Annotated in this window: 55 protein-coding genes (1 of these 55 only partly in view); 37 read left to right on the top strand and 18 right to left on the bottom strand. The window is 67.7% G+C overall.

All coding sequences use genetic code 11. The features are described 5' to 3' along the window. The 5 genes in view from RS85_RS03560 to RS85_RS03540 are tightly spaced (at most 17 nt apart) and all read left to right on the top strand, a layout consistent with a single transcriptional unit that may run on beyond the window. Positions 1–1,147 carry the 3' portion of an ABC transporter substrate-binding protein gene (locus RS85_RS03560; RefSeq protein WP_046012053.1) on the top strand. It extends 128 nt beyond the left edge of the window, so only the last 1,147 of its 1,275 coding nucleotides appear in the window; its start codon lies off the left edge, out of view; it ends in the stop codon at positions 1,145–1,147. Between the two features lie 17 nt (positions 1,148–1,164). After that, entirely contained in the window at positions 1,165–2,070 is a 906-nt protein-coding gene (locus RS85_RS03555; RefSeq protein ID WP_046012052.1) for a carbohydrate ABC transporter permease, read from the top strand. Further along, complete coding sequence (locus tag RS85_RS03550; protein WP_046012051.1) at positions 2,067–2,894, top strand: carbohydrate ABC transporter permease; 828 nt, start codon at positions 2,067–2,069, stop codon at positions 2,892–2,894. Before RS85_RS03555 ends, RS85_RS03550 begins: the two co-directional genes overlap by 4 nt. 6 nt (positions 2,895–2,900) lie before the next feature. Continuing rightward, positions 2,901–4,094: an acyl-CoA dehydrogenase family protein gene (locus RS85_RS03545; protein WP_046012050.1), complete on the top strand. Its 1,194-nt coding sequence runs from the start codon at positions 2,901–2,903 to the stop codon at positions 4,092–4,094. Further along, positions 4,091–5,458, top strand: coding sequence for an NtaA/DmoA family FMN-dependent monooxygenase (locus RS85_RS03540; RefSeq protein WP_235282320.1), 1,368 nt, complete (start codon positions 4,091–4,093; stop codon positions 5,456–5,458). Before RS85_RS03545 ends, RS85_RS03540 begins: the two co-directional genes overlap by 4 nt. 14 nt (positions 5,459–5,472) lie before the next feature. Here RS85_RS03540 and RS85_RS03535 read toward each other — a convergent pair whose 3' ends face one another. Further along, positions 5,473–6,276 (bottom strand): MerR family transcriptional regulator, encoded by an 804-nt coding sequence (locus RS85_RS03535; protein WP_046012049.1) that lies wholly within the window; start codon positions 6,274–6,276, stop codon positions 5,473–5,475. Positions 6,277–6,364: 88 nt separating this feature from the next. On the opposite strand from RS85_RS03535, the gene RS85_RS03530 reads away from it, so the two are divergent. Together RS85_RS03530 and RS85_RS03525 are read left to right on the top strand one after the other, a co-directional pair. Next, on the top strand, positions 6,365–7,114 hold the full coding sequence (locus RS85_RS03530) for a phosphotransferase (RefSeq protein ID WP_046012048.1): 750 nt from the start codon (positions 6,365–6,367) through the stop codon (positions 7,112–7,114). Between the two features lie 112 nt (positions 7,115–7,226). Next, positions 7,227–8,543 carry an HNH endonuclease signature motif containing protein gene (locus tag RS85_RS03525; RefSeq protein ID WP_046012047.1) on the top strand — a complete coding sequence of 439 codons (1,317 nt, stop codon included), beginning with the start codon at positions 7,227–7,229 and terminating at the stop codon, positions 8,541–8,543. A 31-nt stretch (positions 8,544–8,574) separates the two neighbouring features. Here RS85_RS03525 and RS85_RS03520 read toward each other — a convergent pair whose 3' ends face one another. Beyond that, entirely contained in the window at positions 8,575–9,210 is a 636-nt protein-coding gene (locus RS85_RS03520) for a hypothetical protein (RefSeq protein ID WP_152642322.1), read from the bottom strand. A 199-nt stretch (positions 9,211–9,409) separates the two neighbouring features. On the opposite strand from RS85_RS03520, the gene dnaK reads away from it, so the two are divergent. Genes dnaK through RS85_RS03495 form a run of 5 tightly spaced genes read left to right on the top strand, consistent with a single transcriptional unit; the run spans position 9,410 to position 14,094 of the window. Then, a complete protein-coding gene (gene dnaK / locus RS85_RS03515) occupies positions 9,410–11,275 on the top strand; it encodes a molecular chaperone DnaK (RefSeq protein WP_046012045.1) in 1,866 nt (621 codons plus the stop codon). A gap of 2 nt (positions 11,276–11,277) precedes the next feature. Beyond that, positions 11,278–11,919 (top strand): nucleotide exchange factor GrpE, encoded by a 642-nt coding sequence (gene grpE, locus RS85_RS03510; RefSeq protein WP_046012044.1) that lies wholly within the window; start codon positions 11,278–11,280, stop codon positions 11,917–11,919. Between the two features lie 7 nt (positions 11,920–11,926). Then, complete coding sequence (locus RS85_RS03505; RefSeq protein WP_046012043.1) at positions 11,927–12,913, top strand: DnaJ C-terminal domain-containing protein; 987 nt, start codon at positions 11,927–11,929, stop codon at positions 12,911–12,913. A gap of 45 nt (positions 12,914–12,958) precedes the next feature. Further along, positions 12,959–13,387 (top strand): heat shock protein transcriptional repressor HspR, encoded by a 429-nt coding sequence (locus tag RS85_RS03500; protein WP_046012042.1) that lies wholly within the window; start codon positions 12,959–12,961, stop codon positions 13,385–13,387. A 47-nt stretch (positions 13,388–13,434) separates the two neighbouring features. Then, the gene (locus tag RS85_RS03495) at positions 13,435–14,094 is read left to right on the top strand and encodes a GntR family transcriptional regulator (RefSeq protein WP_046012041.1); all 660 of its coding nucleotides are present in this window, start codon (positions 13,435–13,437) and stop codon (positions 14,092–14,094) included. A gap of 4 nt (positions 14,095–14,098) precedes the next feature. On the opposite strand, the gene RS85_RS03490 is transcribed toward RS85_RS03495, so the two are convergent. Genes RS85_RS03490 through RS85_RS03470 form a run of 5 tightly spaced genes read right to left on the bottom strand, consistent with a single transcriptional unit; the run spans position 14,099 to position 19,286 of the window. Further along, entirely contained in the window at positions 14,099–15,391 is a 1,293-nt protein-coding gene (locus RS85_RS03490; RefSeq protein ID WP_046012040.1) for a cytochrome P450, read from the bottom strand. Between the two features lie 45 nt (positions 15,392–15,436). Then, positions 15,437–15,862: an ATP-binding protein gene (locus tag RS85_RS03485; RefSeq protein WP_046012039.1), complete on the bottom strand. Its 426-nt coding sequence runs from the start codon at positions 15,860–15,862 to the stop codon at positions 15,437–15,439. Next, positions 15,852–16,184: an STAS domain-containing protein gene (locus RS85_RS03480; protein ID WP_046012038.1), complete on the bottom strand. Its 333-nt coding sequence runs from the start codon at positions 16,182–16,184 to the stop codon at positions 15,852–15,854. Before RS85_RS03480 ends, RS85_RS03485 begins: the two co-directional genes overlap by 11 nt. Then, positions 16,168–18,129 carry a glycosyltransferase gene (locus RS85_RS03475; protein WP_046012037.1) on the bottom strand — a complete coding sequence of 654 codons (1,962 nt, stop codon included), beginning with the start codon at positions 18,127–18,129 and terminating at the stop codon, positions 16,168–16,170. Before RS85_RS03475 ends, RS85_RS03480 begins: the two co-directional genes overlap by 17 nt. Beyond that, a complete protein-coding gene (locus RS85_RS03470) occupies positions 18,126–19,286 on the bottom strand; it encodes a PP2C family protein-serine/threonine phosphatase (protein WP_046012036.1) in 1,161 nt (386 codons plus the stop codon). The genes RS85_RS03475 and RS85_RS03470 overlap by 4 nt, the downstream gene beginning before the upstream one ends. A gap of 147 nt (positions 19,287–19,433) precedes the next feature. Between RS85_RS03470 and RS85_RS03465 the strand changes: the two genes are divergently transcribed. The 17 genes from RS85_RS03465 (at position 19,434) to RS85_RS03385 (ending at position 35,905) form a co-directional block, all read left to right on the top strand. Next, the gene (locus tag RS85_RS03465) at positions 19,434–20,423 is read left to right on the top strand and encodes a tripartite tricarboxylate transporter substrate binding protein (RefSeq protein ID WP_046012035.1); all 990 of its coding nucleotides are present in this window, start codon (positions 19,434–19,436) and stop codon (positions 20,421–20,423) included. A 96-nt stretch (positions 20,424–20,519) separates the two neighbouring features. Further along, on the top strand, positions 20,520–21,047 hold the full coding sequence (locus RS85_RS03460) for a tripartite tricarboxylate transporter TctB family protein (RefSeq protein WP_046012034.1): 528 nt from the start codon (positions 20,520–20,522) through the stop codon (positions 21,045–21,047). Beyond that, complete coding sequence (locus RS85_RS03455; RefSeq protein WP_046012033.1) at positions 21,044–22,675, top strand: tripartite tricarboxylate transporter permease; 1,632 nt, start codon at positions 21,044–21,046, stop codon at positions 22,673–22,675. Before RS85_RS03460 ends, RS85_RS03455 begins: the two co-directional genes overlap by 4 nt. Beyond that, positions 22,672–23,541 (top strand): dihydrodipicolinate synthase family protein, encoded by an 870-nt coding sequence (locus RS85_RS03450; protein ID WP_046012032.1) that lies wholly within the window; start codon positions 22,672–22,674, stop codon positions 23,539–23,541. Before RS85_RS03455 ends, RS85_RS03450 begins: the two co-directional genes overlap by 4 nt. A gap of 138 nt (positions 23,542–23,679) precedes the next feature. Then, positions 23,680–24,393 carry a FadR/GntR family transcriptional regulator gene (locus RS85_RS03445; protein WP_046012031.1) on the top strand — a complete coding sequence of 238 codons (714 nt, stop codon included), beginning with the start codon at positions 23,680–23,682 and terminating at the stop codon, positions 24,391–24,393. Positions 24,394–24,490: 97 nt separating this feature from the next. After that, positions 24,491–25,744 carry an ABC transporter substrate-binding protein gene (locus RS85_RS03440; RefSeq protein WP_046012030.1) on the top strand — a complete coding sequence of 418 codons (1,254 nt, stop codon included), beginning with the start codon at positions 24,491–24,493 and terminating at the stop codon, positions 25,742–25,744. Between the two features lie 7 nt (positions 25,745–25,751). Continuing rightward, a complete protein-coding gene (locus tag RS85_RS03435) occupies positions 25,752–26,705 on the top strand; it encodes a carbohydrate ABC transporter permease (RefSeq protein ID WP_052703353.1) in 954 nt (317 codons plus the stop codon). After that, the gene (locus RS85_RS03430; protein WP_052703351.1) at positions 26,702–27,559 is read left to right on the top strand and encodes a carbohydrate ABC transporter permease; all 858 of its coding nucleotides are present in this window, start codon (positions 26,702–26,704) and stop codon (positions 27,557–27,559) included. The genes RS85_RS03435 and RS85_RS03430 overlap by 4 nt, the downstream gene beginning before the upstream one ends. Before the next feature lie 42 nt (positions 27,560–27,601). Further along, complete coding sequence (locus RS85_RS03425; RefSeq protein WP_046012029.1) at positions 27,602–28,687, top strand: mandelate racemase/muconate lactonizing enzyme family protein; 1,086 nt, start codon at positions 27,602–27,604, stop codon at positions 28,685–28,687. Between the two features lie 17 nt (positions 28,688–28,704). Beyond that, complete coding sequence (locus RS85_RS03420; protein WP_046012028.1) at positions 28,705–29,532, top strand: SDR family oxidoreductase; 828 nt, start codon at positions 28,705–28,707, stop codon at positions 29,530–29,532. Next, a complete protein-coding gene (locus RS85_RS03415; RefSeq protein WP_046012099.1) occupies positions 29,526–30,437 on the top strand; it encodes a dihydrodipicolinate synthase family protein in 912 nt (303 codons plus the stop codon). The genes RS85_RS03420 and RS85_RS03415 overlap by 7 nt, the downstream gene beginning before the upstream one ends. A gap of 69 nt (positions 30,438–30,506) precedes the next feature. Further along, a complete protein-coding gene (locus tag RS85_RS03410) occupies positions 30,507–30,938 on the top strand; it encodes a hypothetical protein (protein WP_046012027.1) in 432 nt (143 codons plus the stop codon). 38 nt (positions 30,939–30,976) lie between these two features. Then, complete coding sequence (locus RS85_RS03405; RefSeq protein ID WP_046012026.1) at positions 30,977–31,753, top strand: TetR/AcrR family transcriptional regulator; 777 nt, start codon at positions 30,977–30,979, stop codon at positions 31,751–31,753. Positions 31,754–31,863: 110 nt separating this feature from the next. After that, positions 31,864–32,772: a carbohydrate ABC transporter permease gene (locus tag RS85_RS03400; protein ID WP_046012098.1), complete on the top strand. Its 909-nt coding sequence runs from the start codon at positions 31,864–31,866 to the stop codon at positions 32,770–32,772. Beyond that, positions 32,772–33,725, top strand: coding sequence for a carbohydrate ABC transporter permease (locus RS85_RS03395; protein ID WP_046012025.1), 954 nt, complete (start codon positions 32,772–32,774; stop codon positions 33,723–33,725). Before RS85_RS03400 ends, RS85_RS03395 begins: the two co-directional genes overlap by 1 nt. A gap of 64 nt (positions 33,726–33,789) precedes the next feature. Next, complete coding sequence (locus tag RS85_RS03390) at positions 33,790–35,232, top strand: ABC transporter substrate-binding protein (protein ID WP_235282319.1); 1,443 nt, start codon at positions 33,790–33,792, stop codon at positions 35,230–35,232. 31 nt (positions 35,233–35,263) lie between these two features. Continuing rightward, positions 35,264–35,905 (top strand): hypothetical protein, encoded by a 642-nt coding sequence (locus RS85_RS03385; protein WP_152642321.1) that lies wholly within the window; start codon positions 35,264–35,266, stop codon positions 35,903–35,905. Between the two features lie 25 nt (positions 35,906–35,930). Here RS85_RS03385 and RS85_RS03380 read toward each other — a convergent pair whose 3' ends face one another. The 4 genes from RS85_RS03380 to RS85_RS03365 are packed head-to-tail and all read right to left on the bottom strand — an operon-like array spanning position 35,931 to position 38,733. After that, the gene (locus RS85_RS03380) at positions 35,931–36,992 is read right to left on the bottom strand and encodes a YihY/virulence factor BrkB family protein (protein WP_046012024.1); all 1,062 of its coding nucleotides are present in this window, start codon (positions 36,990–36,992) and stop codon (positions 35,931–35,933) included. A gap of 55 nt (positions 36,993–37,047) precedes the next feature. Continuing rightward, a complete protein-coding gene (locus tag RS85_RS03375; protein ID WP_046012023.1) occupies positions 37,048–37,611 on the bottom strand; it encodes a DUF3618 domain-containing protein in 564 nt (187 codons plus the stop codon). Continuing rightward, entirely contained in the window at positions 37,608–38,021 is a 414-nt protein-coding gene (locus RS85_RS03370; RefSeq protein WP_046012022.1) for a phage holin family protein, read from the bottom strand. Before RS85_RS03370 ends, RS85_RS03375 begins: the two co-directional genes overlap by 4 nt. Then, positions 37,999–38,733, bottom strand: a complete 735-nt coding sequence (locus RS85_RS03365; RefSeq protein ID WP_046012021.1) for a hypothetical protein — start codon at positions 38,731–38,733, stop codon at positions 37,999–38,001. The genes RS85_RS03370 and RS85_RS03365 overlap by 23 nt, the downstream gene beginning before the upstream one ends. 248 nt (positions 38,734–38,981) lie before the next feature. On the opposite strand from RS85_RS03365, the gene RS85_RS03360 reads away from it, so the two are divergent. From RS85_RS03360 to RS85_RS03350, 3 genes are all read left to right on the top strand, one after another. After that, positions 38,982–40,061 carry an SDR family oxidoreductase gene (locus tag RS85_RS03360; RefSeq protein WP_046012020.1) on the top strand — a complete coding sequence of 360 codons (1,080 nt, stop codon included), beginning with the start codon at positions 38,982–38,984 and terminating at the stop codon, positions 40,059–40,061. A 121-nt stretch (positions 40,062–40,182) separates the two neighbouring features. Beyond that, entirely contained in the window at positions 40,183–41,331 is a 1,149-nt protein-coding gene (locus RS85_RS03355; RefSeq protein ID WP_046012019.1) for a zinc-dependent alcohol dehydrogenase, read from the top strand. Between the two features lie 2 nt (positions 41,332–41,333). After that, positions 41,334–41,909, top strand: a complete 576-nt coding sequence (locus tag RS85_RS03350; protein WP_046012018.1) for a hypothetical protein — start codon at positions 41,334–41,336, stop codon at positions 41,907–41,909. 10 nt (positions 41,910–41,919) lie between these two features. Here the strand turns inward: RS85_RS03350 and RS85_RS03345 are convergent, their stop codons facing one another. Further along, positions 41,920–42,762, bottom strand: a complete 843-nt coding sequence (locus tag RS85_RS03345; RefSeq protein ID WP_046012017.1) for a PhzF family phenazine biosynthesis protein — start codon at positions 42,760–42,762, stop codon at positions 41,920–41,922. 126 nt (positions 42,763–42,888) lie between these two features. Here RS85_RS03345 and RS85_RS03340 point away from each other — a divergent pair, with 126 nt between their 5' ends. Then, a complete protein-coding gene (locus tag RS85_RS03340) occupies positions 42,889–43,329 on the top strand; it encodes a DoxX family protein (protein WP_046012016.1) in 441 nt (146 codons plus the stop codon). A gap of 60 nt (positions 43,330–43,389) precedes the next feature. Beyond that, positions 43,390–44,373 carry a LacI family DNA-binding transcriptional regulator gene (locus RS85_RS03335; protein ID WP_046012015.1) on the top strand — a complete coding sequence of 328 codons (984 nt, stop codon included), beginning with the start codon at positions 43,390–43,392 and terminating at the stop codon, positions 44,371–44,373. Between the two features lie 8 nt (positions 44,374–44,381). On the opposite strand, the gene RS85_RS03330 is transcribed toward RS85_RS03335, so the two are convergent. Beyond that, positions 44,382–44,627, bottom strand: a complete 246-nt coding sequence (locus RS85_RS03330; RefSeq protein WP_046012014.1) for a hypothetical protein — start codon at positions 44,625–44,627, stop codon at positions 44,382–44,384. Positions 44,628–44,789: 162 nt separating this feature from the next. On the opposite strand from RS85_RS03330, the gene RS85_RS03325 reads away from it, so the two are divergent. After that, positions 44,790–46,424 (top strand): fucose isomerase, encoded by a 1,635-nt coding sequence (locus RS85_RS03325; RefSeq protein WP_046012096.1) that lies wholly within the window; start codon positions 44,790–44,792, stop codon positions 46,422–46,424. A gap of 171 nt (positions 46,425–46,595) precedes the next feature. Beyond that, positions 46,596–47,531: an endo-beta-N-acetylglucosaminidase H gene (locus tag RS85_RS03320; RefSeq protein ID WP_052703341.1), complete on the top strand. Its 936-nt coding sequence runs from the start codon at positions 46,596–46,598 to the stop codon at positions 47,529–47,531. Here RS85_RS03320 and RS85_RS03315 read toward each other — a convergent pair whose 3' ends face one another. From RS85_RS03315 to RS85_RS03300, 4 genes are read right to left on the bottom strand one after another with little or no spacing between them, the layout of a single operon-like run. Further along, positions 47,532–50,753: a GH92 family glycosyl hydrolase gene (locus tag RS85_RS03315; protein WP_046012013.1), complete on the bottom strand. Its 3,222-nt coding sequence runs from the start codon at positions 50,751–50,753 to the stop codon at positions 47,532–47,534. Then, positions 50,750–51,694, bottom strand: a complete 945-nt coding sequence (locus tag RS85_RS03310) for a carbohydrate ABC transporter permease (protein ID WP_046012012.1) — start codon at positions 51,692–51,694, stop codon at positions 50,750–50,752. The genes RS85_RS03315 and RS85_RS03310 overlap by 4 nt, the downstream gene beginning before the upstream one ends. Then, positions 51,691–52,578, bottom strand: coding sequence for a carbohydrate ABC transporter permease (locus RS85_RS03305; protein ID WP_046012094.1), 888 nt, complete (start codon positions 52,576–52,578; stop codon positions 51,691–51,693). Before RS85_RS03305 ends, RS85_RS03310 begins: the two co-directional genes overlap by 4 nt. Before the next feature lie 41 nt (positions 52,579–52,619). Continuing rightward, on the bottom strand, positions 52,620–53,924 hold the full coding sequence (locus RS85_RS03300) for an ABC transporter substrate-binding protein (RefSeq protein WP_046012011.1): 1,305 nt from the start codon (positions 53,922–53,924) through the stop codon (positions 52,620–52,622). A gap of 217 nt (positions 53,925–54,141) precedes the next feature. On the opposite strand from RS85_RS03300, the gene RS85_RS03295 reads away from it, so the two are divergent. Further along, on the top strand, positions 54,142–55,449 hold the full coding sequence (locus RS85_RS03295) for a glycoside hydrolase 5 family protein (protein ID WP_046012010.1): 1,308 nt from the start codon (positions 54,142–54,144) through the stop codon (positions 55,447–55,449). A 167-nt stretch (positions 55,450–55,616) separates the two neighbouring features. On the opposite strand, the gene RS85_RS03290 is transcribed toward RS85_RS03295, so the two are convergent. Beyond that, positions 55,617–56,132, bottom strand: coding sequence for an RNA polymerase sigma factor (locus tag RS85_RS03290; protein ID WP_046012009.1), 516 nt, complete (start codon positions 56,130–56,132; stop codon positions 55,617–55,619). Positions 56,133–56,466 lie beyond the last annotated feature (334 nt).

Here is a 56,466-nt window from a genome sequence, read left to right as displayed (position 1 = left end):
GACCTTCTGGAGCTACTACCAGGGCACTCAGGCCGACTGGCTCGCAGCGCAGGTCGAGGAATTCGAGAAGAACAACCCGGACGTCACGGTCGACATCGTCGAGACCGTCGGCGATCAGCAGGACCAGAAGCTCCTCGCATCGGTCGCGACGGGCGACACCCCCGACCTGTTCATCAACAACATCGTCGTCGACTACCCGACGCTCGTGGCCGGAGGCGTGACGGCCGATCTCACGGAGTACTGGAACGACTTCGCCGACAAGGATCAGTTCTCGGCGTCGGCCACCTGGACCACCGATGACAAGGTGTACAACCTGCTGCCGTTCACGAACCTGATCGGGCTGTACTACAACCAGGACATCCTGTCGGAGGTGGGCATCGACGCCCCGCCGACCACGCTCGACGAGCTGCAGACGGCCCTCGAGGCGGTCAAGGCGCACGGCACCTACCAAGGCATCGCCCTCTCGGGTGCGCCGACGGTCGAGGGCGCATGGCTGTTCGCCCCGCAGCTGCTGGGCCTCGGCATCGACTACTGCAGCTTCGAAGGCCCAGAGGTGGATGCCGCGTTCGACCGCGCCGAGACGTGGGCGAAAGACGGCTACACGCCGCAGGCCACCGCCACCTGGGACCAGAACGACTCCTGGCAGCAGTTCGCCACCGGCGAGTACGCCTTCGGGATCAACGGCAACTGGCAGCTCGGCAACGCCGCGGAGGCGGAGTTCGAGTGGGGCACGACGCAGTACCCGGCCCCGGGCGGCGGCGAGAGCGTGGTCTACCCCGGTGGCGAGGGCTTCGGCATCGGCGCGACCTCAGACAAGAAGGACCTCGCCTGGAAGTTCATCGAAGAGGCCGTGCTGACCGCGGATGCCGGTGAATCGATCTTCACCATCGCCGGATCCATCCCGGTGCGCGCCGACGTCGCCGAGCTCCCCGCCATCAAGGAGAACGCGCAGGTGCAGCCTTTCGTCGCCGCAGCGCAGACCTCGGGGTCGTGGCCGAAGAACGAGAACACCGCCAACATCCAGAAGGCGCTCGGTGAGGCCGTCTCGAGTGTGATCTCCGGGCAGACGGCGGCGGCGGATGCCAGTGCTGCGGCGATAGCCGACATCAAGGCAGCGATCGAGGACGGCGGCGGCGGCTGCTCGTGAGCTCGACCGTCGGAGCTATGAAAGCGGGGCGCCCGACCGGGCGTCCCGCCTTCGCGCGTGCCGTCGCCCGCACTCCGATCTGGTTCCTGGTACCCGCGATCGGACTGCTCGCGGGCTTCGCGGTCTACCCGCTGATCGTGCTGGTGCGGATGTCCCTCAGCGACGTCGGACCGAGCAACATCGTCGGCGAGTGGTCGTTCATCGGCTTCGACAACTTCGTCGAGGTGCTCGCCGACGACGAGATCTGGCTCGCGCTGGCGCGCACGATCGGTGTGGCGGCGGTGCTGCTCGCCTCCAACTTCATCTTCGGGTTCGTCGGGGCGTCGATCCTCTCGATCGGCGGTCGCGTCACAGAGACCGTCCTCGCGGTCATGGTGTTCGTCTGGGCGCTGCCGCCGATCGTCTCGGGCAGCGCCTTCACATTCCTCCTCGACGACACGGGCCCGATCAACAGCGCGTTGGATGCCGTCGGCATCCCTCCCGTGGCCTGGCTCAGCTCGCCCGATCTCGCGCTGTGGTCGGTCACCGGCATCATCGCGTGGGCGGCTCTGCCGTTCTCGGTGCTCGTGATCCGCGGGGCTCTGCTCGCCGTGCCGCACGATCTCCTCGAGGCGGCCGCCCTGGACGGTGCCGGGTACTGGCGCACACAGCTGCGGATCGTCCTGCCGCAGCTGCGCCCGACCCTCGGCATCCTCGCGATCCTCACGGTGCTCTACGCGTTCAAGAGCTTCGACTTCTTCTACGTCACGACCCAGGGCGGTCCGGGGACCACGACGAACACGCTGCCGGTGCTGGCCTACAACACGGCGTTCTCCGGTTTCGAGATGAGCACCGGCGCCACCATCGCGTTGGTGTCGATGCTCGCCGTCGCGATCTTCGCGGTGCCGTACATCCGCGCCGTCCGCAGGGAGGAGCAGCCGTGATCAGCCGTCCTCTCCGCACGACCTTCCGTGTACTCGCCGTCGTGCTCGGCCTTGTGTACGTGCTGCCACTGCTGTGGATCGTGCTGACCTCCTTCAAGACGAAGCAGCAGGTGCTGACCGACCCGAACGGTGTCGTCTTCACGCCGACCCTCGACACGTACGCCGACGTCATCGGCGACGGAGTCGGCGCGATCCTGACCTCGGTGCAGATAGCGGTGGCGGTCACTGCAGTCACCCTGCTCATCGCGGTCCCGGCGGCCGCAGCGCTCGCCCGCCGCGTCTCGGTCGGCTGGAACCGGGTGATCACGGTGTTCCTCGCGGCTCTGCTCGTCCTGCAGATGGTGCCGCAGCCGATGACGGTGATCCCGCTGTACAGCGTGCTCGCCTCATGGAAGCTGCTCGGAAGTCTCGGCGGTCTGATCGTCGCCGACATCGCCCTGCTTCTCCCGTTCGCGATCATGCTGCTGCGGCCCTTCGCGCTCGCCATCCCGACTGCGCTCTACGAGGCGGCGGAACTCGACGGCGCGGGGCGCTGGCGCACCTTCCGCTCGGTCACCGTGCCCCTGCTCGTCAACGGCATCCTGACCGTAGTTTGCATCGTCTTCATCTCTGCGTGGGGCGAGTTCGTCTACGCGATCAACTTCCTGCCGCAGGGCGTCGTGCTGCCCGTCAGCGGTCTGTTGGCGCAGCAGAACTCGACGTACTCCGCGGAGTGGAACAGCCTGATGGCGCTGGCCGTGATCACCTCGCTTCCGCTCCTCCTGCTCTTCGTCGTCTCGCAGCGACGTCTGATCGCCGGGCTGTCGCTCGGCGCCGTGAAATGAGAGAACATGCCTGACCTGTCCCCGGAACTCCTTCGACGTCTGCGCGACGGTGCGGCAGAACGCGACCGCGACCGGCAGCTGCCGCGCGCCGAGGTGCGCGAGCTGCTGGATGCCGGGTTCGGCAGTGCGCGGGTTCCCGTCGAGCACGGCGGGGAGGGCGTGGATCTGGCCACTCTGTTCGCCCGGATCATCGATCTCGCCGCGGCGGATTCGAACGTGGCCCATGTCTTCCGTGGTCACCTCGCGGTGATCGAGATGCAGAACTTCGAACCGGATGCCGCGCGGCGCGAGGCCTGGTACGCGAGGGCGCTCGCGGGCGATCTCGTCGGCAACGCGCAGTCGGAGCAGACGGCGACCTCGGACCTCGCGACCACCCTGACGTCAGTGGACGGCGAGCTTCGACTGAACGGACGCAAGTACTACACGACCGGCAGCATCTACGCCGACTGGATCGACCTGTCCGCTCGCTACCGCGACGAGGACTACCAGGTGATCGTGTCGACACGCACGCCGGGCGTCGAGTCGATCGACGACTGGGCCGGGTTCGGCCAGCGCCTCACCGGCAGCGGCACGACCACCTTCACCGATGTCGTGGTCGACCCCGAGCTGGTGCGGCCCTACGCGCTCGACCTCGACGGGTTCCGGCATCCGTACCTCATGGGTTTCTTCCAGCTGGTGCTGCTCGCGGTCGTCGCCGGCGTCGGACGCGCGGCCGTCGACGACGCGGTCGCGTTCGTGCAGCCTCGGCGCCGCATCTTCGGCTACGGCGGAGAGGCGTTCCCGCGCGAGGATCCGCTCGTGCAGACGGTGGTCGGCACGCTGTCTTCGGCGGCGTTCGCCGCCCGGGCCACGGTCCTCGAGGCGGGACGGTCGCTGGATGCCGCGCTCGCGGGATACCGTGCCGGCGAGCCGGACGCCGACGCGTTCACGCAGGCGCAGTTCGACGTGTACCGTGCGCAGCAGACCGTCCTGCCGACGGTGATCGACGCGACGGCGGAGCTGTTCGAGGTCGGCGGCGCCTCGTCGGTCGACACCGGACGAGGGCTCGACCGGCACTGGCGCAACGCGCGAACCATCGCGACGCACAACCCGTCGGTGCAGCGGCGACGCGCGATCGGCGACTGGGAGCTGAACGCCGCGATACCGCTGTTCAACCAGCCGCAGGCCTCGATGTCGTCGACGAAGGAGTCCGCGAAGTGACCAAGCAGCTCATCGTCAACCTTTTCGAGATGGCGACCCCCGGCCACATCACGCACGGTCTGTGGCGCCAGCCCGACAACCAGCGCGAACGGTACGCCGACATCTCCTACTGGATCGAGCTCGCGCAGGTCGCCGAGGCCGCGGGCTTCGACGCGATCTTCCTCGCCGATGTGGTCGGAGCATACGACGTGTACGACGACAGCTTCGAGCCGGCGCTCGAGCGCGGCCTGCAGATCCCGAACATCGACCCGCTGCTGCTGGTCGCCGCGATGGCGGCCGTCACCGAGCACGTCGGCTTCGGCGTGACCTTCTCGACCACGTACGAGCCGCCCTTCGCGTTCGCCCGGCGGATGGCGACGCTCGACCACCTCACCCGCGGGCGCGTGGGCTGGAACATCGTCACTTCGTACCTGCCGAACGCCGCGCGCAACTTCGGCCTCGACGACCAGATCCCGCATGACACCCGCTACGAGATCGCGGCGGAGTACATCGACGTCCTCTACAAGCTGTGGGAAGGGTCGTGGGACGACGACGCGGTTCTCGCCGACAAGGAAGGCGGTGCGTACAGCCGAGTCGGCGCCGTGCGCCCGATCGATCATGTGGGCGAGCACTTCCGGGTGGCGGGCCCGCATCTGTCGGAGCCCTCGCTGCAGCGCGTGCCGCTGCTGTTCCAGGCATCCGCCTCGAAGGCAGGGATCGCGTTCGCGGCGAGGAACGCCGAGGTGCTGTTCACGGCGGACCGCCCGCCCGGGGCCCTCGAGCGCAACATCGCGGCGATCCGCGACGAGAGCGTGCGGCAGGGCCGCCGACCGGAGGACACGCGGTACGTCGTGATGGCCACGGTGATCGTCGCTCCGACCGAGGAGGAGGCGCGGGCGAAGCTCGAGGCGTACCGCTCGTACCGCGACCCCGAGGGGGCGTTCATCCACATGAGTGTGCCGTTCCACCCGCTGCAGCATCCGTCCGACATCACGGTGCGGGAAGCGCTCGAGCGCGAGGCGCGGCAGGACGTGATCGACGCCGGAGCGCTGCCCTTGCACCTGACGGTCGGGCAGTTCGCCGGCGCCGTCGATGAAGCCTGGGACTCCCGGTTCTTCGCCGTCGGCACCCCCGAGCAGGTCGCCGACACGATCGAGCGGTGGCTCGACGAGGATGGCATCGACGGCATCAACCTGCGCCAGTACCACTCGTTCGACACCGCGAAGGACTTCGGTGCGCTCGTGGTGCCGGAGCTTCGTCGTCGGGGGCGGATGCGGGAGGCGTACGTGCCCGGCGAGACGCTGCGAGAGCGGATCTTCGGCGAGGGACCGCGCCTGCCGGAGCGGCATCCGGCGGCGCGGTATCGCGGGGGTGCGAACCTCTAGAACTCTCGGTCCGGTCAGGTGCGCCGGACGGGCTGCTGCAGCTCGGTGACCCAGTCGGACTGGTCTTCCGAGATCGCACGCACGTACAGCTCTCTGCAGGGTCCGGCCAGCTCCAGGCTGCGGGCGATGGTCTCGTTGTGGATGGCCTGCCAGCTCTCCGCGATGCGCTCCATCGATCCGAGATGGATGCCGCAGACAGCGGCCTCGGCGGCGGGGAGCTCGATGATCTCGAAGCCCTCCCGTGCCGGTCCGCTGTACTCGTAGCCGACGACCACCTCCAGCCCGTCGTCGATCGACGCGTACTGCGCGATCGGCGTGGTGAGCGAACCGGGCTCGTCGCCGATGATCTCGGCGACGGCGTCGAACGCGGGGCCCACGACTCCGGCCACCTCCGGCTGATCCGCGACAACGTGACGCGTGGCCGCGAGGCGGACGGCGGGGAGCGGCTTCTCGATGATCTCGATCTGGGACATGTGATTCTCCTTTTCGATGAGGTGGAGCCGCCGTTCCACGTCGACGAGTCGGCCTGCGGCGATCCGATGCTCCTGCTCCACCTCGGCACGCCGGATCTTCAGCAGCGCGGCGATGCGGTCGGCATCGACACCCTGTTCGAGGATCGAGGAGATGTCGTCGAGACCGAAGCCGAGCTGACGCAGGGCGACGATCCGGTGAAGACGCTCCAGTTGCTGAGGGTCGTACGAGCGGTAACCGCTGAACTCGTCCACGTGAGCAGGCACGAGCAGGCCGGCGGTGTCCCAATGCCGCAGCATCCGGTGGGTCACCTGGCCGATCTGCGCGAATGCTCCGATGGATAACATGTCTCAGTTCTCCCACCTGCCACAGTGTCAGGGTCAAGTATCCGGCCTGTCGGATGTGCGCCGATGATCTCCGCGCTACCGTCGACGGGTGGACGAAGAGGTGCTGGCCGGCGGGAATGCGAGCGGGATCGTGGTGCGTGTCGGCGACACGGTGCGGAAGTCGTGGTCGGATGCAACGCCCAGCGTGCACGATCTGGTGGCCGCTCTCCTTGCGGAGGGCGTCGAGGCGCCGGAGCCGCGCGGGCGAGACGAGCAGGGGCGACAGGTCGTCGAGTTCGTGCCCGGAAGTCTGGCGATCGACCTGCCTCGCCTGACCGCGGACGAGTTCCGACGGGTCGGGTCGATGATCCGCAGGATCCACGACGCCAGCGCCGGTTACGTGCCGGCGGCCGACGCCGTGTGGCGGACCGCGATCCCGGCCCCCGGTGCCGACCTCGTCTGCCACAACGACCTCGCGCCGTGGAATCTCGTGATCGGGGAGAGGTGGGTCTTCATCGATGGGGATGCCGCCGCCCCCAGCACCCGGCTCTGGGATCTGGCGTACGCGGCTCAGTCGTTCACGCTGTCCGATGTCGAGCGCGCGCCGGAAGACGCCGCCCGCGACCTTGCGGCGTTGGACGACGGGTACGAGGCGGATCGCGGCACCCGCGTCGCCCTGCCGACGGCGATGGAAGAGCGGACGGCGGCGGTGCTGGCGCTCTTGGAGGACGCCCGGGCGACGGGGGAGGAGCCCTGGGCATCGATGCACGCTGACGGTCACGGGGAGCTCTGGGCGCGGGCGCTGAGGTATGTGGGGGAGCATCGTGAGGTGTGGGTTCGGGCGCTGGTCGGCTCTTGACCGGGGTGCGCCTTGGGGTCGTCGTGATCGGATTCGCGAGCGTATTCCGGTATCTTGGTTTAGCCCTCTGATCTGGAATTTGAATGTCGGTGGCCCCTGGTTCACTGAAGGTATGACAGCACTGGCGGAGGCGACTGCAGAGCAGGTGAAGGCGCTGAGTTCGGCGACCGACATGCTCGTCGAGCTCGAGCGCACGATCAGCAGCCTCCAGGCCGCGCGCGACGGCGTTCTGGCGATCGGATCCCGGTTGGCGCTGCAGGTGGCCGACGGGCACGAGCATCCCGACTTCGGTGAACTCGCGGCGCGCACGGTCGCTTCCGAGATGGCCGCGGCCCTGCGGGTCAGCGACCGCACGGTGCAGGCGCGGATGGCGGATGCGGTGTGGCGGGTGGAGCGGTTCCCGCTTGTCTGGGCAGCGCAAGGGTCAGGTCGCATCAGCGCCACCCACGCCCGGGCGATCTGCGATGCCGCCGAGCATCTGGAAGACCCCACCGACCGTGATGCGTACTCCGCCGAGATGGTCGCGTTCGCCGAATCGGAATCTCCGAACCGGGTGTCCCGGCACGGCCGGCGCGTGGCGGAGCGATTTCAGCCTCGGTCGATCGATGAGCGACATGCGGATGCTCGGGAGAAGCGGTCCGTGTGGGTGAAAGACGTCGGCGACGGGATGACGCAGCTCGGGCTGCTCGGCCCATCGGCCCTCGTGCATGGTGTCTTCGAGCGGCTCACTGCGATGGCGAAGTCGGTCCAGTCCCAGGAATCTGGCTCAAATTCGGATTCGGATTCGGATTCTGTGCAGGAGCAGTCGATTCGTGCAGCCGACTCGCGGACCCTGAATCAGATTCGCGCCGATATCGCCCTAGATCTCCTTCTCTCCGGCGCCCCGGCAGGGCACGACACCCCGGACGGGCTGCTCGCCGCGATCACCGCCTCGGTCTCCGTCACCGTTCCGGTCACCTCGTTGATGGGTCGCGGCACAGCCCCGGCCGAGCTGAACGGCCGCACCCCGATGGACCTGGCCACCGCCCGCAGACTGGCGGGTGCGGCATCCGGATGGGATCGCATCCTCACGCACCCGATCACCGGCGCACTGCTCGCGGTCGACAGGTACCGGCCCAGTTCCGAATTGAAACGACATCTGAGGGCCAGGGATCAGCGCTGCCGCTTCCCCACCTGCGGTCACCCCGCCACCCACAGTGACATCGATCATCATCACGACGCCGCGCTCGGCGGCACGACTACCGAGAACAACCTCGGGCATCTCTGCCGAAGGCACCACGTGCTCAAGCACCACTCGTCCTGGCAGGTCGAGCCCCTCGGCGACGGCGTCTACGCCTGGACCAGCCCCACCGGCCGCACCTACATCGACAAGCCCCCGCCCCAGAACACCGTCACCTTCACCGAAGACGATTCGAGTCCGCCGTTCTGAAATGGCTTGCTCTGAGATGCCGAGCCGCGCGCTATTCGTCGATCGAGATGAAGTTCTTCGACAGGATATCCTGGGCGACCGGGCCCACCGGCTCGCCCTCGCACGTCACGACGACCCAGACCGAGTAGTCGGCCTGGACGAAGGCCCGCGCGGCCATGAGGTATCCCAGATCGTTGAACGTGTAGCTGAACTGGCGATGCTCGACCGCGGCGTCGTCCTGTCCGTACCTCCGGAACACGCCGTCCTCGACCCATTCCGCTCCGAGGAAGTCGCTGCCCGCCTGGTACTCGAGGAGCGCATCGGTCGCCTCTCGGTCATCCATCCCGGCGGCGTCGCCGAGAACGCCGCCGCGGAATGACGCGGTACACGCCCCGCTCGCACTCACATACGCCCATCGACCCGGCTGATCGGAGGGCACGCTCGTCCAGCCCGGGTCGGCCACGAGTCCGTCACCCCAGCTGACATCGGAGCGATCGGTCAGCGTCGTGCCGTCGTCGAAGGCGAAGACATCCGGCGCTGTCGGCGTCGGGCTCGGCTGCGGGCTCCTCGCCTCGCGCGAGGAGGGAGGGGCAGAGCATCCGCTCACTGCCAGGAGCACGGCGAGGACACCGGCTGCGAGCACGGAGAGTCGAGGGGCGGCATGAAGGTGGCTGTGGTGAGGAGTCATGGTGCGGGAGCCTAGGCAGCGCGCACGTCCACTGATTCGCGGCTGTGGATAACTCCTCAGCATCAAAGTTGAGTCATCCTGTATCAACTTTGTTGACACTGTTGGAGCCTCGGAGTACAGTTGAGTCATCGCGACTCAGGTTTCCTGATCGCCGCAGATTTTCGAACCGGAATGAACTTCCCAACAAAGGAGAAAACACATGGCACGTGCTGTCGGTATCGACCTCGGAACCACCAACTCCGTCGTCAGCGTCCTCGAAGGCGGCGAGCCCAAGGTCATCGCCAACGCCGAGGGTTTCCGCACGACCCCGTCGGTGGTCGCGTACACCAAAGACGGCGAGGTGCTGGTCGGCGAGACCGCCAAGCGCCAGGCCGTCACCAACGTCGATCGGACGATCTCTTCCGTCAAGCGCCACATGGGCACCGACTGGAGCTTCGACGTCGACGGCAAGAAGTGGACGCCGCAGGAGATCTCCGCGCGCATCCTCATGAAGCTCAAGCGCGACGCAGAGTCCTACCTGGGCGACACGGTGACCGACGCGGTCATCACCGTCCCCGCGTACTTCAACGACGCCGAGCGTCAGGCCACGAAGGAGGCCGGTGAGATCGCGGGCCTCAACGTCCTGCGCATCATCAACGAGCCCACCGCCGCCGCCCTCGCCTACGGCCTCGACCGCGGCAAGGAAGACGAGCTCATCCTGGTCTTCGACCTCGGTGGCGGAACGTTCGACGTCTCCCTCCTCGAGGTGGGCAAGGACGACGACTTCTCGACCATCCAGGTGCGCTCGACCGCCGGTGACAACCGCCTCGGTGGAGACGACTGGGACCAGCGTCTCGTCGACTTCCTGATCAAGCAGTTCAAGGAGACCACGGGCGTCGACGTCTCGGGTGACAAGATCGCCCTCCAGCGCCTCAAGGAGGCTGCGGAGCAGGCCAAGAAGGAACTCTCCTCCTCGACCAGCACCAGCATCAACCTCCCGTACCTGTCGCTGACCGACTCGGGCCCCGTCTCGCTCTCCGAAACCATCACGCGCGCGAAGTTCGAAGACCTCACGAAGGACCTCCTCGACCGCACCAAGAAGCCGTTCGAAGACGTCATCCGCGAGGCCGGTATCAAGGTCGCCGACATCGCGCACGTCGTGCTCGTCGGTGGATCGACGCGTATGCCCGCCGTCGCCGAGCTCGTCAAGCGCGAGGCCGGCAAGGAAGCGAACAAGGGCGTCAACCCGGATGAGGTCGTCGCCGTCGGCGCCGCCCTCCAGGCCGGTGTCCTCAAGGGTGAGCGCAAGGACGTGCTGCTCATCGACGTCACCCCGCTGAGCCTCGGAATCGAGACCAAGGGCGGCATGATGACCAAGCTCATCGAGCGCAACACGGCCATCCCGACCAAGCGCAGCGAGACCTTCACCACGGCAGACGACAACCAGCCGTCCGTCGCGATCCAGGTCTTCCAGGGCGAGCGCGACTTCACCCGCGACAACAAGCCGCTGGGAACGTTCGAGCTCACCGGCATCGCGCCGGCGCCCCGTGGCATCCCGCAGGTCGAGGTCACCTTCGACATCGACGCGAACGGCATCGTGCACGTGTCCGCCAAGGACAAGGGCACCGGCAAGGAGCAGTCGATGACGATCACGGGCGGCTCGTCGCTGTCCAAGGAAGACATCGAGCGCATGGTGCGCGAGGCCGAGGAGAACGCGGCCGACGACAAGAAGCGCCGTGAGGCCGCCGAGGTCCGCAACCAGGCCGAGACCCTCGCCTACTCGATCGACAAGCTGATCAAGGAGAACGAGGACAAGCTCCCCGCTGACGTCAAGGAGTCGGTCCAGGCCGACGTCGACGCCCTCAAGACGGCTCTCGCCGGCGAAGACGACGACGCGGTGAAGACCGCGTTCGACAAGCTGAACGAGTCGCAGGGCAAGCTCGGCGAAGCGATCTACGCCTCTTCGCAGGCGGATGCAGCAGCCGGCGCACCGACCGACGGCGAAGCCCCCGCGGGCGATGACACCTCCTCGGAGGAAGATGTCATCGACGCCGAGGTCGTCGACGACGAGGAAGACAAGAAGTAACCATGACGGACAAGAACTTCGACGACAACGCCGGGGTTCCGGATGAGGGGTCGGACGCGCACGCGTCCGGCCCCCAGCCGCAGAACCCCGACTCCACCGAGGCCGCCGCGGCCGAGGGCTCGGACGAGACCCCGGTCGACGGCGCGCCCGACGACCTGACGGTCGACGACATCCTCGGCGCGAGGCAGACCGGCGAGGCCGCAGCGGAAGACGCTGTGCTCGCCGATCTCGAGTCCACCCTGCTGCACGACCTCAAGCGCCTGCAGGCCGAGTACGCGAACTACCGCCGGCGCACCGAAGAGCAGCGTCAGATCGAGGCCGACCGGGCGAAGGGCGAGGCCGCCAAGGGTCTCATCCCCGTGCTCGACGACCTCGACCGTGCCGCCCAGCACGGCGATCTCGTCGAAGGCACCCCCTTCGCCGTGATCGCCGAGAAGGTGCGCGTCGCAGCGGAGCGGCTCGGTGTCGTCTCCTATGGCGAGCAGGGCGAGGAGTTCGACCCGCAGCGGCACGAGGCGATCTTCCAGCAGCCCACGCCGGGCGCCACCAAGACCACGGTGCTCGAAGTCGTCGAGGTGGGATACCGCCTCGGAGACATCGAACTGCGTCCCGCGAAGGTCGTCGTCGCCGTCCCCGCCGAGTAGGTGATCGATGGCCAGCCAGGATTGGTTCGATAAGGACTTCTACAAGACCCTCGGGGTCTCCAAAGACGTCAGCGACGCCGATCTCAAGAAGACGTACCGCAAGCTCGCGCGTAAGTATCACCCCGACTCCAACCAGGGCGATGCGAAGGCCGAGGCGAAGTTCAAGGAGGTCAGCGAGGCATACTCGGTGCTCTCCGACGCCGAACAGCGCAAGGAGTACGACGAGATCCGCGCCATGGGCTCCGGCGCGCGCTTCACCGCGCCCGGCTCGAGCGCCGGCGGCTTCGAAGACGTCTTCAGCCGCTTCGGCCAGCAGGGCCGCGGGCAGTCCGCCGACTTCGAGGACATCTTCGCGATGTTCAACCAAGGGCAGGGCGGTGCCGGCTTCGGCAACGGACGCTTCGGGCAGACCACCGGTGGCTTCCGCGGCTACGGTGGCCCGCAGCGCGGCGCCGACGTCACTGCACGCACCACGCTCGACTTCATCACCGCCGTGCAGGGGGAGACCATCTCCCTGCAGGGCGATGACGGGAAGCCGTTCAAGGTGAAGATCCCCGCCGGAGTCGCCGATGGGCAGAAGATCCGTCTGCGCGGTCGCGGCCGCCCGTCTCCCGACGGCGGCGAGAGCGGCGACATCGTGGTGCAGATCGCGGTGCGTCCGCATCCAGTCTTCACGCGTGACGGACTGAACCTGCGCCTCGTCGTGCCGGTGACATTCACCGAGGCCACTCTCGGCGCGACCATCGAGGTGCCGACTCTCGGCGGCGACGTGGTCAAGCTGCGCGTCGCACCCGGCACCCCCTCCGGGCGGGTGCTGCGGGTGAAGGGCCGTGGGGTCACGACCTCGAAGGGCACCGGCGATCTGCTCGCCGAGCTCCAGGTCGCGGTGCCGACGCACCTCGACGACGCCGCACGCGCGGCGTTGGAGAAGTTCCAGGAACTCGAGCCGAACGAGAACCCGCGCGCCGACCTGATGGCGAAGGCGCGTCGCTGATCATGCATCCGATGACGGTTGCGGATACCGGGGAGGTGAGCATCCATGGCTGAAGGAGGCTTGGATGCCGACACCCCGGTGTTCGCGATCGCCGTCGCTGCCGAGCTCGCGGGCATGCATCCGCAGACGCTCCGACAGTACGACCGCATCGGCCTCGTCGTGCCCGGCCGCACCTCCGGCGGTTCCCGCCGCTACTCGACCCGCAACATCGAGCAGCTCCGCGAAGTCGCCGAGCTCTCCTCCCAGGGCGTGAGCCTTCCCGCGATCGCCCGGCTGCTCGACCTCGAAGATGAGAACCGGGCGCTCCGCAGCAGGATCACTCAGCTCGAAGGCGCACTGCGCGCCGAGCGGGAGAACCGTCCCGGCGTGCGAGTGTTCGCTGCCGGATCCACGGGCGTCGTGCCGATGCCGAGCGGTCGCCGCATCCGTCGCTCCACCGAAGTCATGCTCTGGAGCCCGCGCCGCGAAAGCTGATTCCGCAACGCGGTGTGTATCCTGTCAACTGTTAACAGGAGGTCACCATGACGCAGATCGTGACGCGCGGCGAATCCCTCGGCGCACAGGTGGCACGCGCGCTGCGCCAGCGCATCGTGCGCGGTGACCTCGCGCCGGGCACTCGGATCACCGAAGAAGCCCTCGCCGAGGAATTCTCGGTGAGCCGCGGACCCATCCGCGACGCCCTCACTCAGCTCAGCTTCGAGAAGCTCGTCGAGGTGCAGCGCCCGCGGGGCGTCTACATCACCGGCCTCACCCGCGACGACGTCGACCAGCTCTACAGTCTGCGGGGTGCTCTCGAGCAGCTCGCCCTCTCGCGCGCGATGCGAGTGGACGACGACTCCCGCTGGGCTGCGATGACCGCCGCAGTGTCGCGCATGGCCGAAGCCGCGGATGCCGGCGATCACGCGGCGTTCGTGACGGCAGACCTCGAGTTCCACTCCGAGATCTACGCTCTCGCCGATCACCCTCGGCTGCACGGCGCGTGGAACCAGTACCTCCCGACGTTCGCCGCCCTGCTCGAGGTCACGATCAACCACGACGACGACCTGCACGAGTCGGCATCCGATCACGTCACCCTCATGCAGGTCATGCGCACCGGGGATCCCGCGGATGCCGCGACGGTTCTCTCTGCGCACCTCGACGGCGCCCGCGATCGGATGCTGAGCGAGATCGCCGACCGCTGATCTCTCAGTGGAACGGGCACCGCGAGGTGCTTGCACCCTCGGCTCGCACCCGTCCGCCGGAGCGCGGCTTCGTCGGGAGCCGACGGCGATTGACCTCGAGTCCCTCGTCGAGGATCGTCACCCGCGGATCGCTCAGCGCGGCGACCGCGCCGGCGAGCCCCGCGATGGCCAGCTTCTCGCCCGGGCAGCGATGGCCGGTGGCCACGTCGCCGCCTCCGTGCGGGATGAACACCCGCAGCGCTTCGTAGTCATCGAGACCGACGAATCGTTCGGGATCGAACTTCTCGGGGAACCTCCACGACCGCGCGTCGGTGTCGGTGCCGAGGATGTCGAGCACAACCCGCCCTCCGGCTGGTACACGCTCGCCGTCGAGCTCGACATCGGTGATCGCCCAGCCGGGCAGCATCGGCACGAACGGCGCGGTCCGACGGATCTCCTGCGCGAACGCGATCGCGAGCGGACCGCCGACGAGAGCGTTCCGCTCGGCGGACTCGGCCGCGATCCGCGCCCTCCACTCCGGGTGGTCGTGCAGCTGCTTCGCCGCGAAGGCGACGAACCGGGCGACGGCGATCATCGGCCGCAGCACGTTCTGCAGCTCGATGCCCGCACGGCGCGGGGTGAGCAGCACGCCCTTCTCATCGCGATGCCACGCCCACTCGTACAGGGCGGTGCCCTCGTCGGCTTCGAGCTCGGCCGCCCGCACGGCTTCGATCAGCCGCTCCGCGTGCCGGTCCGACCAGCCGCGGTTCAGGACCGCCATCAGGAACTCCGGCGAGTACGGCACGCCGAACCCGTCGACGACCTGCGCCAGGCGCGCCGCCCATCGCGTCTTCGCGGCGGGCGTGCCGGGAACACCCGACCACCGCATCACCGCGCGGCCGAGCGCTCCCACCGCGGCGTCGTACGCGCTGCGGTCGCTGGTGCCATCGACCCAGGCGTCTCTCTCGACCTGCCACTCGTGCTCGAGGTACGGAGTGAGCCGTTCGACCTGCGCGTCGTCATAGGCCACGTCGACGAAGGTCGCCTTGCGATGCCGATGCTCGTCGCCGTCGAGGCTGTGTACCGAGTCGTGGCCGAACAGTGTCTCCTGCACGAACGCGGGCATCGCGCCATGCCGACGGATGCGGGTCTCGTCGTAGAACAGGGAGACCCCTTCGGCGCCGCGCACGAACAGCGCGTCGCGACCGAGCAGGCGCATCGGGACAGCGCGAGCCCCGGCACGGGCTCGGCGCCAGAGGTGCTCGCCGAAGCCGTAGCCGCGGACCAGGAGGGACGGGGAGTCATCGAGAACGGGCATGCTTCCACGGTCGCGCCTCGGCGACGTTCCGGACAGGGGGAGGCGTCAGTCCGCGCTTTGTGCTAGCCGACGGCAGAGCCACCAGGTGTTGCCGTTCTCGTCGTACGTGTGCGTGAACTCGTCCAGCACCGACCGGGCAAGGGCGAGGCCTCGTCCGCTCTCGCTGTTCTCATCCGGCATCGCGACCCCGTGCCAGTCGATCGACGCCGGCGGCGCGGTGTCGACGAGCGTCGCGGTCAGGGCGTCGGATGCCAGACGGATGCCGATTCGCACCGTCACCTGGGTGGGCCCGTCGCTGTGCTGCACCATGTTGGTCGCGACCTCGCTCACCGCGAGGGTGAAGAGCGTGCGGTCCTCATCCGGCACGTCCGGAGCATCCGCCCACGCGGCGTCGAGCGCATCGAGCACGCTGTCCACCAGGGCGAGCCGCGCCGGCCCGTCGAGCTGGATGTCGAACTCGTCAGTCGCCATCGAACGCCGATTCCGGCGTGGGGTAGTCGCGGAGGACGCGGTCGAGGTTCGTGAGGTGGAGCACCGTGCGCACGGCATCCGGGACAGCGGCGATGCGCAGGTCTCCTCCCGCGACGCGCGCGCTCTTCAGGCCGCCGACGAGGGCGCCGAGGCCGGACGAGTCGACGAACTGCAGCTCGGTCATGTCGATGACGATGTGCGACTCGCCGGCGGTGACCAGATCCCCCACCGCGTTGCGCAGCAGGGGCGCGCCGGTCGCGGTCAGCCGCCCGCCGAGGGCGATCACGGCATAGCCGTCGCGGTTGTCAGTGCGCAATTCCATGGGTTTCCTTCTCGAGGGTGCGGACCGGGCCACGATATCGCGCGGCCTGGACGATGACGCTGAGGACGACGAGGTCGTAGAGGACCCACGCCGTGTTGACGAGTGTGCCGGTGCCGTCGGCGGTGCCGAGGAACACGCGCACCACTCCGATCACGAGGGCGACCGAGAGCACGGCCATGGCCGTCAACTGCGGCCAGATCTCGCCCCACGGAACACCCCGCGGATCGCGTCCGTCCTTGCGGGTCACGGCGAACGACAGCGGGCGGCCGAAGACGACGTTCGCGAAAGCGGTCCAGCACGCGCGGATCCACACGGGGAAGAGGGCAAGGGAGTACTGCTGCCCACGCCAGGTCTTGACGCCCCTCGCCACGAAGAGGAACAGCAGCTGGTTCACCAGGAAGTACGGCAGGAAGCGCACGAAGAAGTCCACCGACCACGCGGTCACCGGCAGCACCCCGAACACGAGATAGACGACCGGCGCCGTCAGATACACGACGGCCGCGAAGCCGGAGAGGTAGCTCCACATCGTCGCGAAGTACATCAGACGCTGGCCCGCCGAGAGCCCGCGCTTCGCCAGCGGATTGTCGCGGAGCATCACCTGCAGCGTCCCCTGCGCCCATCGCAGCCGCTGGGTGAGCATGGTCCGGAGGTCTTCCGGCGCCAGGCCCTTCGCCAGGATCTCGTGGTGGTAGACGCTGCGCCAGCCGAGCGAGTGCAGCTGCATCGCGGTCGCCATGTCCTCGGTGACCGAGATCGTCGCGAGCGGCAGGATCGGCTGCGCCTCGCCGCCCCGGTCGAGGCGCAGGGCGTCCAGCAGCGCGCGCACCGCGTCGAGGGCGGTGATGGGGGAGAGGTCGGATGCCGCGAGGGCATCGAGCCCGGCTTCATCGACCACCACGGCGTCGAGCTGCGCATCGTGCGCGATGGGCAGAGCGCCGAGCTCCTCCAGGTCGGCTCTGATCCCCTCGAGGTCTTCCGCGATCAGGATGCGCGAGGCGTTGTCGACCGCGGAGCGGACGCTCGCGGCGACGTCGGACACCGGCGCACCGGCCGCGAGATCGCGGCTGCCACGGCGGATCGCGACATGCAGGGCGGAGAGCTCGCGCCGCAGTCGGGGATCGGCTGCCGCGCGCATCTCCTTCTCGATCATCTGCTCCGAGGTGCGCAGAGCTCGTGTGGCCGAGTCGGTGACCTCGCGGACGTAGCCGATGATGCCGAGCTGCATGAGCGCTTCGCGGCGGAGCACGGCGTTCGAGCCGCAGAAGAACGCGGCGTTCCAGCCGTCCTTCCCCTGCTGGATCGGGCCGTAGAACAGCGGCGCCTGGCTGCCGAGGGGATCAGCGTCATCGACGTTGACGAACCACTGCGGCGTCTGCACCACGGAGACCTTCGGATCGTCGGCGAAGTAGCCGAGCGTGCGGTGCAGGATCAGCGGATCCGGGATCTGGTCGGCGTCGAGGATGAGCAGGAATTCGCCGTCGGTCTCGAACAGCGCGCTGTTGAGGTTGCCGGCCTTCGCATGGCGCGGCTTCCCGGTCCAGTCGTCGGAGCGCGTGAGGTAGCCGATGCCCGCCTCCCGAGCCGCCGCCTCGAGCTCGGGTCGCGCTCCGTCGTCGAGCACCCAGGTCGTGTGCGGGTAGGCGATCCGGGCGGCCGCCCGCGCGGTCGTCATCACCAGGTCGATCGGCTCGTTGTACGTCGTGATGAAGACGTCGACGGTTCCCTGCGGAGGGGAGACGGGTGCGGGACGCGTGCGCGCCTTCCACATGGTGAGACAGAACAGGAAGGTGTCGATCAGGCTGTAGGTCTCGGCGATCACGAGCGGCACCGCGATCCACCAGGCCGACCAGTTGACCGATTCGAGCCAACGCCAGGTGACGTAGTTCACGCCGAGCAGCACCGAGAGGAGGGCGAGGACGCGGATCGTGGCGAAGCGTGCGGTCACGGCTCGCGCCTCACCACGACCACCGTGATGTCATCCGTCGCACGGTCGTCGGACGCGAGGCGCAGTGCTTCTCGAATCGCGCCGTCGGGGCCCAGTGTCGTCAGCACGCGGTAGACGTGCGCATAGGGATCGTCGGCGTCGAGCACATCGAGCAGGCCATCGCTGCAGCAGACGAAGGCGTCGCCGGGTTCGAGGCGCGTCGCCCGCGGCTCCCTCTCCTCGGGGGGCTCGAGTCCCATGCCCATGCCGAGCGGCAGGCTGGTCGAACGCAGGTGCTCCCACGATCCGTCGGCGCGGAGGATGAACGCGAGGCTGTGGCCCGCATCGATCACCTGCAGGTCTCCGGTCTCCGGCTGCAGCTCGGCGTGTACGGCGGTCACGAACATCGAGGTGTCGGCGAGATCTTCCTCGAGAATTCGATCGGCGTCCGCGATCGCCTCGGTGATCGTGCGATCCGGCGCGGTGCGAAGGGAGGCGCGCACCGTCGCGGCGACCAGCGCGGGGCCGGTGCCCTTGCCCATGGCGTCGGCGAGGGTGATGCGCAGCGCGCCCTTGTGCAGCGTGAGGTCGTAGAAGTCGCCGGCCAGCCGACCGCGCGAGACCGCTCCGCCGGCGATCGTGTAGCCGGGCAGGACCGGATGGGTCTGCGGCCGCAGGGCTCGCTGGATGACGGCGGCGTGGTCGAGCTCGGCGTCGTTCGCGAGTTCGGACTGCACCCAGAATGCGAGGTCGCGGAGCAGGCCGCGTTGCGCCTCGTCGAGGGTGTGCGGCACGGTGTCGAGCACGCAGAGCGTGCCGATCGGCTCGCCGCCGGGGGCGTGCAGCGGATGGCCGGCGTAGAAGCGCAGATGCGGATCGCCGATGACGAACGGGTTGTCGGCGAAGATGTCGGTGTCCAGCGCGTCCTCGATGATGACGGTCCGGTCCTGACGAACGGTGTAGTCGCAGAACGAGTCCTGTCGCGGTGCTTCCGACCCTCCGAGTCCGATCTCGGACTTGCGCCACTGCCGGTCGCGGTCGAGCAGCGAGACGCTGACCATGGGGACGCCGAACATCTCCTTGGCCAATCGTGCTACTCGATCAACGCGCTCATCGCGCGGTGTGTCGAGGATCCCCAGTTCCTCGAGCGCCTGCTGTCTTCTTCGCTCGTCGAACATGTCCCGTCCCTCCACGGTTCGGTCTCATCCTAGAAGATGGCCGGGGGCGGAGAGGGCGCGACACCATCGAAAGTGTTGACTGTTAACAGTCAACACTGTTACGCTCGCGACGTCGACAACAAGGTCGACCCATGTAGAGGAGCAAAGATGCCCCGCACGCGCATCACCCGGGCGGCCGCAGCCATCGCCGCCCTGGCAGCCACGGCCCTCGTCCTGTCGGCCTGCACCAAAGTCGAAGAGACCGCCCCCGAGTCCGGTGGCGAGACGGCCGCCGAGACGACGTTCCCCGAAAAGGACATCCGTCTGATCATCCAGGCGAACCCCGGCGGAGGATCCGACCTCTCGTCACGCGCCCTCGCCGGCGAGCTGGAGAAGATCCTCGGCGTCAGCGTCATCGCGGAGAACATGCCGGGCGCCGCCGGCGCTCTCGCCATGGAGTACGTCGGCGCTCAGGAGCCCGACGGCTACGTCATCGGCTTCGCTCCCGTCGAGATCGCGATGCTGAACACCACGCAGAGCGCGAACGTCCTCCCGGAGGACTTCGACCTGCTCGGCCAGATCATGCTCGCCCCCGGCGTCATCACCGTCGGCGCGAACAGCGGCATCGACTCGCTGGAAGACCTCATCGATCAGGCGGGGTCCGGCGCGGTCACCGTCGCCAACTCCGGCGCCGGATCCATCTGGGAGGCTGCGACCCTCGGCCTCGGCGAAGCGACCGACGCCGAGTTCACTCCCGTTCCGTACGACGGTGGCGCTACCGCCGTGGCCGCCGCGGCATCCGGTGAGACCGTCGCCGCCGTCTCCGGACTCGGAGAGGCACTCGCGCAGGGCGAGGCCGTGCGCATCCTCGCCGTCATGAACGACGAGCGTCATCCCGACGCCGACGACGTCCCGACGGTCGAAGAGGCCACCGGCGACGCCGTCGAATTCGGCGGGTGGGGCGGGATCTACGCGCCCCAGGGCCTGCCGGACGACGTGAAGGAGAAGCTCGAGGCCGCCGTGAAGGAAGCCGTCGAGTCGGACACCTACCAGCAGTTCCAGAAGGATGCCGGAAACCTCGTCGTCTACCGCGACTCGGCTGAGTGGACCACCTTCGTCGACGAGCAGTTCGCCCTGTTCAAAGACCTCCTGGGCTGACAGGACCCGATCGAGAAGGCTGCGGGGCCGGGCTCATCACCGGCCCCGCAGCGCACCATCCCGCATCCGCACTTCTCCACTTGAGGAAGGAGCACCATGTCGACCTCCGACATCGCCGTGCAGGACGAACACCAGGCCGCTGCCGCCTCCCGGCCGCTCGAGATCGTCTTCGGCATCGTCGCCCTCGCCTTCATGGCGGGCTATCTCTTCCTCACCACGCAGATCCCGTTGCGCCGCGAAGCCCTCCCGGGACAGATCGACGCTCGCTTCTGGCCGATGGTGATCGCCGTCACCGGCGTCGTCGTCGCCATCGCCGTCCTCGCCATGGCGCTCACCCGGCCCGCGCCGACCCGGGAAGACCTGGATCGCATCCAGCCCGGCGGCTACCTCCGCGTCGTCCTCACTCTCGTGATCACCGGTGTCTTCATCGCCGTGTGGTCGCTGGGCTCCGTCATCCTCTTCGGCTACCGGATCGAGATCTTCCCGGTCGCCGCCGCGCTGCTGATGGCCGCCCTCATGCTCGTCTACGGCCACCGTCGTTGGCTGAGCCTCATCATCTACTCCGTCCTCGTCACGGCGTTCGTCTACGTCGTGTTCGGGATTCTCTTGAGGATTCCCCTGTGAACGCGCTCATGGAGGGGCTGAACTCGCTCCTCGACATCTCGATCCTGCTCTACATGCTCGTCGGCCTCGTGCTCGGCTTCATGGTCGGAGCCTTCCCCGGCATCACCGCGACCATGGCGGTCGCGCTCGCAGCCGGCTTCACGTTGACCCTCGAGCCCGTGCAGGGTCTCGCGGTGCTCCTCACCATCTACGTCGCCGCGAACTTCGGCGACCGGGTCCCCTCGATCCTCATCAACACTCCGGGCACACCGGCATCCATCGCCACCACCCTCGACGGATACCCGATGGCGAAGCAGGGGCGAGCCGGGCTCGCGCTCACGATCTCCGCGCTCGTCTCGGCCGTCGGCATCCTCGCGTCGCTCGTGCTGTTCGCGGTCGCCGCCGTGCCGATCGCCAGCTTCGCCCGTGACTACTTCAAATCGCCCGAGCTGTTCGCCCTCGTCGTCTTCGGCATCTCGATCATGATCGGCATCTCGTCGAAGTCGATGCTCAAGGGCATCCTGGCTGGGCTCTTCGGTCTCGCCCTCGGCACCGTGGGCACGTATGCCGCGACCGCCGACCAGCGCTACACCTTCGGGGTGCTGGAACTCGTCGAAGGCGTCAACTTCATCGCCGTGATCATCGGACTGTTCGGCATCGCCGAGCTGTTCGACCAGCTGCTCACCTACCGCAAGTCGAACGTGCGCCCCATCTCGAGCCTCGGCCGCTGGTGGCCGAACCGCTCGGAGCTCAAGGAGAGCGGGCGGGCGACCGCAGTCGGCGGGGCGGTCGGCCTCGGGGTCGGACTCATCCCGGCGGCCGGCGGCGACATCGCCGGTCTCATCGGATGGGAGCGCGCACGCAAGGCCTCGAAGCACCCCGAGATGTTCGGCAAGGGCTCGATCGAGGGCGTCGCGGCATCCGACACCGCCTCCAGCGCCACGCTCGGCGGGTCGCTCACGACCACCATGGCGCTCGGCATCCCGGGCGACTCGGTGATGGCGGTCATGATCGGCTCGATGATCATCTGGGGCATCACGCCCGGCCCGACGCTGTTCACGAACCGGCCTGACCTCGTCGTCTCGATCGTGGGCATCATGCTGATCGCCACGCTGCTGTCCCTCGCGCTGAGCCTCGTGCGCATGAAGGGCATGGTGAAGCTGCTCGACGTTCCGCAGCCGTACCTGTGGAGCGGCATCCTGATCTTCTGCATCATCGGCACCTACGCCACCTCGAACAGCCTCTCCACCGTCGTCACGATGCTCGTGTTCGGCGTGGTCGGTGTGATGCTCAAGCGCATGCAGGTGCCGGCCGGTCCGGTGGTCCTCGGCCTTCTCCTCGGCCCACTCGCCGAGGAGAACCTCGCCCGCACGCTGGCGATCCTGCCGACGCGTCCGTTCTTCGAGGTGGTCAGCCCGATCGCGATCGTGCTGCTCGCGCTCGCCGTGCTCTCGATCGTGATGCCCGCCATCCGTGCCGCACGCCGCCCGCGTGCCGAGCGGGCGTCGCTGGCCGATTCGATCCTGCACGACGAGAGCGTCGCGCAGATCGAGAAGGCGCACGGCGAGCTCGCCGCCGATCGCGATCTGCTCACGTCGACCGTGCGCACTCCCTCATCGAAGAAGACCCGCAAGGAGAACAAGAAGTGACCCGCTACGACATCCTGACCGCCGTTCCCACCGCGTTCCATCGCGACGGGAGCCTCGACCTGGAGGGCTCGCGAGCGATCTTCCGGTTCGTGGGCGGGTCGGGCAACGAAGGTGCCTTCGTCCTCGGCACCACGGGCGAGTTCCCGGCCGTCGACGCCGCCGAGTTCGAGGCTCTCGTCGAGGCGGCGCTGGCCGAGCTGAAGGACCGGATGCGCGTGATCGTGCACGTCGGCCAGCCGAGCACGTTCGAGGCCGTGCGCCTCACCCGCACCGCGCGGGCGCTCGGAGCCACCGAGTTCGCCGCCCTCACCCCGTACTACCTGCCGGCCACCGACGACTCGATCTTCGAGTACTACCTCGCGGTGTCGGATGCCGTCGGCGACGGCCGACTGTACGTGTACATCTACCCGGCGCGCAGCGGCAACCCGGTCTCGCCCGAGCTGCTGGTGCGCCTGTCGACGCTGCCGAACGTGGTCGGCGCGAAGATCAGCGAGCTCTCGCTCGACGACATCGCGGCCTATCGCGCCGCCGTCCCGGCGGACTTCGAGCTCTACACCGGTGCCGACCGCGACCTCATCGCGGCCGTCGGGGTCGGCGCGCAGGGTGTCGTCTCCGGAGTCTCGTCCGTGACGCCGAGGCCGTTCCGCGCGCTGGCCGATGCCGGTCGGTCCGGGGATGCGGCAGCGATCGCCGCCGCCCAGGTCGCGGTCGACGACGTGGTCGCGCTCATCGGTGGCGACATGGCCCGCATGAAAGAGGCGTACCGCGTGCTCGACGTCGTCGACACGCACTGCCGTATGGCGATCGCCGAGCCGACGGATGCCGAGCGCGAGGCCGTCGCGAGGGTGGTGGCCGCGCACCGCTGAGGCGGGGCTCGGAGAACGCGACTGGCGCACTTGTCCGACAAGAAACAGCGACTCGGCGGGCACTTGACGACAATCCAGCGAAGCTCTACGCTGTAGTTCGGGCTTCAAGCCCGAAATTGCGTGAAGGAGCGCTAGAACATGTCGGACAAGTATGCGGAGGAAGACCTCGACTTGTCTGACGCGCTGTATCGGCGCCTCGCCCAGCACCTGCAGCGTTCCGGCATCCAGCCCGGGGACGCGCTTCCTTCCGAAGCAGATCTCGGGGACGAGCTCGGACTGGGCCGTCAACGGGTGCGCGAAGCGCTCGGCGTACTCGAGGCATTCGGCGTCGTCGTCTCACGACAGGGTGCGCGACGCGTGTGGCGCGGCTTCCGCGCAGCGGATCTCGCAACGCGATGGATCGCCTTCGTCGACGATCCCGAGTCCGCGACGCGAGAACTGCTCGAGGTGCGGCACGCGCTCGAGACGTCGCTTCTGCCGATGGTGATCCCGCGGCTCACGACGGACGATCTCGTTCGGCTGCGGACGCTGTCGGAGCAGATGGTGGAGCGGGCTCTTCGGGGCGAGAGCTTCGCGGAACAGGACCAGCAGTTCCATCGCGGCCTGCTGGCGCCGATGGGCAACGCCTTCCTCGATCAGTTCCTGCATTCCTTCTGGGTCGTCTTCTCCGCGTCGGAGAGCGACAAGGTCGAAGAGGACCCCGTGATCGCCGCGATGCACGGCCGCATCATCGATGCGATCGAGGCCGGCGACACCCGCCGAGCCGTGCACGAGCTCGACGCGCACTTCTACGGTGTGCGCAACCGCTATCCCGACATCGCCTTCGGGGCGACGGCGGACCTGACGGTCTGAACCGACCGGTCATATCCACGCTTTCTCTCCGCGGATCTGAAATCGATTTCACGCAAGACGCCAACACCCTCAATTGATGGACGAAGGAGTACACATCATGAGCTTCACGAAGAGATTCCTCCCTGCGGTGGCTGTTCTCGGAGTCGCTGCGCTCACGGCGGGCTGCGCGAGCAGCGCACCGTCGGATGCCGAGAGCGACGGCCCCGTCGAGATCACGTACTGGCTCTGGCAGGACGACGCGACCGACGCGACCTGGACTGAGCTCGCCGAGGAGTTCAACGGCTCGCAGGACGACGTCGAGGTCGTGCTCGAGACCATACCGCTCGATCAGTATCAGAACCAACTGGTGTCGTCGGCGATGAACGGTACCGGCCCCGATGCCGCGCGGAGCAAGGACTGGTGGCTCGGGCAGTTCGCTCCCGAGGGCGCCATCGCCGACCTCACTCCCTACATCGACGAGTGGGAGGCGTCCGACGACGTCGTCGACTCCCTCTGGGCGACGGGCGAGCTGCCCGGCGAGGACGCGGTCTACATGCTCCCGCACCAGTACACGACCCTCTACCTCTACTACCGCGTCGACTACTTCGCGGAACTCGGTCTCGAGCCGCCGAAGTCGCAGCAGGACCTTCTCGATGCCGCGGCCGCGCTGACCGGCGACGGCCGCTACGGCATGGACGTGCGCGGCGGCGCAGGCGGGCAGGACCAGTGGCTCGCGTGGATGTACGCGGGCGGCGCCTCGGTCGTCGACGACAGCGGCGAGATCGTTCTCGACGATGACGACGCCGTGGCTGTCAATGAGGACTACCTGAGCATCGTCACCGACCTTCAGGCGGCGCCTCCCGGATCGATCACGGCCGCGTTCGCCGACGTGAAGACCAACTTCGTCGAGGGTCTGACCGGCATGATGATCCACCACCCCGGCTCGTTGAAGGAACTGCAGGGAGTCTTCGGCGACAATCTCGGCGTCGTGCCGATCCCCACGGGCGACGGCAAGCCGGGTGCGACGCTCGGCAGTATGAGCGGCAACGTGATCCTCGAAGGTTCCGACAAGAAGGATGCCGCGTGGGAGTGGGTCTCCTGGCTGAGCGAGGAGGCGCAGATGGAGAAGATGTCGGCCTCGCCGCAGGGACAGCTACCCGTGCTGGAGTCGGTCATCAGCACCGACGCCTACACGAGCGACCCGCAACTCGCCGTCGCCGTCGACGCGATCCGCACCGCGAAGACCTGGCCTGCCCTTGCCGGCGTGGCCGAACTCGCGGCGAAGGAGTGGAATCCGCTGATCCAGCAGGCGTTCCAAGGTGAGATCAGCAGCCAGGACGCGCTGACCACGATGGCCGACATCCTGCGCTGAGGCCGAAATGACAAGCTCCACACTCACCGAGGCCGTCGTCACCGGCCGGCCGGCTCCGCGCCGGTCGGTGACCCGGCGGCGTCGGCCGGCACGTCGGGCCACGCTCGCGCCCCTCGTGCTGCTCGCGCCGGCGGTCCTCCTCGTCGCCGTGTTCGCCGGCTATCCCCTGGTCCGATCCATCTGGTTCTCGCTCAACGACGTCAGCGTGTTCACGGGCGTCCTGGACTTCGTCGGATTCCAGAACTTCGCCAACGTGATCGGTACGGCGGAGTTCGTGCCGACCCTGGGTCGTACGGCGATCTGGACGTTCGGCGCCGTAGCCCTGCAGCTCGTGGGTGGGCTGAGCCTCGCCCTCATGCTCAACAACCGCTTCCCGATGCGGGGTGTCTACCGCGGGCTCATCATGATCCCGTGGGCCACGCCGAGTGTGCTCGTCGCGCTCATGTGGAAATGGATCCTCGATCCCAACAACGGCGTCCTCAACCAGTGGCTCCTCGGGGCCGGCATCATCGATGCGCCGATCGAGTTCCTGTCCCAGAACAGCACCGCGCTGCCGACGCTCGTCATGATCGACGTCTGGCAGGGCATCCCGCTCTTCGCGATCATGATCCTCGCCGCTCTCCAGAGTGTGTCGGGGGAGCTCAAGGAGTCGGCGCAGATCGACGGCTGCGGACCGGTGTCGGTGTTCCGGCACGTGGTTCTCCCCGCCATCCTCCCGACGATCCTCATCACCACGCTGCTCCGCCTGATCTGGACCTCGAACTACGTCGACCTGATCTTCATCCTCACCGGCGGAGGACCGGGAACCTCTTCGACCACGCTCGCCCTGGAGTCGTACCTCACCACCTACAAGGCGAGCGACTTCGGATCGGGCGCCGCCTACGCCGTCATCCAGGCGCTCTTCCTCGCGGTGTTCATCGCGCTCTACGTGCGCCTGACCAGGAAGGACGCCACCCGATGAGCTCCATGACTCCCACCCGGATGCGCGTCGGACGCTACGCCGGGAGGACCGGATTCGGGATCGCCCTGCTGGGCGTACTCGCGCTCGTGCTCGGCCCGTATATCGTCATGCTTCTCACGTCGCTCACGCCGCGTGAAGAGCTCGTCGGAGCGGGAGCGAACCTCATCCCGTCGGAGTTCACGATCGCCTCCTACGAGGAGCTCGTGACGACGACGCCCTTCCTGAACTATCTCCGCAACAGTCTGACGGTGGCGGCCATCGCGGTGCCGATCACTCTGGTCGTCTCGACGGGGGCGGCGATCGCGATGTCGCGGTTCGATTTCCGGGGTCGCGGCGCCGTGATGATCGGCCTTCTGCTCGCGCAGATGTTTCCCGCAGTGCTGCTCGTGATCTCCCTGCAGGGTCAGCTGCGCGGCATGGGCCTGATGGACACGACCCTCGGGCTGGCGCTCGTGCACTCCGCCTTCGCCACGCCGTTCGCGACCTGGCTCCTCAAGGGCTTCGCGGACTCCATCCCGCGCGAGATCGAAGAGGCCGGACAGATCGACGGCGCGTCCTCGGCGCAGATCATCCGCATCCTCCTGCTGCCGCTCCTGCGTCCCGGGATGGTTGCGGCCGGCACTTACGCGTTCATCCTCACCTGGAACGAATTCCTCTACGCCCTGACATTCACCTCGCAGACCGCCACGCGCACGCTACCCGTGGGGCTGCACCTCTTCATCGGCGAGTACCAGATCCGCTGGGATCTGCTCACCGCCGGGGGAGTGCTGTCGGTGATGCCCGTCGTGATCGGCTTCCTGATCGTGCAGAAGCGGCTCGTCGCCGGTCTCGCCGCGGGCGCCGTCAAGGGCTGACCCGCCATCCATCGCCGCCCACGCTCATCGGAAGGACCACGCGTGAAAATCGAATCCATCGACATCCAGCTCTCCCGGATCCCCCTCCCCAAGGGGCCGTGGGGAGATCAGATCCACAAGGTCACTCACATCGAGATCATCCTCGCCGACATCACGACCGACACCGGACTCGTCGGCACCGGCTTCAGCCACACCTCGGGTGTCGGCGGGCAGATGATGATGGCCGCGCTCCGCGAACTCATTCCGACGCTCATCGGCAAGGAGGTCAATCCCCGGGGCATCTGGCACCACTCGTGGCAGTACCTGCGCGACAACGGTCCGGGCGGCACCACGACTCTCGCGATCGCCGCGATCGACATCGCGCTGTGGGATCTGCTGGGTAAGAACTATCAGCAGCCGCTCGTCAAGCTGCTCGGGCAGGTCCGCGATCGGGTGGCGCTCTACGGCAGCGGCATCAACCTCAACCTGTCGGCCGAGGAGGTCGTCGAACAGGTCAAGGAGTGGAAGGCCGACGGCTACGCCGCGGGCAAGGTCAAGGTGGGAAAGCCCGACCTCGAGGAGGACGTGTACCGCCTGACGAAGATCCGCGAAGCGGTCGGCGAGTACCCGCTCATGGTCGATGCGAACCAGGGCTGGACCTACGGTGAGGCCGTGCGTGCGGTCACGCGCTTCCGCGATCTGAATCTCTACTGGGTCGAGGAGCCCCTTCGAGTCGACGACGTCGAGTCGCATGCCCGCCTTCGTGCCCGATCGCCGATCCCGATCGGCCTGGGCGAGAACGTCTACACGTTGCAGCAGTTCAACCAGTATCTGGTCGCCGACGCCTGCGACTTCATCCAGGCCGACGTGGGCAGGGTCGGCGGCATCACTCCGTACATGGACATCGCCGCGCTCGGACGCGCGTACAACGCTCCTATGACGCCCCACTTCGTCATGGAGCTCACCGCGAACGTGCTCTGTGCGGTGCCCAACGCGCTGTTCGGCGAGATGACGGACGGCGGCACGCTCTCCGACCTCGGAGTCATCACGCCGCAGCTGCCGCAGAAGGGCTTCTTCGTACCGAATCAGAACCCCGGCAACGGCCTCGAATACGACCGAGAGAACCTCGCGCGCCTCGCGGTGCGCTGAGCGGAGGAACCAACACCATGACAGACATCTTCGACGTCTCCCATCGCATCGTGCTCGTCACGGGCGGCCTCGGTCAGATCGGGGCGGCGTTCGTGCGCGAGCTGCACGCGCGTGGCGCTCGCGTCGCCGTGGCATCCCGCTCGGCCGACACCGAGGCACTGCGCCACGTCTTCCCCGACATCGCCGACAGCGATCGTCTGCTTCCCGTCGCGATCGACATCGTCTCGAAGGAGAGCGTCGAACGGGGGCTCGACGCGATCGAGCACGAGTGGGGGGCTGCGCCGGATGCCGTGATCAACAATGCCGGGATCGACACGCAGCCCAGCGCGCCGCCCGAGGTCTCCGGCCCGTTCGAGGATTTCCCGGTCGAGGTGTTCCGCGAGGTCGTGGACGTGAACCTCGTCGGCACGTTCATCGTCACCCAGGCGGCCGGCTCGCGTATGCGGGCGGCGGGCAGGTCTGGATCCATCATCAACGTCGGATCGATCTACGGCATGGTCTCGCCGGTGCAGGACATCTACTCCTACAAGGAGGAGCAGACCGGTGTGCCGTTCGTGAAGCCGGTGGCCTACTCCGCGGCGAAGTCCGGGCTCTACAACCTCACCCGCTACTGCGCCACGTACTGGGGGCGGCAGGGCATCCGCGTCAACACGCTCACGCCGTCGGGGGTCGGGCGCGACACTCAGGACGCCACGTTCCAGAAGAACTACACCGATCGCATCCCCGTCGGCCGGATGGCCGAGGCGACGGACTTCAACGGCGCAGCGGTCTTCCTGCTGTCCGATGCGTCGAGCTACATGACCGGCGCGAACCTGGTCGTCGACGGCGGGTGGACGGCATGGTGATCACCGCCGCAGAACTCGGCGTCTTGATGGCCGCGATCGCCACGCCCTATGACGCGGACGACGAAGTGGACACCGGCGCCATCACGACGCTCGTCGAGAACTACGTCTCCCGTGGAGTCGAGGGCATCTACTGCTGTGGTTCGTCCGGCGAAGGACTGCTGCTCTCGGCTGATGAGCGCACCGCCGTCGTCGAGACGGCTGTCGCCGCGGCGGACGGGCGGATCCCCGTCGTGGCGCACGTGGGCGCCCTCTCCACCAGAGAGGCGATCGACCTGGCCCAGCGAGCGCGGCGGAGCGGTGCGTCGGCGATCTCGATGATCCCTCCGATCTACTACTCCTACGGCAACCAGGCGGTCATCGACCACTATCGCGCGGTGCTCGACGCGGTGGATCTGCCGCTGATCGTCTACAACATCCCCCAGTTCACCGGGACCGAATTCACGGTCGATTCCGGTGCCGAACTCCTCGGCGACCCCCGCGTCATCGGCGTCAAGCAGACGGCGCACAACATGTACGCGCTGGAGCGGATGAAGACAGCCTTCCCGGACAAGGCCTACATCAACGGCTTCGACGAGGTTTTCGTCCCTGCCATCGCGGCGGGGGCACGAGGAACGATCGGCACGACGGTCGGACTCCAGATCGAACTGTTCCGCGCGGCCCGTGCGCTGCTTGACGCCGGAGATCTCGCGGGTGCTCAGCAGGTGCAGGCTCGGATCAACCACGTCATCGCAGAACTGGTCGCGGTCGATGTCTTCCCGGCTGCGAAGTACCTCTCCGGTCGCGATGCGGGGCGAGCGGGATCGCTCGGTGACTGCCGCCGGCCGTTCCGTCGGCTCACGGCAGAGGATCGCGCCCGCCTCGACGATCTGGGCCGCACGGTCGACGAGTATCTGGCCGAAGTCTGACCTTGGACTAAACGCCGTACAAAGTACGTTGTAGCATGTACGCTGATGAATTCGACGATCGGAGTACACATGACGGACGTGACTATGGCGAGCGCGGGAGCAGGCGCCTCCGCGGAGCAGACGCAGGAGATCCTCGACTGGTTCGCGCGCTACGACGCGCTCGTGCAGGCCGGCGACCTCGAAGGAATGGCGGACCTGGCGTCGTTCCCTCTCAACGAGGTCACCGACGACGCCGCAGGGCACGGCCTCGCCGCGCCCTGTGACCGGGAGAGGTACCTGGCACAGATGCAGGAGGTGGTCGGCGGCTCGGGCGATCTCGAGATGACGTCGACGCGGCATCCGATCTTCCTGTCGCCGGCGCTCTGCTTCGTCGTCACGGATGCCGTCTTCGTGAGCGAGGGTATCGAGACGCAGATGCGCTACGGAGACCTGCTCATGCGCACGGCGGACGGCTGGAAGTTCCAGACCATGGTGGCCGGAGGGTGGCACGAGCAGATGTGAGCGAGGGGCGCGGGTCGCGGACGCGGGAGAATGAACGGGTGACCGACGCCACCAGCTCAGGAGACCCTGCCGCGACCCTGCGTCTCCTCTGGCGCGACCACCTGCCGGAGGACACGAGCCCCCGCCGCGGCCCGCGACGGGGACTCAGTATCGACACGATCGTGAGCGCGGCCATCGCCCTTGCCGACGACGACGGGCTCGCGGCACTGACGATGCGCCGACTGGCCGACCGGCTGGGGGTGCGCCCCATGAGTCTCTACACTTACGTGCCGAGCAGGGACGAGCTCGTGGACCTCATGCTCGACGCCACCTACGCCGCGATGCCGCGTCCGTCATTGCCCGAGTCGGGATGGCAGGAGAGGGTGCGCGCGGTCGCCGAGAGCAACAAGCGGCTCTTCGAGCGGCATCCGTGGGCCGCAGAGCTGGCCACCCAGCGGCCGCCGCTCGGTCCCGGGCAGCTGGCCAAGTACGAGTACGAGCTCGCCGCCTTCGCCGGGTCGGGTCTCGACGACGTCTCGACCGACGACGCCCTCACGTATCTGCTCGGCTTCGTCCGCGGTGCCGCGCGCGACATCCACTCCGCCCGCGCGACGCAGCGCGCCACCGGCGGCGACGACCAGCAATGGTGGGATGCCGTCGGGCCGCTGCTGTCGCAGGTGCTCGACCCCGACGCCTACCCGCTCGCCTCGCGCATCGGCACCGCGGCGGGAGAGGCACATGGCAGTGCTCACGACACGGAGCACGCCTACCGCTTCGGTCTGGAGCGCACGATGAACGCCCTCGAGCGTCTCGCCGCAGGCCGCGCACCGGAGTGACCGTGACGATCATGCGCTGACGCGCCACCGGCGGTCTCGTCGAGAAGCACATGTGCGGTCCGTCGCGCAAGACCCCTGGACGCATCGGTCCGCCGCCTTACCATCCCGGCATGAAGGCGAAGCAGCACTACAACAAGCGCGAGGCCCTGGCGGGATACCTGTTCATCGCTCCCTGGCTGATCGGCTTCCTCGTCTTCACGGCTGGCGCGATGATCTACAGCCTCTACATCTCGTTCAGCAACTACAACCTCGCGACGAACACCGCGCGACCGGTCGGCATCGACAACTACGCCCGCCTGTTCGAGGACCCGCGCGTCGGCGTCTCTCTCGCGAACACGCTCTTCTACGTCGTGATGGCCGTGCCGCTCGAGATCATCTTCGCCCTGCTCCTCGCGATGCTCCTCAACCGCGTGGGCCGCGGTGCCGGCTTCTTCCGCACGCTGTACTACCTGCCGAAGATGACACCGGCCGTCGCCACGGCCGCGGTCTTCTTCCTGCTGCTCAACGGCAACTCCGGCGCGATCAACCAGTTCCTCCGGTTCTTCGGCATCGAAGGACCGCAATGGCTCGTCGACCCGGCGTGGGTCAAGCCGAGCATCGTCATCATGACGCTGTGGGGCGTGGCGGGCACCATGGTGATCTTCCTCGCAGCGCTCAAGAACGTCCCGGCCGAACTCTACGAGGTCGCGTCGCTCGACGGCGCAGGCCCCATCCGAAGGTTCTTCTCGATCACTCTGCCGATGATCTCCGGCGCGATGTTCTTCAACGTGATCGTGCTGTCGATCGCCGCCTTCCAGATCTTCGACCAGGCGTACCTGCTGTTCTGGCGAGATCAGAGCAACTCCTCGCCGGAGGCGTCGCTGTTCTATGCGATCTACCTGTTCCAGCAGGCGTTCCGTCAGTTCAACTTCGGATTCGCCGCGGCCATGGCCTGGCTGCTCTTCGCGATCATCATGATCATCACCGTCATCCAGGTGAAGTTCGGGAATCGATTCGTCTACTACGAGGGAGACCGTTGATGTCGTCGTCACTGCGTCAGGTGCCTCCTGCGGCGGTTCCCGCTCTCGAGTCCGAGACCGCCGCGGTCACCGTGCCGAAGCGCTCGCGTTGGCGTCGCGCGATCTCCCAGCCGAAGACCCTCGCCGGGCGGATCGTGCTCGCGCTCATCCTGGTCGTGTTCGGGCTGCTGTTCCTCTATCCCTTCGTCTGGTTGCTCGCCGCCAGCCTCAAGCCGCGCGGCGAGGTCTTCGACAACTCGCTGATCCCGAAGACCTTCGTCCCCGAGAACTATGTCGAGGTCTGGAACCAGCTTCCGCTGCTGAGCTGGATGTGGAACAGCGTCGCGATCGCGGTGCTCGCAGCCGGAGCGGTGGCCATCTCGAGCTCGATCGTCGCGTTCGGGTTCGCCTACTTCAAGTTCCCCGGACGCGGGCTGCTGTTCGGCCTTGTGCTCGGAACCATGATGCTTCCCGGCGCCGTCACGATGATCCCGATCTACCTCATCTGGAAGGAGACCGGGATGCTGGGCACGTGGGTACCGCTGTGGGGCATGAACCTCTTCGGCTCGGCGTTCTACATCTTCCTCCAGCGACAGTTCTTCCTGGGTCTTCCGCGAGAGCTGTTCGAGGCCGCTCGTCTCGACGGCGCCAGCTACTGGGGGCTGTTCTGGCGGATCGCGATGCCGTTGTCGATCCCCTCGTTCGTGATCGTGTTCCTGTTCGAGTTCCAGGCGAGCTGGAACAACCTGCAGGCCGCACTCATCTACCTCAATGCCGGCTCGGTCGACGACTTCACGGCCCCGCTCGGCATCGCCTATGCGATGACCAAGTACAGCCCGACCGCCGGCGGGCACGGCGACTATCAGTACGTCATGGTGGCCTCGCTCATCGTCACCCTTCCGATGCTCATCCTCTTCGCCTTCGGCCAGCGCTACTTCATCGAGGGCGTGGCCACGCAGGGACGTAAAGGATGACGGCGTGAGGGATGACGCCATGAGCCACACACCAAGAGAGAACACACGATCGAAAGGGAAAGAGATGCACAAGCGCATTCTGGGATTCGCCGCGATGGCCGCGGCATCCGCACTCGTGCTCGCCGGCTGCAGCGGAGGAGGAGCCGGTGAAGGCGGCGGTGACGCCGACTTCGACGCCGCGCCCACCGGCACGCTGAAGGCCTGGGGATTCGAGAACGCCGACGACGTCGGAACCTCGCGGATGGACTACGCCGCCGAGCAGCTGAGCGACGTCGAGGTCGACCTCGACGCCACGGTTTTCGACGCGCAGAAGTTCACCACTCGCATCGCCAGCGGCGATGTGCCCGACGTCGTGCAGATGGACCGGCGCTACGTCACCACCTACGCCGCGCAGGGGCTCATCCTGTCGCTGGACGAGTGCTTCGCCGCGCAGGACGTGACGCCCGACGAGCACTGGTATCCGTCGGTGGTCGACGACGTGACCTACGACGACGCTGTCTGGGCGGTGCCGCAGTTCTACCAGCCGCCCGCGATCCTCGTGAACAAGACCGTGCTCGCCGAGGCCGGGGTGACCCCCGACCAGATCGACACCTCGAAGCCCGACGTGCTCCTCGAGGCGATCGGCAAGATGTACGAGGAGTCGGGCGGCGTGCCGACGCGTCTCGGGCTCGACCCCGTCGCGACAGGACAGGGTCCGCTCTGGATCCTCGGCATGGGCGGTCAGCTCACCGATGACGAGGGCGCACCGACGCTCGACGACGAGAGCAACATCGCCGGCATCGAGCTGCTCAAGCAGATCACCGACGCGCAGGGTGGATTCGCGGGCGTGAAGAGCTTCACGGATTCCTTCGACACCTTCGGCGACAACAACCAGTACGTCGCCGGTCAGGTCGGCGCGCAGGTGAACGCACAGTGGTACCCGAACGTCCTCAGCCCGTACGCCGACCAGATCGACATCGAGGCGGTGCCGTTCCGTGATGCGGACGGCGAGCCGTTCTCGGTCGCGTCCGGTACCGCGTTCGTGGTTCCGGTGGGGGGCGAAGAACCCGGCGGCGGCCTGCGCCTGGATGATCAACCTCACCTCCGACGACGCGTGGATGGCGGCAGGCGAGGCTCGAGCCCAGACGCTCGAGACCGACGGCGGCCTGAACACGGGTCTCTTCACCGGTTCGCCGGCGGCCGACCAGGCGATCCGCGAGAAGTTCGTGGTCGAGACCGGCAACGCCGGATTCGACCAGGTCATCTCGACGTTCTACGACGTGGTCGACTACGGACAGTCGTTCGGCTCCTCGCCCGCGGGCCAGGAGATCCAGAACGAGCTGAACAACGCGATCACCGCGGCTCTGCTCGGCGACAAGGACCCCGAGCAGGCTCTCGCCGATGCGCAGGATGCCGCGATGCGCGCCTACGAGAACGCGACTGCGGGCTGAGCAGCCCGCACCCGGGCGGGTCGACTTCGGTCGGCCCGCCGCGCTTCGCATCGGCCCGCCCTTCTCGGAGGGGTTGATCGCCGGGTCGCGATGACGTGGAATGGCGAGATGCGTTCGACGACTCCGATGCCCGGCAATCCGTGGCCGCACGACATGATCATCACGGTCGACGACCGGGTTCAGCCTCTTCTCGAGCTGCTCTGGGTGCGGGAGGCCCATGATCTGCGGCCGGACGGCGAGGGGCTGCCACCGCTGCTCGTCGATTCACCTGCCCCCGCGGTGACCCCGGTGGATGAAGGGACGCGGTCCCGTTGGTCGGAGGAGTGGGCGCGTATCTGGCACGAGGTCGTCGCCCACGCGGGCATCGAGCACGATCCGGCGTTGACCGAGCGTGCCTTCAGCACACAGCACGGCTCTCCAGAGCGCGAGGCCCTGTTCCGGCAGCTCATGGGGCCGATGTGGGGCGATGAGTTCGGCAGGGAGGTGTTCGACGACGCGTCGTCCCGCGAGTGGGAGCGTCGCGGCCAGGTGGCCCACATGGCGAGGCGACCCACCGCGCTCGAGGACAGCCCGGAGCGGCGAGATCTCGCCGCCCTCGCGGCGGCATGGCGCCGAGGCCTCACCAAGATCGTCACCATCCCCTGTCACGGCGATCACGTCCGGCAGGTGGGAGATCATGCCCTCCTCGTCACGGATGGCATCCGTGACGACAGCACGAGGTACCGGGAGGCGCTCGGGACATTCGGGTGAACCGGCGAAGCGCTCTCCCGAGACGTCAGCTGTCGGAGCGGTCGTCGTCACCCGCCTGCAGGCGGATCCGTCGACCTTCCTCGACGTCCTTCTGCTCCTTCTCGGCCGCCTTGTCGCTCTTGCGGGTGTCGCGCGGAGGCAGCTGGATGTCCTCCTCCGCCGGCATCCCCGCCTGCAGTTGGCGTCCGCGTTCCAGCTCGGCATCGAACTCCGCGCCGAAGAGCAGCGCGAGGTTGGCGATCCAGAGCCAGAGCAGGAAGATGATCACGCCGGCCAGCGAGCCGTATGTGCGGTCGTAGTTGGAGAAGTTCCCCACGTAGAAACCGAAGCCGAGTGTCGCCAGCGCGAGGACGATGATCGCCAGCAGCGCGCCGATACTGATCCAGCGGAACTTCGGCTGCTTCGCGTTGGGAGTCGCGTAGTACAGGATCGCCACGATCAAGACCACGATGAAAGCGAGGACCGGCCACTTGGCGATCGACCAGATGGTCTGCGCGACGTCGCCGAGACCGAGCGCGTCACCGATCGCCGTGGCGACGGGGCCCGAGACGACGAGGATGACGGCGGTGAGCGCGATCAGCGCGACCGTGATGACGGTGACGAGCAGCTGGGTGGGCTTGAGCTTCCAGAACGGACGCCCCTCCTCGATCTCGTAGATGCGGTTCATCGCACGGCTGAAGGCGCCGACGTAGCCGGATGCCGACCAGATGGCCAGCAGGATGCCGGTGATGAGCGCGAATCCGGCTCCCGGAGACTCAGCCACCTGCTCGATCGGACCCCGGATGGTCTCGACCGTCTCGCCGGGAGCCACCTGCTCGATGATGCCCAGCACGGCATCGCTCGCCGCCTTGCCCTGCCCGAAGACGCCGAGGAGGGAGAAGATCGCGATGAGGCCGGGGAAGAGCGACAGCACGGCGAAGTAGGTGAGCGCTGCAGCGATGTCGGTGCACTGATCCGACGAGAACTCTCGGATCGTCTTCTGCAGCACGTACTTCCACGATCGCTTGTGCAGGTCGTCCGGAGAATCGGGCTTGCCGGCCGCTTCCGGGTCTCGAGTGCCGCGGGCGGCGGTGTCGGAGGTATTCATGATTCCTTCCCTGTCGGGCGGACCCGTCTGATGACGGGTCCGCCCGAACGCAGCGTCAGTTGCCTGCGACGTTCTCGCGGGCCTGCTGTGCCTGATCCTTCACTTCGCCGGCGGCGGTCTGCGCCTCTTCCGTGACAGTGGCGACCGAGTCCTGCGCCGATTCCTTCACGGACGCGACCGAAGCCTGAGCGGGCTCCTTCAGGTGCTCGCCGATCTCCTTCGCCACACCGGTGACCTCATCGACCAGGGGCTGCGCCTGATCCTTCACGGTCGCGGCAAGGTCCTTCTCCTTCGACGAGGCGGGAACCAGCGACGCGAGGAGAAGGCCGGCGCCGAACGCGATCAGGCCGACCGCCATCGGGTTGCCCTCCGCCTTCGCCACGGCCCGGTCCTTCATGTCGCCGACATGGGCGCCCGCATCGTGCAGCGACGAACCGGCGTCGTCAGCGCTGCCCATCACACGATCGCGGACCGATCCGAACGCGCCGCGCACCTTGCCCATCTGGCGGTCGACGATCTTCGTCGGCGACACCTTGTCGGCCAGGGCGTCGACGTCCAGGCCGAGGTCCTGGCGGGTGCGCTCGATGTCGGCGCGGATCTCTTCGGGTGAATCACTCATCGGTTCTCCTCATTCCTCTTCAACGTTTCCGGAATCTCTTTCAGGGTGTCCACGGTCTGTGGAGCGCCCTCCACCTGCTGGAGCTGACCGCGCCCGACCAGGAACAGGATCAGGGCGATGACCGCCCAGATGACTGCCACGACGACGCCGGCCCACCCGCCGCCCATGAGCGTGCCCAGGGCCCACCAGAGTGCGACCGAGAGGAAGAACACGGCCATGAGTGCGGCATAGCCAGCCGCCCCCATGAGTCCCGCGCCCTTGGCGGTCTTGGTGGCGGAATTCTTCAGCTCCGCTTTGGCGAGCGCGACCTCTTGGCGCATCAGCGTCGAGATGTCGCGAGAGACCTCGCCGAGCAGGTCACCGAGGGAGGTGCTCGCCGCCTTGGCCTCAGACGGAGTTGGGTCGGTCATAGTCGTCCTCCCTCAGAGCATCCGGACGGGTCGATGCCGTCTGCGAATAGACGGGCGTCTCGCCTCCCATGACCGTCGTCGTGCCCACCGGGGCGGGAACCGCCGGGTCCGGGTGCACCTGACGGGGCGCGGGCGCCGGTGGAGCGGCCGGAGCCGCGGGCGCGGCCGACGGGGAGGCGTCCTTCTCGTCGGAGGCGTTCTGGGCGAGCGCCCGAGTGAGGCGTCCGACCACGATGCCGCCGATCGCCGCGGCCAGGATGAAGGTGCCGGGCTTGCGGCGGGCGTAGCGCTTGACCTCGGTCAGCACGGAACCCGGGTCGCGATCGCCCAACCAGGTCGCCGCCGCCGTCAGGCGACCGGACACCTGATGGACCACATCTCCGGCGATACCGCTGCCGTCGGAGTTCCTCGCCATCGAGTCGAGTTCGTCGCCGACCGACCGGAGTCCGCCCGCTATGCGCTGCTGCTGAGTGTTCGCCTGATCCTTCAGCTCGCGCTGAGTCTGAGCGTAGAGATCCTTGACCTGCGCCTTCGCCTCTCCGGCGACGGTCGCGGCTTCATCTTTGGCAGTGCCGAGGACATCCTTGGCCTGCGTCGTGGCGGCATCCTTCAGGTCAGCGGCTTCCTGCTTCGCAGCGTCCACCTTCCCGGAGGAATCCGGGGACTGCACGTTCGAGCCGCCGGGGCCGGCCGTCTCGTAGTTGTCTGACATGGTGCTCCTTTCACGGACCGATCGGGTCGACCGGTGGTCCCGTTCTAAGCCTGTCCATCTGACTCGGGCAGGATCTTGCTTCCTCCCGACTTACGGTGTAAAGGGCGTGCAGTCGCCCGCGTGCAGGGCGGTCAGCGCCGCCCTCGCCCGATGCGGGTTCTACTCCTCGAACGGTGTCGCGGCAAGACCGTGTCACAAGCGCTCGCCCACGGCTTCTCCTGGGAGGACCGTCCGCGAGAGGGAGCAGGATGTCCGAGCACGCAACCCGAGAAGGTCGCCGTCGTACGCCGTCGAGAAGGCGACGGCACCGACCGCTCGCGAGTCAGATCGTGGTCATCACGGGTGGGTCGAGTGGAATCGGGCGGGAGACCGCGTTGCAGCTGGCTCGTGCCGGCGCGACCGTCGCGGTGCTGGGCCGGCACGAGGGCCGGCTGGCCGACACGGTCGCAGAGATCACGGCCGAGGGCGGTCAGGCCCGCCACCTCCTGTGCGACGTGAAGGATGCCGAAGCCGTGCGCGCGGCGGCCGAGACTGTGGAGCGCTGGTTCGGACGGATCGACACCTGGGTGAACAACGCGGGCGTGCTGGTCTACGCGCGCTTCGAAGAGACCACGCCGGCGGAGTTCCTGCGCATGATGGAGATCGACTTCCTCGGCCAGGTCCATGGTGCGCAGGCGGCGCTTCCCGCGCTCCGCCGTGCCGGCGGCGGCGCGCTGATCTCGATCTCGTCCGTCGAAGCCGTGACCACCTTGCCGCTGCACAGCGCGTATGCCGCTTCGAAGCGGGCGGTGGAGGGCGCGATGATGGGACTTCGTCGCGAGCTGCGCGATCAGCACGACCCGATCTCCGTGACGGTCATCCGACCGGCGGTCATCGACACTCCCGGCTACAACGCCACCCGGTCGCATCTCGCGTTTCGCCCGTCGGCGCCTCCGCCGTATTACGCACCCTCGGTCGTCGCGGCCTGCGTGCTCTACGCGGCCGAGCATCCGGTCGGCGAGCTCTTCGCCGGTGGCAGCGGTCGATGGATCTCCTTGCTGCAGCGCACATCGCCGCGTCTGCTCGATGCGGTGTTCGGCCGGTGGGGAGTGCGGATGATGCACACCGCCGAACCTTCGCGTCCGCGCCCCGGGAACCTCGCCGCGCCGAGCGCGTTCATGCAACCGGGCGGCTTGCCGCGCCGCGGTCGATCGTGGAGCGTGTCCACCGCGCTCGCACTGCGGCCGGGGCTCCGCAGGGTCGGCGTGCTCGCCCTGGCGGCGACGACCCTCGCCACTGCTGTTCGGCTCGGGCGCAAGATACGACCGGACATGCGCATCCGTCAATAGTCTCTTCGCCGGATGCTGCGCGTCACTAACGTCCTCATCCATCAGCCCAGGCCAAGAGCCACGTCGCAGCCAAGGAGCATCCCATGAGCACCGCCGCAGAACCCACGTCGAGTGTGACGCGATGAAAGCGATGGCCTACCGCGGACCGTACAAGATCCGCGTCGAAGAAAAGCCGGAACCGAAGATCCAGCATCCGAACGACGCCATCGTGCGGGTGACGCGAGCGGCGGTCTGCGGATCCGATCTCCACCTGTTCCACGGCATGATGCCGGACACGCGCATCGGCCACACGTTCGGGCACGAGATCGTCGGGATCGTCGAAGAGGTCGGCTCGTCGGTGCAGACCCTGAAGCGCGGGGATCGCGTGATGGTCCCCTTCAACATCTCCTGCGGCAGCTGCTACTTCTGCAGCCGCGGGCTGTTCTCCAACTGCCACAACGTCAACCCCAACGCCACCGCGGTGGGCGGTATCTACGGGTACTCGCACACGACGGGCGGATACGACGGCGGTCAGGCCGAGTACGTGCGGGTGCCGTTCGCAGATGTCGGGCCTTCGGTGATCCCGGAGTGGTTGAGCTCGGAGGACGCCCTCATGCTGACGGATGCCTTCTCCACCGGCTACTTCGGCGCGCAACTCGGCGACATCGCCGAGCGGGACACGGTGGTCGTGTTCGGCGCCGGACCGGTCGGCCTGGCGGCGGCACGGTCGGCCTGGTTCCTCGGCGCCGGCCGCGTGATCGTCGTCGATCACATCGACTACCGCCTCGAAAAGGCGAAGACATTCGCGTTCGCAGAGACGATCCACCTCGCCGAAGTCGACGACATCGTCCTCGCGCTGAAGAGGGCGACAGGACACCTCGGAGCGGATGTCGTCATCGACGCGGTCGGCGCGGAAGCCGACGGCAGCGTGCTCCAGCACATCACCGGGGCGAAGCTGAAACTGCAGGGCGGGTCGCCGGTCGCCGTGAACTGGGCCATCGACTCGGTCCGCAAGGGAGGGACGGTCTCGCTCGTCGGGGCCTACGGCCCACTCGGTTCGTCGGTGCGTCTCGGCGACGCCGTCAACAAGGGACTCACGGTCCGCGCGAACCAGGCTCCGGTCAAGCGTCAGTGGCCGCGGCTGCTCGAGCACATCCGCGCGGGGCACGTGCGACCGAGCGAACTGTTGACGCACCGATTCCCGCTCGAGCACATCGCGGAGGCCTATCACGTGTTCTCCGCCAAGCTGGATGACTGCATCAAGCCCGTCATCGTCGTCGGAGAGGAGTGATCATGCCCTACGAAGCCGCGAAGCCTGACCTCGCACCGTCCGCAGAGGAGTTGAGAGCGCGGATCCCCGGGTGGGGCGCCGACAACCCGCCCGAGCACCGGCGCACCTGGCAGCAACGCGACGACCTCGAGCCGACCGGCGCGCACTGGTCGTTCCCCGAGCGTCAACCAGAGGATCCGCGCCGCGAACGATCGATCGAGCACGCCATGCTGCCGCCCGTCTACGGGACCGCCCAGCCGCTGCACGGACTCTCGGGCCGCATCCGTCGATTCGCCTACGACAACCTGAGCGAGACGAAGAACACGCGCTGGCTGCTCCTGGTGCTGGGTGACAGGGTCGAATCCGTCGGCGCCCACGCCCGTTCGCTGCTGAGCCGCCGCCCGGACGACCCGGTGACCTTGACCGGCGTGCTGGCCGAGGGGCGGCATCGCCCGCTGGCGTCGCGCTTCGGACGCGGGCGTCTCGACCTGAGGCACGCGTGGCTCGATCCGATCGTCGTCGTCGGGCCGTGGGTCCTGGTCGCGGCCGGTGTGGTGGCCGCTCTCCGGCGGACGTTCACGCAACGCCCCCACGGCTGAGGTACGGCGGTCAGATCACGACGGTTCCCGAGACGATCACGTCGGCGCGTCCGCCGACCCACAGCCGATCGGCATCCTGACTGATCCGGATGCGGCCGCGCCGCCCGATCGCCGTACCCTGCGCTGCGAGGTACGGCGCATGGGCGCGTCCGCTCGTGAGCAGCCACTCGGCTGCCGCCGCGTTCAGGCTGCCGGTGACCGGGTCCTCGCGGAGTGGACCGTCACCGTTGGTGAAGAATGCGCGCAGCTCGAACGCGGTCTCGGAGCCCTCGTGATGCGCGCCGATCACGCCGATGTCCCAGACGCCGGGGTGACCGGCGACGTCAGGGCGGATGCCGAGAACCGTGTCGGCGCTGTCGAGCAGGAGGCCGACCCAGCCCGGGCCGTTGTCGAGCCACTCGGCGTCCACGACCTTCTCGGCGCCGATCCCGAGGATCTCGATCAGCTCCTTCACGAGCTCCGGCGCCACGGCGCCCGAGCGGGTCCGCGGGGGAGAGGCGAACGCCAGGGTGTCGCCATCGGGGCGCACCGGGATCAATCCCGCATCGCACTGTTGGATGACCATGGAAGGATCGGCCGGTGTGCCGCCGGCATCCAGCCATGCCCTCGCCGTGCCGAGCGTCGGATGGCCGGCGAAGGGCAGCTCGGTGCTCAGGCTGAAGATGCGCACGCGGTAGTCGGCCTCGGGGTCGGTCGGCGGCAGCACGAACGTGCATTCGGAGAGATTCGTCCACACCGAGAACCGCCGCAACTCGTCGTCGCTGAGCCCCTCCGCATCGAGGACGACCGCCACGGGGTTGCCCGTGCCCGGAGTCTCGCCGAACACGTCGACCTGTCGGAATCCACGTTGCATGTCTGGAGGATACTCGGCCGTACTCCACTCAGGAGACGGAAAGCTCACCTTCGTACGGTCGGAGCAGGGAATGCCCCTGCTCCGCGCCTGGCGCGCGCGTGTCCTGCCACGAAGGAAGAACTCCTCATGACGAACACCACCCGCCCCTCTGCCTCCGCCTCGCTGGGACTCCTCGTCCTGCGCGTCGTCGTCGGAGCCGTCTTCGCCGCTCACGGAGCGCAGAAGATCTTCGAGTTCACGATCCCGGGCACCATCGGCACCTTCGCCGGCATGGGTATCCCGCTGCCGGAGATCGCCGCGCCGGTCGTCGCCTTTGTCGAACTGGTCGGCGGCATCCTGCTGATCTTCGGCTTCTTCACGCGTCCCATCGGCATCCTCCTCGCCGTCGACATGGCCGTCGCCCTGGTCGCCGTCCACCTGCCCGCGGGTCTCTGGGTCGGCGACGGCGGCTATGAGTTCGTCGCCGTTCTCGGTGCTGGCGCGCTTGCGCTCGCGTTCACGGGCGCCGGGCGGTTGTCCCTCGACGGCGCTCTGCTGCGCGGGCGCGTCCCGGCCTGGCTCTCCTGAGTCCGCCGCGCGATACTGTTGCTTCGCGTCCGGCGGGTCCGGGCAGGCAGTGAGGGGCGCATGGCCACGATCTACGATGTCGCGGAGCTCGCGGGAGTCTCGCCCGCGACGGTCTCGCGCGTCTTCAACGGCACGAGCGTGTCGGCGGAGAAGGTCGCCGCCGTGCGGGATGCCGCCGAGAAGCTCAGCTTCACGCCGAACCGCACAGCACGCACCCTTCGTCGTCAGAGCTCCGAGGTGATCGCCCTCGTCATCCCCGACATCGAGAACCCGTACTTCACCGAGATGGCCAGAGGCGTCGAGGATGTCGCGTCCGAAGCCGGCTACTGCGTCGTGCTCTGCAACTCCGACGCGCAGGTCGAGAAAGAGGCGACGTACCTCCGGATCGCGATCGCCGAGCACATGTCGGGCGTGATCATCGCGACGGCCGACGAGAGCACCCGCCTCGACAGCATCCTCGCGACCGGTCGCCCTGTCGTCGCCGTCGACCGCACTACCACGTACGACATCGACGGGGTCGTGATGGCCAACCGCGACGCAGGGTCTTCGGCCACGAAAGACCTCATCGATGCCGGTCACCGCCGCATCGCCTACATCGGCGGCCCTGAGCACATCGACACCGCGGCGGAGCGCGCTGCCGGGTGGCGCGCAGCGCTCACCTCTGCGTATCCCGACCTCGACCTCGACGGTCTGCAGCGGTTCGAGACCTTCCGTGTGGACGGCGGACGCGCAGCGATGGAAGAGTTGCTCGCTTTGCCGGAGCCACCCGATGCGGTGGTCGCGGGCAACAACCTCATCGGGGTGGGCGCGATCCAGGTGCTCTCCGAGCACGGTCTGACGCCGCCCGAAGTGGGGGTCGCGGTCATCGGATCGCTGCCGTTCACGACGCTGTCGCCCCGCGCAGTGACGGTGGTGCGGCTGCCTGCCCGGCACATGGGAGTGACGGCGGCGCGGATGCTGTTTGCACGCATCAAGGGAGACGATCAGCCGGCGCGCACTGTGGTGCTGCCCAACGAGGTGCAGTCCGCGAGCACGCGCAGCTGACTCAGCGGCTATTGCGAGCGCCAGAAGCGCGTCGCGAGGTTGGTGACTTCCTTGTCGAGCTCTTCGAGCCGACGATCCATGGCGTCGAAGCGCACGTCCATCTTTCCTTCGAGGCCCTCGAACCGTGCTGCGATTTCGTGGCGGAACGACGTGATGATCTTGTCGTTCTGGCGGAGCAGCAGCGAGATCGCCCCGATCATCACCGCGGCGAACACGCCGATCAGAGTCCATACCTGCGGCTCGGTCATCTCCATGCCTCCAGTCTGCGAGCGAAAAGCCAAATTGTCACGGTATTCCGGTTGTCATTGGCGCTCGGAGCGCTATCGGTGGAGGAGGCATTGTCCAGGATGCCCGTGCAGGAAGAGTCGCTGCTCCCTTGCATCATGAAATCGATTTCGCGTACAGTGGCGATCACCATGACCACCTACACTCTGCCGACCCCGGCATCCCGTCCGGCGTCCGCTCCGAAGACCGCTTACCTGATCGCATCGGGCGACCTGCGCGAGGCCGCCAACACCGGCGGCTGGCCCGTGCAGGTCGAGCTCGAAGCCGGCGTCACCGGCGTCTTCGAGGAACTCGGCTGGACCGTCATCCGCGCCAACGAGGTCGACCCCGAGACCGGCCACGGGTTCATCTCCAGTCAGCGCATGGGCCTCGAGGTCTTCAAGAACATCCCGACGGATGCCCCGCTCATCGTCGCCGAGGCCGTGTGGCAGTACTCGCACCACGTGCTCGCCGGACTCCGCACGCACGAGGGCCCGATCCTCACGGTCGCGAACTTCGCGGGTGACTGGCCGGGTCTTGTCGGCCTTCTCGGACTCAACGCCGGACTCACCAAGATGGACAAGCCCTACGCCTCGATCTGGTCGGTCGACTTCACCGACGAGTGGTTCACGAACGGCATCCGAGAGTGGACCGAGACCGGCTCCATCACGCATGACGCCTCGCACGTCCGCGCACTGCCGGAGCTGCCCGACAGCCCGGAGAAGGCGCTGGGTGAGGCGCTCGCCGCAGAACTGCTCGCAGAAAAGGCCATCATCGGCGTCTTCGATGAGGGCTGCATGGGCATGTACAACGCCATCTTCGACGACGAGCTGCTCAACAAGACCGGCATCTACAAGGAGCGCCTCTCGCAGTCGGCGTTGTACGCCGAGATGCTGAACGTCTCCGAAGACGAGGCGAACGCGGCGTACGACTGGCTGATCGATGCAGGGATGACCTTCCAGTACGGAGAGGATGCCGCCACCGAGCTCACCCGCGAGCAGGTGCAGTGGCAGCTCAAGATGTACGTCGCCGCCCTCCGCATCGCGGATGACTTCGGCCTCGACGCCGTCGGCATCCAGTACCAGCAGGGACTCAAGGATCTCGTCCCGGCATCCGATCTGGCCGAGGGCATGCTGAACTCGACCGAGCGTCCGCCGGTCACCTCGCGCGACGGGTCGCGGGTGCTGCACGAGGGACGCGCGTTCCCGCACTTCAACGAAGCCGACGAGGGCGTCGCGGTCGACGCGCTCGTGACCGACCGGGTGTGGCGCGCGATGGGGCTGGTGCCCGACAACACGCTGCACGACGTGCGCTGGGGCGGGGACTACGACGGCCAGTTCGTCTGGGTCTACGAGATCTCGGGATCCGTTCCCGCGTCGCATCTCGGTGGATGGCAGAACGCCGAGGGCTGGCGTCAGGGGCACGTGTTCTTCCCGGCCGGCGGCGCCACGATCAACGGCGTCTCGAAGCCCGGCGAGATCGTGCTGTCGCGGGTGTTCATCGCCGACGGCATCCTGCAGGCCGACATCTTCCGCGCCTCGGTCGTCGAGCTGCCGGAAGAGGAGACGAAGCGCCGCAAGGATGCCACGAACCCGGAGTGGCCGATCGCGCACGTGGTGCTGCATGGCATCTCGCGAGACCAGTTCATGGCCCGGCACAAGGCGAACCACGCGCAGACCGTCTATGCCCCGGATGCCGAGACCGCCGACAAGGCGCTGATCGCCAAGGCCGCGATGTTCGCCGGCATGGGCATCAATGTCAACCTGGTGGGAGACGTCGCGGTCTGACCCCGCACCGGTCTGGATCAGGAATGCCGCTCCCGCGTCGCCGGGGGCGGCATTTCTGATCCAGCGTCGCTTTGGGACCCTTCGCCCCGATTGACTTAAGCGATATAGTCGGCGGCAGGTCGCGCCGACGCGGCCTGATCTCGCTATCGATGTTGAAGGAGACGATCTGTCATGAGTCAGCCCCGCATCAGGATTCACCGGTTCCGAAAGGGCCTTGCCGCCGCGGCGGGCCTCGCGGTCGCCGCAGTCGGCACCGTCGCCGCAACGCCAGCCGCTGCGACCGAAGTGCCCGAGTACGATCCCCAGCTCGCTGTCTACGTCGAGGTGAACTCGAACGATTTAGCGAACGTCGCCGACTACACGCTCGCGGATTCGGGGGAAGCGGCCATCGACATGGCGATGATCTTCGCCGCCAACATCAACTACGACGGTGAGAAGGCGTACCTGCACTTCAACGAGCGCGTCACCGAGACGCTGAAGGATGCCGAGAACCAGATCCGCCCCGTGCAGGAGCAGGGCACGAAGGTGCTGCTCTCAGTGCTCGGCAACCATCAGGGCGCGGGGTTCGCGAACTTCACGTCGTACGAGCAGGCCGACGCGTTCGCCGCGCAGCTCGCCGACGCGGTGACCACCTACGGGCTCGACGGGATCGACTTCGACGACGAGTGGACCGAGTACGGCGCGAACGGCACGCCGCAGCCCAACGCCGAGTCGTTCGGATGGCTGGCCACCGCGCTCCGTGAGCGCCTCGGCGACGACAAGATCATCACTCTCTATGCGATCGGTCCGTCGTACACGACGACCGACTTCACGCTGTTCGATGCGGAGGGTGTGCTCGACTACGCCTGGAACCCCTACTACCCCACCTACGACGCCCCGACGGTGCCCGGACTCGAGGATCGCACACGCATCGGTGCCGCGGCGATCGACCTCGCGAACACCAGCGCGGCGACGGCGTCGGGCTTCGCGAACCGCACGGTTGCCGACGGCTACGGCGTCTACGTCGCGTACAACCTCACTGCGAACGACCAGTCGACCTACCTCTCCGGCATCACACAGGCACTCAAGGGCGAAGCGACGGAGTACCGGGCGGCGCCGAAAGGCTGATCAGTCCAGGTCGAAGAGCTCGACCTGACGGATCGTGACCTCGGCCTCTGCGCGAACGCGGAGCGCCGAGGTCACGACGCGTCCTGCCAATGTGAACGGCGTCGTGCGATTCGGCAGCAGCGCAGCCTGGTGCGTCATCGACACCGGGACCCAGCGTTCTTCGGCGTCCAGGACTTCCCAGCGGAGAGCGGAAGCGGATGCCGGGCCGGCCACGGTCACGGTGAGATCGGTGATGCCGCGGGGCTCGGGGAACCGCCATCCCACCCACCCCCCGGCGCGCAGCGCAGAGCCGTCGTCGACCGACGGGGAACCATCGTCGAACACCCGCTCGGCATGACTGACAGCGGGGGAGGAGATGACGTGGCCACCACCTGACGTCAGGTCGGCGTGCCAGGCATCAACCGACTCCGCGGGCGACATGGGCCCGCTCTCGAGCGCTGCCGCTGGATCGTCCCCGAACACCAACTCGAGCACGGCATCCCCGACGAGCGCATCGACCGGCAGCTCGGCCGAGGGCAGCGCCACCCCGTCGAGCCGCGCCTCCTGCAGCACGTGAGCCGAGGGGCCGCTCCGCCGCGACAGCACGCGCAGCGAGGAGCCGTCGCCACGATCGGCACGGATGTCGTCGAACAGCGGCGACCCGATCCGCAGCACTCCGGAGGCGAGCTCCAGCGGATACAGTCCGAGCGCGGCCCACAGCCACCACGCGCTCATCTCGCCGTTGTCCTCGTCGCCGGGATATCCCTGGCCGATGTGCGCCCCGGTGAACAGACGGCTGGCGAGGTCGTGCACGATGGCGGCCGTCTGCCACGGCCGGTCGCTGAACGCGTACATGAAGGGGATGTGATGCGCGGGCTGGTTCGAGATCGCGCACATGCCCGATCGCAGTGCTCGTGCCTCACGCTGTTCGTGGATGACGGTGCCGTACGCGCCGCCGAACCGCTGGTCGGCGGTCTCCGGCTCGGCGAACAACGCGTCGAGGTGTCGGCCGAGGCCGCCCGGACCCCCGTAGAGGTCGGCCAGACCCGCGCCGTCGTGCACGGCGCCGACCGACATCCCCCACGCGTTCGTCTCGACGTTGTCGCCACCCCAGGACCGCGGATCAAAACCCGTGGCGGCGAAGGCGCCCCGGTCGTCCCTGCCGCGGAAGAAACCCGTCTCGTCGTCGAAGAGGGTGCGGTACGACCGTGCCCGGTTCGCGAAGTAGCGGGCGAAGGACCGATAGCGAGCGGCATCCGTCTCTGCTCCGGCATCCGCCTCTGACTCAGCCGAGGCGGCCAGCTGTGCGGCGAACCGCCCGAGGGCGGCATCGCTCACGGCGTTCTCGATGCTCCAGCTCATCCCCTCCGGCACGTCGGAGGAGATGTATCCGGTGAAGCGACCCCGCCCGATGCCCTTGCGGCCGCGGCGGGCGTCGGGGCCGGGCTCGCAGGCGTTCCGCCATCCGCTCTTGAACGCGGCGACCCGGTCGAAGTCCACTCCCCAGCGCGCGGCATCCGCGAAGATCTGGTCGCTCGAGGTGCCGACCATGCTGTCGACGTACCCCGGGGCACTCCAGCGCGCCATCCACCCGCCGCGGCGGTACTGCTCGAGCTGCCCATCGAGCAGTCGCCCAGCGAGGGCGGGGTCGAGCAGGGCGAGCGCGGGCCACTCGGTGCGGTAGGTGTCCCAGTAGCCGTTGTTGACGACGAGCTCGCCGTCGGCGGTCGGCGGCTGATCGCCCGCCGCGCCCGCGAACACATCCGCGAATCGCCAGACGGGGGCATCCGCGGTCCCGGCGTTCTCGGCCGCCGTGTTCGGGTACAGGTGCATCCGGTGGACGGATGCCGCTATGCGCGCCCGGTGCTCCTCGTCGGCGAGCGAGCGGTACGGAGCCTCTTCCTCGGGCAGTGCGGGAATCGTGACGCGACCCAGCAGGCGGTTCCAGGATGCCGCGGACGCGTCGCGCAGCTGCTCGTACGAGGTGGCCGCCGGCGCTTCGAGCTCGAGGCTACGGCGAGCCTGGTCGATCGACAGGAAGGAGACGGCGATCCGCACCTCGAGCGCCCCGCGGCCGCCCACGTATCCGGCGACCTCGCCCCGGCCGTCGTCGTCGAGATGGCCGCGGTCGACGGGGGTGCCCCCGTTCTGCACTGCGCCCGCGAAGTAGCAGCGCGGAGCGTTGCCCCAGTCCTCGGGACCCTCCGGGATCCGGCCCTCGAAGCCTCCGGCATCCGTCCATTCCAGGCGCCCGCCGGCGGCGAGCTGATCGATCACGAAGCCCACCTGCGCATCGGGATTCGCGCTCCGCACACGGAAGGCTGCCGCATGCGAGGTCGCCGTCAGCTCGACGTGCAGGTCGTCGCCGAGATCGGCCGCGTACTCGTGCGGATGGGCGCGCTCGGTGCCGGGAACGATCCAGCGCCGGCGCTCCACCCGCCGCGATGTCGGCCGGTCGAGGAAGGGCATCAGCTGCAGCACGGAACGATCGCCGATCCACGGGCTGGGCTGATGCGAGAACTGGAGAGCCTCGAGACGACGCCCCTGCGGATCGTCGTGCACGAAGGGACGATACGGCCAGCGCGAGTCGGCGGCATCCGTCGCCGGGGTGACGAAAGCGAACCCGTGCGGCACGGCCACTGCCGGGATCGTGTTCCCGCGGGAGAACCGCGGACCCGAGTGCGAGCCGCGGCGGGTGTCGACGCGTTCGACGGGGGTGAGTGATGCGGATGCTGCGCGCTCCTCGACCACGACCTGCACGAAGCCCGAGACCTCGCCCGGGAGATCGGTCGCGGCGACCGGGGATCGCGCGCCGAGCACGATCTCGACGGTGCCACGGTGGTGCGAAACCGGAGCGAGCGAGACCGTGTCGGCGTTCCACTGCTCGGGGAAGCTCCAGCGAGCGGCGAACTGCTTCTCGGCGGTGATCGGGAAGTCGTAGCGGTCGCGCACCGCCTCCCTGTCGCTCAGCCGGGTCCCGTCGGCGAGGCGCACGTCCACCGCCACCGCGGGCGCCGCGTGAGGCGCCAGCGTGGCCGCGGGTCCGTCGGCGTAGAACGCCCAGTGCAGCACGGCATCCGCCGAGAACGTGAGATCCGCGAAACCGGGAACGTCGATGCGCTGCTCACCGGCGGCAGGATCGAACGCGAAGGCGAACACCGGTCCGTCCAGCACGCCGGTGTGAGGACGCGACGACGGCGGATCGGTCGGGCCGTCAGCGGGGGAGAGGCGCACGGTGCTCACCCCTTGATCGCGCCCTCCTGCACGCCCTTGAAGAAGAACCGCTGCGTGAACGAGAACATGATGACGATCGGCACGAGCGCGATCATCGTCCCCGCTGCGATCAGGCGCGGGTCGACCGAGAAGCTGCTGTTGAGGTAGGCCATGCCGACGGTCAGCGTGTACTTCGCGGGATCGGAAAGCACGATGAGCGGCCACAGGTAGTCATCCCAGGCGCCGATGAACGCGAAGATCGCGACCACCGAGACCATGCCGCGGATGTTCGGCCAGACGATGTGGCGGATGCGCTGCCACGTCGTCGCCCCGTCGACCGTCGCGGCATCCAGCACGTCCTTGGGGATCATGCGGCACGCCGTGGCGATCAGCAGCACGTTCATCGCGCTGATGGCGCCCGGCAGGAAGACGCCCCAGAGCGTGTCGGCCAGACCCAGCGCGCGGATCGTGAGGAAGTTACTCGTCACCGTGACCTCACCGGGGAAGAGCAGGGTGGAGAGCAGGATCGCCATGACGATCCACTTGCCACGGAACCTCATGCAGCCCAGCGCGTACCCGGCGAGGGTGGCCAGCACGACGTTGCTGACGACCGTGCCGACCGAGACGAGCAGTGAGTGCCAGGCGTAGAGGTAGACCGGCACGATGTCGGCGACGGTCGAGTAGTTCCCGAGCGTCGGCTCGCGCGGGATGAGGTTCGGCGGGAAGGAGTAGATGTTCTCCTGCGGCCCCTTGAACGAGGTCGACAGCTGCCAGAGGAACGGTCCGATCACGAGCACCAGCACGAACAGCAGCAGGGCGTAGCGCCCGATGAGTCCACCGAGGGTCGGCTTGCTGAAGTCTCCGGAGCCGCGGCGGCGGAAGACGCGCTCGCGCGCGGACTTCGCGGGGCTCGTCGGCTCCTCCGGCGAGTGGCGGTCGTCCTCGGCGCGGGGAGGGGTGAGGATGCTCATGCGGGGGCCTTCGCCTTCTTCTCGCGATTCATGAAGGCGATCGCGGCGAGCGGGATGAGGGTCAGGAGGAACAAGGCGACGCTGATCGCCGACGCGTAGCCGATGTTGCCGTTCAAGCCCGAGCCGACCTGGCGGATGAGCATCACCAGCGACATGTCGTAGCCGCCCGGACCGCCCGTGCTCTTGGACAGCACGTCGAGCTCGGCGAACACCCTCATCGCAGAGACCGCGATCAGCACCGCGATGAGGAGCATCGCGCCGCGCACCGAGGGGATCGTGACCGAGAGGAAGCGGCGGAAGGCTCCGGCGCCGTCGAGCATCGCCGCCTCATGCAGCTCCTTGCCGACGTTACCGAGGGCGGCGAGGTACACGACCATGTAGTAGCCGAGTCCCTTCCACACCGTGAGCAGGATCGCGCAGCCGAGCAGCAGCCAGCGGTCGACGAGGAACGCCATCGGCTTGTCGACCAGCCCCAGGAACTCGAGCGTCTGGTTGATGATGCCGCGGCTGTCGAACAGCCAGGTCCAGATGAGGGCGACGACGACCACCGAGGCGATCACCGGGAAGTAGAACGTGGTGCGGAAGAACGAGATGCCCGGCAGCTTCTTCTGCACCAGCAGAGCCAGCAGCAGCGGGAGGACGGTCAGCAGCGGCACGCACACGACGACGTAGATGATGCACGTCGTCAGCGCGTTCCAGAACATCTCGTCGCCGAACATGCGGTCGTAGTTCGCCGTGCCGACGAACTCGGGCGTCCGCAGGGGGCGGGCGTCGGTGAAGCTGAGGAAGACCGTGTTGAGGAACGGCCAGAGCGCGAACACCAGCACCCAGATCACGGCGGGGCCGAGGAGCAGCCAGGGCGTGAACCATCTGTGGGATCTCATCGATCTCATCTTGGTCCGGATGCCGGTGTCCGCGCTCATGCTCACTGGTCCACGCGGTTCGCGTTGGCGTACTCGACGATCTTGTCGAGCTGCGTCTTGGCATCCGCTTCGCCGTTGATCGCGAGGGCGATCTGCTGCGTCATGTAGGTCGCCATGTCGGAGGTCCACTGGAACGGCAGCGCCTTGGCATCCTCCATCGCGGTGAACACGGTGTCGATCGCGGCGAGCTGCTTCTCGTCGGTGATCGACGAGGAGATGTTCTCGACGACCTTGTCGCCGCCGGCGGCGGTGCCCGGCGCGGTGCCCACGGCGAGCGACGAGAACGCGACCTGGTTCTCCTCGTTCGTCACGAACTCGGCGAAGGCGAGGGCGGCCTCCTTGTTGTCGGAGTCGGCCGAGACGTTGAGTCCCTGCACGTAGAGCGGCGGAACGCCGAGACGCTGCGTCGCGACGGTGTTCTCGAGCAGCGCGGGAGCATCCTTCTGCAGGTCGGTCGTGAAGCCGGTGCCGCCGGTCGTGAATGCGACCTTCTCCTGGATGTAGGCCTCGGCGTTTCCGCCGTAGTCACCGGTCAGCGCCTCGGCGGGCATCGCGCCGGCCGCGTAGGCGTCGGCGTAGGCCTCGATGATCGCGGCGGCCTCGTCGGTGTTGAAGTCGAACTCGCCCTCGTCGTTGATGACCTCCATGCCGGCGGCCGTGAAGGTGTCGAGCGCGGGGATCGACGAGAGCAGCTGCACCTTGCCGCCGGACTCGGTCGCGACCTCCTTCGCGAGGGCGAGGAGCTCGTCGACGGTCGTCGGGAGGTTCTCCTCGGTGACGCCGTAGGGGGCGAGCTGCGCGAGGTTCCACCACGAGGCGTCGCTGGAGAGATACCAGGGCAGGCCGTAGGTGCCCTCGACGCCGGGGTACTGGCTGTACGAGTCCCACGCGCCGGCGTTGTAGGCCGACTTCAGGTCGGGGTCCGCGGTGTCGATTTCGACGAGCTTGCCCGCGGCGACGAGGGGGTACGCGATGTCAGGCGGAAGGTTCAGGACGTCGGGGAGCGTGTCGGCGTTCGCCTGGCTCAGGATCTTCTCCTGGTAGCCGTCGCCCGGCTGGTCGAGCCACTCGACCGTGACGTCGGGGTTCTCCTTCTCGAACGCATCGATGACTTCCTCGAAGTAGGGCGTGAACTTCTCGTTCTTGAGCGACCAGGTCTGGAACTGGATCGATCCGCTCAGCTCGCCGGAGGTGTCGATGGGGCCGGAGTCGCCGGTCGAACCTCCGCCGCCTCCTGTGCAACTCGTCAGCGCCAGGACGCCGATGCTGAATGCTGCCAGAGCGGCAATGCGTGTCGGAGTTTTCATCGTGCTTCTTCCTCGAGGCGGGCGATTCCACGTGTTTGCCCACGCGAGAGTGGACTGCAACGCTTTAGCAGATGAAACCATCGGATGCCGCGCCTGTCAAGGTGCTGTCGGCGGGCGTCCCGTCGATTGCAGGCGAGCACTGGGATGTTCGTAGCTCAAGCGTTATAGTGATCCGACATGTCCTCGCCGGAGGGCACCGTGCGAAAGGTCCGGACACATGACGCAGCGTGGCGCTCTCGATGCTCCCCTGAGATTCGGGGCGAACTACACGCCGTCGAAGGACTGGATGCACTCCTGGCTCGACTTCACGCCCGACGACGTGCGTCGCGACTTCGCCGCGCTCGCCGAGTTGGGCCTCGACCACGTGCGGGTCTTCCCGCTCTGGAACGTCCTCCAGCCGAACCGCACGCTCATCCGCGCGAAGGCCATCGATGACGTCCGCGCCGTCGTCGACATCGCCGGCGAGTTCGGGATGGATGCCAGTGTCGACGTGATCCAGGGCCATCTGTCGAGCTTCGACTTCGTCCCCTCGTGGCTGTCCACCTGGCACGACAAGAACATGTTCACCGATCCGAAGGCGCTCAAGGGGCAGGTCGCGCTGGTCGACCGACTCGGGCAGGCGCTGCGCGAGGCGCCGAACTTCCTCGGCCTGACGCTCGGGAATGAGACGAACCAGTTCTCCGCGCACACGCATCCCTCGCCGTGGCCGGTCACGCAGGACGAGGCGGGGGAGTGGATCTCGTCGCTGCTGGCGGCGGCGGATGCCGCGGCTCCCGGCCACGCGCACGTGCACAGCGAGTACGACGCTGTCTGGTACATGGACGGCCACGGGTTCACGCCGGCACACGCCTCGCGCCTCGGCGCGATGACCACGATCCACTCCTGGATCTTCAACGGCACCGCGCAGCGCTACGGCGGGCGCTCGGTCGCGTCCGACCGGCACGCCGAGTACCTGATCGAGCTTTCGCGGGGCTTCGCGACCGATCCCGCTCGGGTGGTCTGGCTGCAGGAGGTCGGGGCACCCTCGAACTGCCTCACCGAGGACGAGATGCCCGGCTTCCTCGAGGCGACGGTGCGCTCGGCCGCGCGGACCGAGAACCTCTGGGGCATCACCTGGTGGTGCTCGCACGACGTGAGCCGCGAGCTCGGCGACTTTCCCGAGCTGGAGTACTCGCTTGGTCTGGTCGGCCAGGACGGAGCGGTGAAGCCCCTCGGGCGTCGGCTCGCCGAGCTCATCCCTGAACTGCGCGCGCGCGTGGCGCCGCCCGCACGTGAGACCGCGATCGTGGTCGACGTCGACGAGCGCGAGGTTCCCGTCAGCCGTGCCGCGCTGAGCCCCGGGGGAGCGGTGTTCCAGGCGTGGGTGGATGCCTGTGCGGCCGGACTCGATCCGGCGGTCGTGACATCGCGGATGGCCCAGGATTCCGCGGCGCTCGAGGCGCGCGGCATCCGTCATCTGATCCAGCCCGACGTGTCGGCGAACGAGGTCGACCCCTACGGCTCGGTGAACACGGTCGTCGCCTGATCGACGGTGAGGAACCTCATTCGGCCCACCGAAAACGGTTATGCCGAAGTTTCGGTGCGACAGGTTTCGGCAGGGGGTTTCGACTCGTCGATCATCCGCATGTCGAGCAGCCGCTCGTCGAAGCCGGCCGGCCCACCGAAAACGATCGTTTCAGGCAGCACGGTCGATCACTCGAGTAGGTACTCTTTTAGGGTTTGGCGGGCGCGACTGTACCGGCTCCGGATCGTTCCCTCACGGCGGTGAAGATGATGAGCGATCTCGACCAGGTTGAAGCCCTCCCAATGCCGAAGCCTGATGATCTCGGCATCTAATGGAGAGAGACGTGCGAGCGCTTCATGCACCTCGTCGTCGCGAAGCGTGTGGATCTGCTCCCGGGTCAGCGCCTCCTCGCGGAGGCGATCGACGAGGGCTTGGCGTCGGACACCACTGCGGCGGCTAGTGAGGAGTATGCGGCGTGCAACGCCGAACAGCCACATGCGCGCCTCTTGATCGTCCACAGGAATCGCAGCGCCCCGGCGCCAGGCCACAAGAAGAGTTTCACCGAGAAGGTCAGGAGCCTCTTGAGCGCCGCATCTGCGTTCGAAATAGCTGAGCAGCGCGGGAGCTTCGCGTCGAACGACGGCCTCGATCCTGCGTCCCTCAAACGAGTCGGCGCGCACAAGCGAGGGCAGGTCAGTCGTCATTCGGAGTCGCCGAGGTCGTCGGTGCACACTTGGCTGACGGTAGCGAGACGCGGCTCACCGGCCGCGAACGGTTTCCCGGGACTCGCAGTGCCCCACTCAATGCCTGGGGCGATCGTGTCAAGCCGGGTGAGGGTTTCGTCGATCACCGCTTGCATCTCAACAGTGGCTGGGGACTCTCGACCAGCAAGTTCGGCGTAGTCGCCTAGCTGTTCTTCCCAGGGACGTTGTGAACGGCTGAGTTAGCGAAGACCTCCGGGCAGGATGTGGGTTACCACACTCACATTCCACACACGGAGGTCTTCGTGACTCACGCTAACGCACCCCTGACGCCTGT

It is taken from the genome of Microbacterium sp. SA39, from assembly GCF_000967865.1.
Taxonomy (GTDB): domain Bacteria; phylum Actinomycetota; class Actinomycetes; order Actinomycetales; family Microbacteriaceae; genus Microbacterium.
This window is presented reverse-complemented; position numbering and strand designations above follow the sequence as displayed.

Bases quoted from the DNA above. Each gene is read 5' to 3' on its own strand.
- RS85_RS03365 (WP_046012021.1), bottom strand. From the start codon at position 38,733: ATGTCAGACAACTACGAGACGGCCGGCCCCGGCGGCTCGAACGTGCAG.
- RS85_RS03360 (WP_046012020.1), top strand. From the start codon at position 38,982: ATGTCCGAGCACGCAACCCGAGAAGGTCGCCGTCGTACGCCGTCGAGA.
- RS85_RS03495 (WP_046012041.1), top strand. From the start codon at position 13,435: ATGACGCAGATCGTGACGCGCGGCGAATCCCTCGGCGCACAGGTGGCA.
- grpE (WP_046012044.1), top strand. From the start codon at position 11,278: ATGACGGACAAGAACTTCGACGACAACGCCGGGGTTCCGGATGAGGGG.
- RS85_RS03470 (WP_046012036.1), bottom strand. From the start codon at position 19,286: ATGTTCGACGAGCGAAGAAGACAGCAGGCGCTCGAGGAACTGGGGATC.
- RS85_RS03485 (WP_046012039.1), bottom strand. From the start codon at position 15,862: ATGGCGACTGACGAGTTCGACATCCAGCTCGACGGGCCGGCGCGGCTC.
- RS85_RS03295 (WP_046012010.1), top strand. From the start codon at position 54,142: ATGACGCAGCGTGGCGCTCTCGATGCTCCCCTGAGATTCGGGGCGAAC.
- RS85_RS03375 (WP_046012023.1), bottom strand. From the start codon at position 37,611: ATGAGTGATTCACCCGAAGAGATCCGCGCCGACATCGAGCGCACCCGC.
- RS85_RS03490 (WP_046012040.1), bottom strand. From the start codon at position 15,391: ATGCCCGTTCTCGATGACTCCCCGTCCCTCCTGGTCCGCGGCTACGGC.
- RS85_RS03420 (WP_046012028.1), top strand. From the start codon at position 28,705: ATGACAGACATCTTCGACGTCTCCCATCGCATCGTGCTCGTCACGGGC.
- RS85_RS03555 (WP_046012052.1), top strand. From the start codon at position 1,165: ATGAAAGCGGGGCGCCCGACCGGGCGTCCCGCCTTCGCGCGTGCCGTC.
- RS85_RS03325 (WP_046012096.1), top strand. From the start codon at position 44,790: ATGACCACCTACACTCTGCCGACCCCGGCATCCCGTCCGGCGTCCGCT.
- RS85_RS03445 (WP_046012031.1), top strand. From the start codon at position 23,680: ATGTCGGACAAGTATGCGGAGGAAGACCTCGACTTGTCTGACGCGCTG.
- RS85_RS03400 (WP_046012098.1), top strand. From the start codon at position 31,864: ATGAAGGCGAAGCAGCACTACAACAAGCGCGAGGCCCTGGCGGGATAC.
- RS85_RS03395 (WP_046012025.1), top strand. From the start codon at position 32,772: ATGTCGTCGTCACTGCGTCAGGTGCCTCCTGCGGCGGTTCCCGCTCTC.
- RS85_RS03440 (WP_046012030.1), top strand. From the start codon at position 24,491: ATGAGCTTCACGAAGAGATTCCTCCCTGCGGTGGCTGTTCTCGGAGTC.
- RS85_RS03320 (WP_052703341.1), top strand. From the start codon at position 46,596: ATGAGTCAGCCCCGCATCAGGATTCACCGGTTCCGAAAGGGCCTTGCC.
- RS85_RS03305 (WP_046012094.1), bottom strand. From the start codon at position 52,578: ATGAGATCCCACAGATGGTTCACGCCCTGGCTGCTCCTCGGCCCCGCC.
- RS85_RS03390 (WP_235282319.1), top strand. From the start codon at position 33,790: ATGCACAAGCGCATTCTGGGATTCGCCGCGATGGCCGCGGCATCCGCA.
- RS85_RS03350 (WP_046012018.1), top strand. From the start codon at position 41,334: ATGCCCTACGAAGCCGCGAAGCCTGACCTCGCACCGTCCGCAGAGGAG.
- dnaK (WP_046012045.1), top strand. From the start codon at position 9,410: ATGGCACGTGCTGTCGGTATCGACCTCGGAACCACCAACTCCGTCGTC.
- RS85_RS03480 (WP_046012038.1), bottom strand. From the start codon at position 16,184: ATGGAATTGCGCACTGACAACCGCGACGGCTATGCCGTGATCGCCCTC.
- RS85_RS03430 (WP_052703351.1), top strand. From the start codon at position 26,702: ATGAGCTCCATGACTCCCACCCGGATGCGCGTCGGACGCTACGCCGGG.
- RS85_RS03345 (WP_046012017.1), bottom strand. From the start codon at position 42,762: ATGCAACGTGGATTCCGACAGGTCGACGTGTTCGGCGAGACTCCGGGC.
- RS85_RS03340 (WP_046012016.1), top strand. From the start codon at position 42,889: ATGACGAACACCACCCGCCCCTCTGCCTCCGCCTCGCTGGGACTCCTC.
- RS85_RS03505 (WP_046012043.1), top strand. From the start codon at position 11,927: ATGGCCAGCCAGGATTGGTTCGATAAGGACTTCTACAAGACCCTCGGG.
- RS85_RS03525 (WP_046012047.1), top strand. From the start codon at position 7,227: ATGACAGCACTGGCGGAGGCGACTGCAGAGCAGGTGAAGGCGCTGAGT.
- RS85_RS03545 (WP_046012050.1), top strand. From the start codon at position 2,901: ATGCCTGACCTGTCCCCGGAACTCCTTCGACGTCTGCGCGACGGTGCG.
- RS85_RS03300 (WP_046012011.1), bottom strand. From the start codon at position 53,924: ATGAAAACTCCGACACGCATTGCCGCTCTGGCAGCATTCAGCATCGGC.
- RS85_RS03415 (WP_046012099.1), top strand. From the start codon at position 29,526: ATGGTGATCACCGCCGCAGAACTCGGCGTCTTGATGGCCGCGATCGCC.
- RS85_RS03380 (WP_046012024.1), bottom strand. From the start codon at position 36,992: ATGAATACCTCCGACACCGCCGCCCGCGGCACTCGAGACCCGGAAGCG.
- RS85_RS03465 (WP_046012035.1), top strand. From the start codon at position 19,434: ATGCCCCGCACGCGCATCACCCGGGCGGCCGCAGCCATCGCCGCCCTG.
- RS85_RS03535 (WP_046012049.1), bottom strand. From the start codon at position 6,276: ATGTTATCCATCGGAGCATTCGCGCAGATCGGCCAGGTGACCCACCGG.
- RS85_RS03330 (WP_046012014.1), bottom strand. From the start codon at position 44,627: ATGGAGATGACCGAGCCGCAGGTATGGACTCTGATCGGCGTGTTCGCC.
- RS85_RS03520 (WP_152642322.1), bottom strand. From the start codon at position 9,210: ATGACTCCTCACCACAGCCACCTTCATGCCGCCCCTCGACTCTCCGTG.
- RS85_RS03410 (WP_046012027.1), top strand. From the start codon at position 30,507: ATGACGGACGTGACTATGGCGAGCGCGGGAGCAGGCGCCTCCGCGGAG.
- RS85_RS03355 (WP_046012019.1), top strand. From the start codon at position 40,183: ATGAAAGCGATGGCCTACCGCGGACCGTACAAGATCCGCGTCGAAGAA.
- RS85_RS03335 (WP_046012015.1), top strand. From the start codon at position 43,390: ATGGCCACGATCTACGATGTCGCGGAGCTCGCGGGAGTCTCGCCCGCG.
- RS85_RS03460 (WP_046012034.1), top strand. From the start codon at position 20,520: ATGTCGACCTCCGACATCGCCGTGCAGGACGAACACCAGGCCGCTGCC.
- RS85_RS03290 (WP_046012009.1), bottom strand. From the start codon at position 56,132: ATGACGACTGACCTGCCCTCGCTTGTGCGCGCCGACTCGTTTGAGGGA.
- RS85_RS03500 (WP_046012042.1), top strand. From the start codon at position 12,959: ATGGCTGAAGGAGGCTTGGATGCCGACACCCCGGTGTTCGCGATCGCC.
- RS85_RS03435 (WP_052703353.1), top strand. From the start codon at position 25,752: ATGACAAGCTCCACACTCACCGAGGCCGTCGTCACCGGCCGGCCGGCT.
- RS85_RS03385 (WP_152642321.1), top strand. From the start codon at position 35,264: ATGCGTTCGACGACTCCGATGCCCGGCAATCCGTGGCCGCACGACATG.
- RS85_RS03310 (WP_046012012.1), bottom strand. From the start codon at position 51,694: ATGAGCATCCTCACCCCTCCCCGCGCCGAGGACGACCGCCACTCGCCG.
- RS85_RS03370 (WP_046012022.1), bottom strand. From the start codon at position 38,021: ATGACCGACCCAACTCCGTCTGAGGCCAAGGCGGCGAGCACCTCCCTC.